Consider the following 55,943-nt stretch of genomic DNA (forward strand, 5'->3'; position numbering starts at 1 on the left):
GGCACGTGGTTGCCACCGTAGCAAGCACTGCTGTGACGAGGCGCACATTGGAGCGGACAAATCCGGCGGGCCGATTTGGTGTCTGTGACAACATCGGAGCTCAGCGCATTGCCGCGGAGTTGTGCGCCCGCGGCGCCGATGGCGCCGCGGGCGACTGCCCGAGTTAGCTCGCCGATCGCGCCGAAATTTGCGCGCGGATCGTGCCGGCGATATCGACGCGAATTCGGTGTGCGGGTGCGGCGCGGCAGATCCGCGCCGCGCCCGGAATTCGCACCGCGGCGGTGATGCTCCGAATTCGCTGCGTTCGAAGCGGTTTCGCTTTCGTTTCGATGTGCCTATTCTGCAGTGCAGGGTAGGCGCGACCGGAAGGAATTCGGAGATGCCAAGGGACCTGACGCAATTGGAGCTGCTCATCGAGCTCGAGCCGATTGCCGCACGCGAGGTCGACCGTCACCTGTCCATGGCCAAGAGCTGGCATCCACACGACTACGTGCCCTGGGACGAGGGGCGCAACTTCGCCGAAATGGGCGGTGCGGATTGGGATCCCGCGCAATCACGGCTCTCCGATGTGGCGCGGGCCGCCATGATCACCAACCTGCTCACCGAGGACAACCTGCCCTCCTACCATCGTGAGATCTCCGAGAACTTCTCCCGCGACGGCGCGTGGGGCACCTGGGTCGGGCGCTGGACCGCCGAGGAGAACCGGCACGGCATCGTGCTGCGCGACTACCTGGTGGTGACTCGCGGCGTCGACCCGGTCGCGCTGGAGCAGGCGCGGATGGCGCATATGACCAAGGGCGCCGACACCCCGAACGCCTGGGACGATACGAATTTCCTGCTCGGCGTCTCGTATGTGACCTTCCAGGAGTTGGCGACCAGGGTCAGCCATCGCAATACCGGCAAGGTCTGCGACGACCCGATCGCCGACCGCATGCTCCAGCGCATCGCCGCCGACGAGAACCTGCACATGATCTTCTATCGCAATATGTGCGCCGCCGCGCTGGATCTCGTGCCCGATCAAGCGCTGGAAGCGATTTCGCTCATCGTGCGCAGGTTCCAGATGCCGGGCATCGGCATGCCGGACTTCCGCCGCAACGCGGCGCTGCTGGCCAAACACGGCATCTATGATCGGCGCCAGCACCTCGACGAGGTGGTGATGCCGGTGCTGCGCAAGTGGAATGTCTTCGGGCGCACCGATTTCAGCGCTCGTGGCGAACAGTGCCGGGAAGAGCTCGCCGTATTCCTGGAGCAGTTGGAGCGCGACGCGGCCAAGTTCGAGGAGCGGCGCGATCGGATCCTGATGCGTGAGGCGGCCAGGCGGGTCGCCGCCGAGAAGTAGGCGACGCGCCGGGCTTGTCGAATCCGGCTGTGCCGCACGACTTTCCGGCAGGAAATGCGGGGCGGTTCCGGCATCCGGTGGTCCGTGGGTGCGGACGCTATGGTTCCCTCATGCGCATCGCGACCCTAGCTGCCCTCGTCCTGTTGACGGCGGGCTGTGCCGCAGGCACGGACCATTCGTCGCACGGCACGTCCGGTTCCACGCCGCCGGTGACCAGTCAACCGGCCGTGTCGACCTCCGCGCAGGCCAAGGCGGCCCCGGCGCCGGGCGCGCCGATCGCCGAGGTCGTGGCCTGGATCAAGGCGGGCAGTCCGGCCGCCGGTGACTTCCACACCGCCCGGCAGGACAGCGGCGCCAGCACCGACCTCGGCGAGGACACCGCGTTCTCCAGCCCCTCCGGAAAGATCACCTGCACCACCTACCTGCAGTACTACACCGGAATGTCGTGCATTGTCGCGCTGAAGAATCCGCCGCCGAAACCGGCGGACACGATCGGGAATTGGGTCGGCGGCTGGGTCTATTACGACCGTGCGGAAATGACCGTCGGCTCGCCGCACGGCGATCCCGGCCCCTTTATTCGTGGCCGCGGACCCGAGCTCTCCTACGGAAACCGGCTCGCGTTCGGTGATTACAGCTGCCGGATGGACAGCACCGGTCTGTACTGCGTCGATCCGACCGCGAAATCGGGTGTGCGGATGAGCGATGCGGGCATCGTCCCGTTCGGTTGCTTCCAGAAACAGGCCAATCCTCGCGATACGGTCGGCGAGGCCTACGCCTGCTAGCGCCTGGCGCTCGCCAGCGCGACAAGCAGCGGCACCACCCTGCCCTCGGGGACCTCGAACCGCCCGAGGCCCGCGGTGTGCAGCCAGCCGACCGCGGCCAGCTGACGCAGATGCTGGTACACCTCGGCCGAGGTGCCGACCCCTTCCAGGCCGACCAATTCGGCCGCGGTGCGGTGGCCGCCGATGATCTCGCGGAGCAGGCGTAGTCGCACCGGACTCGCCAGCGCCGCAAGGCAATCGGCGGCCTCGGACCAGTCGCCGTCATCGATGATGTCGCCGGTGCTGAACTGCGCCTGCCAGCCGTACAGCTCATCGGTCGGCAGGCGCACCGTGCCCGCGAACATCACCCCGCCGTTCGGCTCCTCCGCCGCGGTGAACTCCTCCCGCAACCGGGTCAGCGCCCACCGCGGCGCCGCCGCGTCCGCGATCCCGTTCCCCTCTGATTCGAGCGCGCCGAGCCGTCGTTCGAGTTCGGCGACTCGATGTTCCAGACCCATGGTGCAAAGTTACGGAACTGGCTATTTGCCGACAAGGGGTTGCCCGCAAACAACCTCAGTTGTAGACGGCGCCGAAGGACGGCTGCGAGATCGTGCCCTTCTGGTACTGGAAGCCGTCCGGGTTGGCGTCGCTGACCGGTACCGACCAGCGGTGCCACAGGCTGCCGTAGACCGCCGCGACGATCAGTCCGCCGCCGGTATCCAGCGCGCGGGTACGGATCGTGGTGTCGACGGGAACGTCGTTGTGCTCGTACAGCACCTCGGTGCCGCTGCGTCCGTTCGACAGGTTGATCCAGAGCACCTCGAGCTTCGCGCCCGCCTGATTCGGGGCGATGGTGCCCGGTCCGCCGAAGAAGCCGAAGCGGAATCCGTCGATGCCGAGCGCGATGCCCGACCCGTACACCCCGGGACCGTCGCCGCGGCCGATATCGGAGTTCGCCGGGATCTGGAACGGCTGGGCGGGCAGCGCCACCTGATTCGCGGCGGGCATCCGCCCCGAGGCGGCAAGCTGATCGACGGCCAGTTCGGCCGCCGGATTCCCGGCCGCCGCCGCCCGCAGCTTCTGCGTGGCATCCGCCCAGTCGACGGTGCCCGAGTCGGTGGCGGGGCCCGCGGTCGCGGGCCCGGCGAAGACCACCGCGAGCGCCGCTGTCGCGGCGAGTGCGGTGCTGAAGCGGCGCGTAAGACGCAGTCGTTGCATAACCAGTTCTCCCTCAATCTCCGGTGCAGCATCGGTGGAAAATTCATCCGGTGAATTGTTCGGACCAAATGCCCAGTTCGTTACAGCAACCGCTCAGCGCCCTTTTTGGGGGTGGTAATTCAGTTGTGGTCTGGGCGTGCGTACTGACTGGAGATGTGCGGGTGATTTGCGTCGATCAGACGTCAAGTTGTGAAACGAGCGCATTCGCACGAATTTGCGAATGCGCCCGAAAGTTGTTGGTACTTACCGATATGGTGTCCCCACCTCCTCCCGCGGGGCGGTGGCTCTGGCTTGGTCCAGCGCCGTGCCCAGGGAGGAGGTGGGGTCTATGGGGAAACACCATAAGGAAGAGCCTCCGGTCAACCGGGCAGCCGTCATCATCGGTATTGCCGCGGTTGCCGGAGTGTTCTACTGCTTGGTCCGGTGGTTGAGGACCAGGTGACCCTCAGGGTGGGGCGTCGTAGGAGCGGCGCCCTGCCCGCCACCATCACTTGCGTGACGAGTCGATTCTAGCGTCCGTGTCGCAAATCCGAACCACTTGTCGCAGATCTGCGACGCCCTCGATCGGACTCGGTGCCGTGTAAACCTTTGCGCGCCTAGCGGCGATGTTCGGGTATGGATGGGTTCGGGGAGATGTGCCGGGTGTTCGACAAGTACGGGCTGGGGGAGCCGCCGGTGCCGGAGCGGTTTCGTTCGCGGCTGGTTCGGGTGGACAAGTGTGCGTATGCGACTCGGCTGATCTCGCCGTTCGAGATGTACATGTTCGACTACCCGAACCCGGCGATGCGGTCGTGGGTGCCCGACTATGTGGCGGTCAGCCACGCGGGCCACGGAGTCAACTCCTACGCCATCACCTACCACCTGGTTTCGGGCCCGCTCATCCTCTTCGCGCAAACCCTTTACGGCGGCGTATACGAGGACAATGAGCTTGCCGCCCAACAGGTTCGACGCATGTTTCAAGCCTGCGCACCCCTCGCCGAAGCCGCCGAATCCGCCCCCAACTGCGGCACCCACCGCCTCCTGGTCATGCACAGCGTCTTCCGCGGCGCCACCTTCCGCAAATGGCTGACCTTCCCCGGCCCCCGCACCCCCTGCCCCGCCTACACCGAACTGGTAGCCCTTCGCGACGACCCCTTCCACGCCACCAAAACCGCCACCCGCATCCTCCAGGGCCACCGCTGACCTGAAACCGGCGCTGACCCGAGAGCGGGCCGACGCCGATTTCCGTTGTGCGACAGACTATTTCAGCTCGGCTAGTCGAGCAGTACCCTGAAGTCGACGGCATTCCACCGTTCCGGCCGCATGTGGATCACGACGTTGCCGGACCCGGTCTGCTCTGTCGCGTTCACATAGGCGGTGGCGCGGTCCGGTCCCATGTAGCGTGCGGCCATGTCGTAGCCCGCTTGCTTCGAGGCCGGCGTGATCTCGGTCACCGGACCCTCCACCGACACGTACCGGTAGTCGTCGACAACGGCCACCTGCACGCACAATGCGAACCGGCCCGCCTCCTCGATGAGCCGGGCTTTGCGCAGACCGGCGGGCGTGATCACCTTGACGAGTCCGCCCGGCTGATACTCGTACCAGATCGGGGTGGTCAGCGGGGCGCGTTCCGGTTCGGCCGTCACGCTCAGGATTCCGACGAACGGTTCTGCGAGGAAGGCCTCTCGTTCCTCTCGAGTCATCGGACGCATAACCAACAGGCTAGCCGGATTCGATGTCGAGGTTCCGGTGAAGCCGAACGTCGAGCAAGTTCGACCGGCGCGAATCCATGGCTGGACTCGCGCCGGTTTGCGTTGTCTACCAGGTTATTTCAGCTCGGAGCTGGTCTTGCCGAGTACGCGGCGGGCCACGATGAGCTGCTGGATCTGCTGGGTGCCTTCGAAGATGTCGAGGATCTTCGAGTCGCGGCCCCACTTCTCCAGGAGGGTGCGCTGGGAGTAGCCGATGGAGCCGGCGAGTTCGACGGACTTGAGGGTGACGTCGGTGCCGGTGCGGCCCGCCTTCGCCTTGGACATGGAGGCCTCGAGCGAGTTGGGCTTCTTGTTGTCGGCCATCCACGCCGCGCGCAGCGACAGCAGGTAGGCGGACTCGTAATCGGCTTCCATGCGCAGGAATTCGGCGGCCGCGGCGTGCTGGTTGTTCGGCGGGGTGTCGTAGGAGATCTCGACACCGGCGTCGGTCAGGATGGCACGCAGCTCCTCGAGCGCGGCGCGCGCGACACCGACGGCCATCGCGGCGACCAGCGGACGGGTGTTGTCGAAGGTCTGCATGACCCCGGCAAAACCCTTCTCCACGTTGACTTCCGGGCTGCCGAGGATGTTGTCTTTCGGAATCCGGCAGTCCTGCAACAGCAGTACGGCGGTATCGGAGGCCTTGATGCCGAGCTTGTGCTCGAGCCGCGCCACCGAGAGGCCGGGAGCGTCACGCGGCACGACGAACGACTTGATCGCCGCGCGGCCCAGGCTCTTGTCGACCGACGCCCACACCACGATGTGGGTGGACCGCTGGCCCGCGGTCACGAAGATCTTCTCGCCGTTGAGCACCCACTCGTCGCCGTCGAGCACGGCGGTGGTGGTGACGGCGGCGGAGTCGGAGCCGAACGACGGTTCGGTGATGGCCATCGAGGCCCACACCTTGCCGAAGCGCTTGAGCTGCTCGTCGGTGGCGACGGCCGCGATGGCCGCGTTACCGAGCCCCTGGTAGGGGATCGACAGCATCAGGCCGACGTCGCCCCACGAGGTCTCCAGCGCGTTCAGCAGCGCGGACATGTTGCCGCCGTTGGTGTTTCCGAGCAGCTCGGTGGCGTGCTCGTCGGACTCGCTGTCGTCGGAGCGGCCGCCGGCCGCGCCGCCGATCTTCTGCGTGCCGGAGTCGGCGAGGCCCTCGACCATGGCGGCCATGGTGTCGAGCTCGACCGGGTAGTCGTGCTCGCCGAGGTCGTACTTGCGCGAGATCGGGCGGAAGATCTCCTGGGCGACCTGATGGGCCTGGTTGGCGCTGGCCCGCAGCTTCTTGGGGAGTTCGAGATTGATCATGGTGATGTCTCCTGTATTGGATGGCGGCGCTCCCGGGCCTTCCGTGGTTATGCTGCGCGGCCTCCTCCAGGCCTGACGCTCGCGCCGCGGGAAGTTAAGGAACCGGCCGGTTAGATGAGCACGACACCTTCGGCGACGCCGATGGCCCGCAGATCGCGGTACCAGCGCTCGACCGGGTGTTCCTTGGTGAAGCCGTGGCCGCCGAGCAGCTGCACGCCGTCGAGGCCGATCTGCATGCCCTTGTCGGTGGCGAGCTTGCGCGCCAGCGCCGCCTCGCGTGCGAACGACAGGCCCTGCTCCGCGCGTGACGCACCCCGCAGGGTCACGAGCCGCAGGCCGTCGAGTTCGATGGCGATGTTGGCGACCATGAACGCCACCGCCTGGCGGTGCGAGATGGGCTCGCCGAACGCCTCGCGCTCGTTGACGTAGGGGATCACGTAGTCGAGCACGGCCTGTCCGGTGCCCGCGGCGAGCGAGGCCCAGCCCAGGCGGGCCAGGCGCACGGCGTCCGCGTAGTCCTCGGCGCGCGACTTGGAGTCGCCGTCGCCGAGGATGGCGTCGGCGGGCACCGCGACGTTGTCCAGGATCAGCCTGCCGAGACCGGCGGCACGCAGCCCCATGCTCGGATCGGCCTCGACGACCAGGCCCGGCGCGTCGGACTCGACGATGAACAGCGCGGGGCGCCCGTCGAGTTCGGCGGCGATCACGAATAGCTCGGCGTCCGCGGCGGCGGGCACCAGGCTCTTGACGCCGTTGAGCCGGAAACCGCTCGGCGAGCGAACGGCCTTGGTCTGCAACGCGAACGGATCGAACAGTGCGCGCGGCTCGGTGATCACCACGGAGGCCTGCGGTACGGCGTCGCTGGTGAAGGCGGGCAGGTAGGTCTGCTGCTGCGCGTCGGTGCCCCACTGGGACAGGGCGACCGCGACACCGCTCGGCGCGAGGATGGGCAGGGCGAGACCCATATCGCCGTGCGCGAGTGCCTCGGCGACAAGGGAATTGGTGACCGCGCCGCGCTCGGAGGCCGCGCCTTCGAGCTCCTCGGGCACGTTGATCATGGTGATGCCGAGCTCGGCGGCCCGCTCCAGCAGATCGCGCGGCGCCTTCGCGGCGTTATCGGCCTCGTAGGCGGCCGGGCGCAGGATCTCGGCGGCGAATTCACGCACCGTCTCGACGATCATCTGCTGCTCGTCGCTGGGGGTGAGGTCGAAGTAGTCCTTGGTCTTGGACTCGTTGTCGGCCAGCCGCTTCGGCGCACCGCCGCCGGCGACCTTGCTGAAGGCGCGGGTCGCCGCGCCCAGGGTGCGGAAGCCGGTCTTGGTGCCCTCGTAGGTGACTCGCTCGATCGGCTTGCGCAGGTTGTACTTCTCGGCGAGCTCCGACCCGGTGAGGGTCGTCATCACCCGCATCGCCGCCCCCATCCAGTCCCGTTTGGGATGGTTGAGGCCGACCGCGGACGTGTCTGGACGTCGCGTCGTTGCGCTGTCTCGAGTGCTCATCATCACCTGTTTTCTCGGATGGGTGGGGTGAGGTCTGGTCCCAGCTATCTTACTCCTGAGTAAGGCTATCTTACTCCAGAGTAAGAACTGCGTCCACGTGCGTTATTTGTCCGATTCGTAAGGAAGCATGCCGTACGCCGTGCGACCCTGGTCGAGTGCCAGTTGTCGCGGTGCTTTTTGCCACGCTGCTCACCTCAACGGCCACCCGCTACGGCTATCACCGGGACGAGTTGTACTTCCTGGCGGCGGGCAGGCACCTGGATTGGGCGTACTCGGATCAGCCGCTGATCACCCCGTTGCTTGCTCGCGCCATGTCGGCAATCGATGCCGATTCGTTACTGCTGCTGCGCGTTCCGGCCATCCTGGCCGCCACCCTGGTGGTGGTCTGCGCCGGATTGATGGCGCGCGAACTCGGCGGCGGGCGCGGCGCGCAGACGCTGGCCGCTGCCGCGGTGGCCAGCGCGGCATTGCTGATGGGGGCCGGGCACACACTGAGCACGGTGGTGTTCGACCTGGCCACGTGGGCAGTGATCTGCTTGTTGATGCTGAAACTGTTGCGCGGCAACCCGGTTCCCGCGAGCGAAGGCGCCCCGCCCGCACCGAATTCGGGCGGCGGGACGGAACGCGAGGGTGCGGACCGAGTCGCCAGGGTGCGGCGCGAGGGTGACGAGTCGGGTGGGGAGGGGAGTGCGGGGCGCGTGGTTGCGGGCCGGTGGCGACGCCGAGTGGGCAGGGTGGAGCGCACAGGTGGCGAATCGGGCCGGGGGGACGGTGCAGGGCGCGGGGATGCTGGCCGGTGGGGGCGTCTAGTCGGCAGTCGGTTGTCCGATGGCGGCGATCGGTCGGTGCCGGGTGCGGCTCGGTGGTGGCTTGTGATCGGCGTGGTGGTGGGGATCGGGCTGGAGAACAAGTTCCTGCTGATCTTCCCGGCGGCCGCGCTGCTGGTATCGCTGCTGCTGGTCGGGCCGCGGAAGGTGTTCGCCACCAAGTACTTTCCGGCGAGCATCGGTATCGCGGTGGCGCTGTGGCTGCCCTGGCTGTGGTGGCAGGCACGCAACGGCTGGCCGCAGCTGGAGCTGAGCAGGGCTATCGCGGGTGGCTCGTCGGGGACCTCGAATTCGCCGATCATGTTCGTGCTGTTGCAGTTCGGGCTGATGGGGCCGCTGCTGGTTCCGCTGTGGGTATTCGGCTGGTGGCGGCTGTGGCGGGAAAGCCGTTATCGTGCTGTCGCATTGAGCTATGTCGTGCTGTTCGTGCTGTTCGCGGTCACCAGCGGTAAGGCCTACTACCTCGGCAACATGTATCCGATTCTGCTGGCCGCCGGGTCCGTGCCGGTGGCCGCGTGGGCCGGCCGGCGGCGGATTCGCTCGGCGGCGGTCGGTTCGGTGGTGACGGTGAACGCCGTCCTCGGCGCATTGCTGTTCCTGCCGGTGCTTCCCGTTGCGACACTGAAGGATTCGCCGGTACTCGCGGTGAACTACGACGCCGGTGAGACGGTCGGCTGGCCCGAATTCGCGCGCGAGATCGGCGAGGTTCGCGCGAAGCTCGGCGCGGACGTCGCGATCCTGACCGCGAATTACGGTGAGGCGGGCGCCATCGAGCGGTACGGCGCGCCCTACAACTTGCCGACGCCGCACTCCGGCCATAACTCGTACTGGTGGTGGGGTCCGCCGAGCGACACCGCGAGTGTGGTCATCGCGGTCGGTATCCCGCGAGAACGCCTGGCGCACCTGTTCGCCGATATCGAGGCCGCGGGCCGCATCGACAACGGCCGCGCTCTCGACAACGACGAACAGGGCAGGCCGATCTTTCTCTGTCGCGCGCCGCGCGCTCCCTGGTCCGAACTCTGGGCACAGGTGAAGCACCTGAGCTGACCTCATGATCATCAGGAACTCGGGTAAGTGAATCGCGAGAGGGCTTAGGTCAGTTCCTGTTGATCATGAAGATCCCTCCGCGCTAGGTTCCACCCGTGATAAAAGGGCTGGGGAGCGGTCGAATTCGAGGCGCGGTGCTGGCCGCCACGTTGGCGGCGGGCATCTGCGCGGGTGCGCCGAGCGCATCGGCGTCCGTATCGTGCGCGAGCGGATGGACCGCGGATACCGTGGTCAGCGGTGTCGGGAATTTGGAGAATCTCGACTCCGACGGTGCGGGCGGGTTCTACGTCACGGGCATCCTCGACGGATTCTTCGCGCACGTCGACGCGGTGGGGAACTTCGAGAAGCTGGTGACCGGGCTGAGCAATCCCGCGGGCGTCCGGGTCGCCGGCCGGTATGTCTACTTCCTCACCGGCGACGGTGCGGATGTCCCGCCGGGCACCCTGGAGCGCTACGACATCCAGACCCGCGAGGTCACCACCCTGCTCACCGACCTGAACGGCCCGAACGGGTTGCTGTTGCTGCCGGACGGCGATCTGCTGTTCACCACCCTCGGTTTCCACGGCCCGCCCACCGGCATCGCCCGCTACCGGCCATCGACCGGTGAATACACCCGGACCTGGTCCTCGCTGCCGCTGACCAACGGGCTCGCGCTCGCACCCGACGGTAAATCCGTCTACACCGACAACCTGACCCTGCGCGTTTTCCGCATCCCGCTGGACGACCCGAACAATCCGACCGTCGTCGCGGGCCCGCCGACCCTGCTCGCCGTCCCTGACGATATGGAGGCGACCCGCGCGGGCGAACTGTTCGTCGCCGATCATCTCGAAGGCGCTGTCTACCAGGTGGATACCGCGACCGGCGCGGCATGCGCGATCATCACCGGCCTGATCAAACCCGGCGCGCTGCGTAACCCGCCGGACGGCGCGACCTCCGTCCGCATCGTCCGTGACGGCGATGCCTGGGCGCTGTACGTCACCAGCATGGACGGCACACTGCGCCGCCTGCGCCCGCCCGCGGGATTCGACCTCACCCCGGCGGATCCGCGGCGTTGGTCCGAGAACGCCTGAGCCGCGCTGGTACTCGCGCGGGGCGCACTCAGTCGCACTGATGGCCGAAACGGTACGGCTCGGGCGCAGGCCAGCGGTCGTGTACCGCCGTCGGGATGTGGAGGGTCACTGTCGCCGGGAAAGACGTGTCCACCTGGTGTACCAGGTGGTGCGCGGTCGCGCGGTAGCGTCGACTCAGTCCGAGTTCGAGGAGTGAGAATGCCCGCAGCAGCGCCCATGGTCGTAGCCACCGCCGATGACGCCGCCGATATCGCCCGGCTGCGTGATCGCCTGGCCCAGTGGATGGTCGACAACGGTATCGCGCAATGGGTGCCGGGCGAGTACACGCCCGAGATGGTGACCGTGGAATCGGCGCGCGGCGAATGGTTCGTCTGGCGCGACGAATCCGGCGTGCTCACCGCGGCGGTCCGGCTGGTCTGGAGCGATCCGGACTTCTGGGGCGCCGACGACGCCGAGGCGGGTTATATCCACGGCCTCATGGTCGCCCCCGAAAACCGCGGCAACGACCTCGGCGCGCGCATCATCCAATTCTGCGCGGAACGTACGCTCGCCCAAGGCATCACGGTGCAACGCCTGGACACCGCCGCCGACAGCCGCGCCCTCCGCAAGTACTACGCCACTCACGGCTTCATGGAAATCCGCGAGGCCCCCCTGCCACCGCAGTTCCACGGCACCGACCGGGTAGTCCTCATGGAAAAGTCACTCACATAGCATTGCCACTCAGCAGGCGAGTGAGGACCTTGTCGTGGAGGAGGCCGTTGGTGGCGATGGCGTCGCCACCGTGCGGGCCGGGTGTGCCGTCGAGGGCGGTGAAGGTGCCGCCCGCCTCGCGGATCAGGATGTCCAGTGCGGCCAGATCCCACAGGGAGACCTCGGGTTCGGTGGCGATGTCGACTGCGCCCTCGGCCAGCAGGCAGTAGCTGAGGAAGTCGCCATAGCCGCGTACCCGCCACACCTCGTCGGTGAGTGCGATGAAGTTGTCGCGGAGGCCACGGTCGCGCCAGCCGGAAAGGCTGGAGAAGGCGAGGCTCGCGGCGTCGAGCTTGCCGACCGCGGAAACCGAAATCTGTTTCGGTGCACCGGATTCGAAGCGGGTGAAGGCACCCGCGCCCGCCGCCGCCCACCAGCGCCTGGCCAGTGCGGGCGCGCTCACCACGCCGACCACCGGAACGCCGTCTTCCAGCAGCGCGATCAGTGTCGACCAGATCGGCACGCCGCGCACGAAGTTCTTGGTGCCGTCGATCGGGTCGATCACCCACTGGCGACCGCTGAACTCGACATCGCCGCCGAACTCCTCGCCGAGCACCGAATCGCCGGGTCGCTCGGCCCCGAGCACCTCGCGCAGCGCCTGCTCCACCGCGAGGTCGGCGTCCGACACCGGTGTCAGGTCCGGCTTCGCGTCCACCTTCAGGTCGAGCGCGCCGAAGCGCGCCCTGGTGATCGCGTCGGCCGCATCGGCCAGGCGCAGGGCAAGTTCGAGATCGGAGGAGTGTGCAGCCACGGGCAAACCCTATCGAGCACCGGATATCGGCTCGCGCTCGCCGGTGCGTATCGGAGCCGACTCTTGCCCGGAAAACGCGGGCGCCGCGCCATCGGCCCCGCTCCGCTCGACCTCAGGCCGACGCCACTCGGGCTGCGGTGAGAGTGCTTGTCCACCAGTGCAACTGGTCGAGCATGGTCTCGGCCGCCGCGGCCGGTTCCGCCGGATCGCGCAGGTCGCCCTGCTCGTCGAAGAGGAGGAAGTAGCGCGGGAACGTGACGTATTCGCGCAGCGTGTGGGCATTGAGCTCGTTGAAGACCTGGCGCAGGCCCTCGATGGCGAGCAGGCCGCCGCTGTTGCCGCCGTATCCGACGAAGCCGATGGTCTTGCGGCCCCACTGGGTGTAATGCCAGTCGATGGCGGTCTTCAGCGAGGCGGGGAAGCTGCGGTTGATATCGGGGGTGACGATCACCATCGCGTCGGCGGCGGCCAGGCGCTCGGCCAATTCCTCGGTACCCGCGGGACGCACCGGATTCGGTTCCATCAGCGGCGACACCGCGGGCAGCGCGTGCGGCAACTGGTAGTCGGCCAGGTCGATCACATCGACCTCGAAGGCGTCGTGGCGGCGGGCCTGCTCGGCGAACCAGTGGGCGACCACCGGGCCGAAGCGGCCCTCCCGGACGCTGCCGATGATCACCGCGAGGCGCAGAGGCGTGCTGGTCATGATGACTCCTTCGTAGTTCCCGGCGACCTCGATCGGCCGCCGACAACGACTTTGCGGCCCGGCCGAGGCGCTAGGGAGACCACGATGAGAGTGGTAGTGACAGGGCCACTTTAAGAAGCGCGCCGCGCGGTACGTTCGAAAGGTGAGCGACAACGAGATGGGCCTGTTCCTGCGGGTGCGCAGAGAGGCGGTCACTCCCGCCGAGGTCGGGCTGCCGAGTGGGCCGCGTCGTCGCACGCCGGGATTGCGCCGTTCGGAACTGGCCACGCTGGCTGGTGTGAGTGTCGAGTACCTGACGCGGCTCGAGCAGGGACGGGATCGCAATCCCTCGGCGGCCGTGCTGTCCGCACTGGCCGACGCGCTGCGCCTGACCCGAAGCCAGCGCGTGCACCTGCACCAGCTCGGCAAGGCCGCCGATCCCGGCTTCAGCTGCCTCGGCGGCGCGGGCCCGAACCGGGAGGTGCGCCCTGCCGTCCAGGCCATGCTCGACCAGTTGGAGCCCGCACCGGCCGCATTGATGAACCGGCTGAACGAGGTGCTCGTCTGCACCACCGGCTACCGGCGCCTGATGGCGCCGACCGGTCTGCTCGATGACGGCCTGCCGAGCAACTACATCCGCTACGTCTTCACCGACCCGCGCGCCCGCGAGTTCTATCCGGACTGGGCGCACAAGGCGGACAAGGCCGTTGCCTCGCTGAAACAGGGAGCGGGCCGCGCCGATCCGCAGGTCGGCGCACTCGTCGACGAGCTGACCGTCACCGTCGGCCACGAATTCACCCATCGGATGGAGACCATCCCCGGCCTGCCGGACACCAACGGCGTCGGCCGCCTCGACCACCCCGAGGCGGGCATGCTGCGCCTGGCCTACGAGACGCTGCACCTTTCCGCGGACGACGATCAATACCTGATGATCTACCTCCCCGCCGACGACACCACCGCCGCCGCGCTCGATCAGCTGGTCGGCCGCCGCCCCGGCGGACTGCGTGCGGTAGCGGGCTGATCGGTCGCAGCGGACGGAGTCCGCTTCGCGCACGGCCGGAGCGAATGCGGAGGTACGCCTAATTCCATTGCGCAGGACTATTTTTCGCTCGTCATCGGCGGAGGTCGGGCGTAGCATCGACACCTGTGATCGACCGTAGCCACACCCGGCGGCTGTCCGCCGGTTCCGCAGATGTCCTAGCCGAGGCCGTCCGTCGCAGCGCGTCCCAGGCGCTGGGTCAGCTCCGATCCGACGTTTGAAGGGGACCGGCCCCGGCGGCCGATTCCGCGGCGGCGTCGACGGCCTCGCCCGACTACGAACCACCGCTCCGCCCGCGCGTCGCTCGCCGCGCTGCGCCAACCGCCGCGGCACCCCGCCGCCGTGTTTCGTCCACTCCCTCCGGCCCGGTAGCCTTGAACATCGTGCATCCTGACGTTTCCGCCGATCTCGCCGAACTCGACGCCACGCTCAAGACGGTCGAGTCTGTTCTCGACATCGAGGAGCTGCGCCGCCGCATCGATGAGCTCGAACACCAGGCAGCGGACCCTGAACTGTGGAACAACCAGGAGCACGCCCAGCAGGTGACGAGCGAGCTTTCGCACGCCCAGGGTGAACTACGCCGGGTCGAGGAGCTGCGCCAGCGGCTCGACGACCTGCCGGTGCTGTACGAACTGGCCGAGGACGAGGAGGGCGAGGCCAAGACGGCCGCGCTGGCCGAGGCCGACGCCGAGCGTGCCGCGCTACACGGCGATGTGGAGGCCATGGAGGTCCGCACGCTGCTGTCCGGCGAGTACGACCAGCGCGAGGCGCTGGTCAACATCCGTTCCGGCGCCGGCGGCGTCGACGCCGCGGACTGGGCCGAGATGCTGATGCGCATGTACATCCGCTGGGCCGACCGGCACAAGTACGCGGTGGAGGTCTACGACACCTCCTACGCCGAAGAGGCGGGCATCAAGAGCGCGACCTTCGCGGTGAAGAGCCCGTACGCCTACGGCACCCTCTCGGTCGAGATGGGCACCCACCGCCTGGTCCGGATCAGCCCGTTCGACAACCAGGGCCGCCGCCAGACCTCCTTCGCCGAGGTCGAGGTGCTGCCGGTGGTGGAGACCACCGACCACATCGAGATCCCCGAGGGCGAGATCCGGGTCGACGTGTACCGCTCGTCCGGCCCCGGTGGTCAGAGCGTCAACACCACCGACTCCGCGGTCCGCCTGACCCACATTCCGACCGGCATCGTCGTCACCTGTCAGAACGAGAAGTCGCAGCTGCAGAACAAGATCTCGGCGATGCGCGTGCTACAGGCCAAGCTACTCGAGCGCAAGCGCCAGGAGGAGCGCGCCGAAATGGACGCGCTCAAGACCAACGAGGGCGCGTCCTGGGGTAACCAGATGCGTTCGTACGTGCTGCACCCGTATCAGATGGTCAAGGATCTGCGCACCAACTACGAGGTCAACAACCCCTCGGCGGTGCTCGACGGCGATATCGACGGCTTCATCGAATCCGGGATCCGCTGGCGGATGCGGGAGCAGGCCAGCTAGATGGATACCGCGATCCAGACCATGGGCTCGACCGACTTCACGAACTGGTTGCGCGGGCCCGGCCTGGAAATCGTGCTGCTGATCCTCGGCGCGATGCTGTTCAGCAGGTTCGCCACCTTCATCAGGGACCGGATCACCCGCAAGATCGACGCCCAGTTCCGCAGCAGCGACGCGCTGGTGCGCTCGGAGGCCGCCAAGCATCGGCACGCGCTCGCGCAGGTGGTCACCTGGGTGGTGCTGACCATCGTCTACGTGCTCGTCGGCATGGAAGTGCTGCGTCGCATGGGCTTCGGGGTCAGCGGCCTGGTGGCGCCCGCCGCGGTGCTCGGCGCCGCACTCGGTTTCGGCGCGCAGCGCATCGTGCAGGACATCCTCGCCGGGTTCTTCCTGATCACCGAGCGGCAGTACGGATTCGGTGACGTGGTTCGCATCGCGGTCACCGGAGCCGCGGAGCAGGCCGAGGGTACGGTCGAGGATGTCACGCTGCGGATCACCACCTTGCGCAACGCGGACGGTGAGGTGGTCACCGTACCCAACGGGCAGATCGTGAAAGTCGTCAATCTGTCCAAGGATTGGGCGCGTGCCGCGATCGATGTGCCGGTGGCGGCCAGCGTGGACATCACCCGGGTCAACGAGATCCTGCACCAGGTCGGTACACAGGCGTACCAGGACCCACGACTGAAACCGCTGCTGCTCGACGAACCCACCGTGATGGGCGTCGAGGATCTGACGGTAGATCAGATGAACATCCGAATGGTTGCCCGCACGTTGCCGGGCAAACAGTTCGAAGTCGGACGCGAGCTGCGGGTGCGGGTTGCCGCGGCACTGCGCCGGGAGGGAATCAGTGAGACCACGTAGATCCACGGCGATCCTGATGGCAACCTGGGTCGCCACGTTCGTGCTGTACCTGTTCGTCAAGCCGGATCAACCACTTCCGCAGCGGTCCGAACCGCCGCTGAATACCGTACCGGCAGCGGTGATCCCGGTGATTCCCGGCCGCTGAGCAGTATTCGATCGGCGGCGCTCCCGGGCCCTGCGTGGTTACACTGCGCTGCCGCCTCCGTGCCATCGCTCGCGCCGCGGTCGCGGCGCCTGGGGTGCACGGCTGTTGCTGGCTACACTGGCTACCCGTGATCACGATGCGGCACGTCACCAAGTCGTACAAGACCTCTACCCGGCCCGCGCTGGACAACGTCTCCGTCGATGTGGAAAAGGGCGAATTCGTCTTCATCATCGGCCCGTCCGGTTCCGGCAAGTCGACCTTCATGCGGCTGCTGCTGCGGGAGGAGGTGCCGACGGCGGGGGAGATCCAGGTCGCCGACTTCCGGGTCGACCGGCTGCCCGGCCGCAAGGTGCCGAAGCTGCGCCAGCGCATGGGGTGCGTCTTCCAGGACTTCCGGCTGCTGCAGCAGAAGACCGTGCAGCAGAACGTGGCGTTCGCGCTGGAGGTGATCGGCAAGCGGCGCCAGTTCATCGAGCGCACGGTGCCCGAGGTGCTCGACATGGTCGGGCTCGCAGGGAAAGCGGATCGACTACCAGGTGAGCTGTCCGGCGGTGAGCAGCAGCGGGTGGCGATCGCGCGCGCGTTCGTCAACCGGCCGCTGGTCCTGCTGGCCGACGAACCGACCGGCAACCTCGACCCCGACACCAGCGGCGACATCATGGCGCTGCTCGGGCGGATCAACCGAACCGGGACAACGGTGGTGATGGCGACCCACGACAACCACATCGTCGACGCCATGCGCAAGCGCGTGGTCGAACTCGATCGCGGCAGGCTGGTCCGCGACGAGGCGACCGGCGTCTACGGGGTGGGGCGGTAATGCGCGCGAGCTTTCTGTTCGGCGAGGTCTTCCGTGGGCTGCGCCGAAACGTCACCATCACGCTGGCGATGATCCTGACCATCGCGGTATCGCTGACCATGCTCGGCGGCGGCTTCCTCTCGGTGCGGATGGTCGACAAGATCGAGCACTACTTCAGCGGCCGGGTCGAGCTGCGATTCGTGATGAACGAGGAGGTCTCGAGAACCGATCAGGACTGCTCCGCGGAGGCGTGCAAGTCACTGGTCGCCGATCTGAAGAATGTGCCCGGCGTCGAGAGCGTGCAGTTCGTCAGCCGGGCCGCCGCCGTGCGGCTGGTGCAGGAGTCGTGGAAGGACCAGCCCGCGATGGTCGAATCGCTCACGCAGACGCCGTTTCCGGCGATCGTGCGGGTGAAATCGGCGGACCCCAAGCAGTATCCGGACCTCATCAAGCAGTTCAAGGATCATGCCGGCGTCAAATTCGCCACCAGTGATCAGGAGGTCATCAACCGGCTGATCAGTATGTTCAACGGGTTGCGCAACGCGGCCTTCGGCCTGGCGCTGATGATGGGGCTCGCGGCGCTGCTGCTGATCGCGAACATGGTGCAGATCGCGGCGTTCACCCGGCGCACCGAGGTCGGGATCATGCGGCTGGTCGGCGCGACCAGGTGGTACACGCAGCTGCCGTTCCTGCTCGAGGCGGTGGTCGCGGCGGTGATCGGCGCGTTCCTCGCGGTGGCCGGTTTGTTCGTCGCCCGGCCGCTGGTGATCGATCGGGTGCTCGGGCAGCTGTTCGACGAGAACGTCTTCCCGCGCATCACCGGCGAGGACATCGCCACCGTCGCCTTCTATATCGCGCCGATCGGCATCATTGTCGCCGCGATCGCCGCGTACGCCACGCTGCGCCTGTACGTGCGGGAGTGATTTCGGTTATCCACATGTGGAGTAACACCCGGTCCGCCCGCGATCCGCGCCGTCGTACCGGCACGGCGGCCGGACGGCACTCGTAGGATGGGCCGGGTGACTCCCCCCGACGCTTTCGCGGCCGTAGCGAGCGATGACGTGCACGCCGAAATCGGTGCGGCACAACAGGTTCTACGCAAGGTCTTCGGCTACGACAGTTTCCGCGGTGATCAGGCGCAGATCGTCGAGCATGTGGTGGCAGGCGGGGACGCGCTGGTGCTGATGCCGACCGGCGGCGGCAAGTCGCTGTGCTATCAGGTGCCCGCGCTGGTCCGCCCCGGTGTCGGCGTGGTGATCTCGCCGCTGATCGCGCTGATGCAGGACCAGGTCGACGCGCTCAGCGCGCTCGGTGTGCGCGCCGGATTCCTGAACTCGACGCAGTTCCCGGACGAGCGCCGCACGGTCGAGGCACAGTTCGTGGCAGGCGAACTCGACCTGCTGTATCTGGCGCCGGAGCGCCTGCGCCTGGAATCGACCGCGCAGCTGCTGGAGCGGGGAAAGATCGCGCTGTTCGCCATCGACGAGGCGCACTGTGTGTCGCAGTGGGGCCACGACTTCCGGCCCGACTATCTCGAACTGTCGATGCTGCACCAGCGCTGGCCGGATGTCCCGCGCGTCGCGCTGACCGCCACCGCGACCGCGAAGACGCGCGACGAGATCGTCCATCGGCTCGATCTCGGGAACGCCAGGCAGTTCGTCGCCAGCTTCGACCGGCCCAATATCCAGTACCGGATCGAGCCGAAGAACCGGCCCGACCATCAACTGCTCGACTTCCTGCGCACCGAGCACGCGGGCGACGCGGGCATCGTCTACTGCCTCTCGCGCAATTCGGTGGAGAAGACCGCGGCCTTCCTCACCGAGAACGGCATCAGCGCGGTGCCCTATCACGCGGGGCTGGACAACCGGACCCGCGCCACCAACCAGGCGCGCTTCCTGCGCGAGGACGGCCTGGTCGTGGTCGCCACCATCGCCTTCGGCATGGGTATCGATAAGCCGGACGTGCGTTTCGTCGCCCATCTCGACCTGCCGAAATCCGTGGAGGGCTACTACCAGGAGACCGGCCGCGCTGGCCGCGACGGGCAGCCGTCGACCGCGTGGATGGTGTACGGGCTCAGCGATGTCGTGCAGCAGCGCAAGATGATCGACAGCTCCGAGGGTGACGCCGCGCACCGCAGGCAGCTCCAATTGCACCTGGACGCGATGCTCGCGCTGTGCGAGACGGTGACCTGCCGCCGGGTCCAGCTGCTCAACTACTTCGGGCAGACCGACGGCGCGCCGTGCGGCAACTGCGACACCTGCCTGACCCCGCCCGAATCCTGGGACGGCACCGTGCCCGCGCAGAAGCTGCTCTCGACGGTGTTGCGGCTCAAGCGCGAACGCGGCCAGAGCTTCGGCGCGGGCCACATCATCGAGATCCTGCTCGGCAAGAAGAACCAGAAGGTGCTCCAGCACGATCATCACGAGCTGAAGGTCTTCGGTATCGGCACCGATCTGCGCGATATCGAATGGCGCGGCGTGGTCAGGCAATTGCTCGCCAAGGGGCTGCTCGCGGTGCACGGCGACTACGGCGTGCTCACCCTCACCGAGGCGAGCAACGAGGTGCTGTTCGAGGGGAGACAGGTACTGCTGCGCCGCGAGCCGGAGCGCGCGGCGAAACCGGCGCGCGCGTCGAAAAGCAAAGCGCCCGTTGCGGATATGGCTCCGACGGATGTGCCGCTGTTCGAGCGGTTGCGCGAGTGGCGGGCGGCGACTGCCAAGGAACAGGGCGTGCCTGCCTATGTCGTCTTCCACGATGCGACGCTGCGCGAGATCGCGGCGCGCAAGCCGTCGAGCCTGGCCGATCTCGGCACCGTCGGCGGGGTCGGCGAGAACAAGTTGGCCAAGTACGGCGAGCAGGTGCTCGACGTGCTCGCGGCCGACTGATCCTACGATTCACCGTCCGGTAACCGATGCGTTGCTGTTGGTTCAGTCGTGCACTGCACGCTCTGCCCGACAGACATTTCACGAGACGATGAGGTTCACAGCATGCGGTTCGCACCGTCCAAGTCCCGGCTTGCCCGGGCCGGCGCCCTCGCCGGCGCCGCTGCCCTTCTGGTCGGAGTCGTCGCATCCTGCGGCTCGGACTCCGCCAAGCAGTCGAGCGGCGATCTGTTCGCCCAGGCCGCGCCGGGCAAGGCGAGTGAGAACGGCGGTGCCCGCAGGCTCACCGGCGATCGCAGTGAGGCACTGCGCGCGTCGATCAACGGCAACCAGGCCAAGAACGTCATCCTGCTGATCGGCGACGGCATGGGCGATTCCGAGATCACCGTGGCGCGCAACGTCGCCGAGGGCGCCGGCGGCTTCTTCAAGGGCATCGACGCGCTGCCGCTCACCGGCCAGTACACCCACTACTCGCTGGACAAGGCGACCGGAAAGCCGGACTACGTCACCGATTCCGCGGCGAGCGGCACCGCGTGGGCCACCGGGACCAAGACCTACAACGGCGCCATCGGCGTCGACATCAAGGGCAATCCGCAGGCCAACCTGATCGAGATCGCCAAGGCGAACGGCAAGGCCACCGGTAACGTGACCACCGCCGAGATCCAGGACGCCACCCCCGCCGTGCAGGGTGCGCACGTCACCGAGCGCAAGTGCTACGGGCCCGAGGAAACCGCGCTGAAGTGTCCGACCAACGCGCTGGAGAAGGGCGGCCTCGGCTCGATCAGCGAGCAGCTGCTCACCACCCGCGCCGACGTCACCCTCGGCGGCGGCGCGAAGAGCTTCGAACAGAAGGCCACCGCGGGCCAGTACCAGGGCAAGACGCTGAAGGAGCAGGCGGAGGCGCGCGGCTACAATCTGGTCTCCGACAAGACGGGCCTGGACGGCGTCAGCAAGGCCGATCAGGACCAGCCGCTGCTCGGCCTGTTCGCGCCCGGCAACATGCCGGTCCGGCTGACCGGTGACAAGGCCGTGCACAACGGCCTCGCCCTGCCCGCGCAGACCTGCCGCCCGAACCCGGAGCGCAAGGACACCGCACCCGAGCTGGCCGCGATGACCCGCAAGGCGATCGACCTGCTCAAGGGCCGCAAGGACGGCTTCTTCCTCCAGGTCGAGGGCGCGTCCATCGACAAGCAGGACCACGAGGCCAACCCGTGCGGCCAGGTCGGTGAGACCGTCGACCTCGACGCCGCCGTGCAGGCCGCGCTCGAATTCGCCAAGCAGGACGGCAACACCCTGGTCATCGTGACCGCCGACCACGCGCACTCGAGCCAGATCGTCCCGCTCGACACCAAGTCGCCCGCGCTCACCAGCAAGGTGGTCACCAAGGACGGCGCCGAGATGGCCGTGTCCTACGGCAACGCCGAAGAGGGTGGCTCGCAGGAGCACACCGGCACCCAGCTGCGCGTCGCCGCCTACGGTCCGCGCGCCGCGAACGTGGTCGGCCTGACCGATCAGACGGATATGTTCTTCACCATCTCCGACGCACTCGGACTGGACCGGACCAAGAAGGCAGCGGCCGCGGGCAAGTAGGGTGCGATCCCCACGCAGGCGGGGGATGGTCCGTAATGTCCTCGGTCGTGAGTAACGACAACGGATTCGGCCGCCGCGGCTTCCTAGCCGGGGCGGCCTCCGTCGCGGCCGGCGCAACGCTGGCGGGTCTGACGCCCGCCCAAGCGGTCCCGGTCGCGGCGGGCGTCACCAAGTTCGCCTTCCCGACCGAGCGATCGCTGCGGGTGCTCGTCACCGGTGACGCGGGCACCGGGACGCGCACCCAGTGGGCGGTCGCCGACGCCGCGCGGGAATACCATGCGCGCAAGCCGTTTTCGGTCGCGCTCGGGCTCGGCGACAACATCTACGAGAGTGGGCCCAACGGCGCCGCCGACGTGCAGTTCGCCACCAAATTCGAAAACCCCAACGCGGGATTGGATTTCCCGTGGCTGATGGTGCTGGGCAACCACGACAACAGTTCGATCATCGGCGGTGACGGCGCCTGGCTGCTGCGCGGCAACGACGAGGTGGAGTATCACGCGAACTCCGCGCGCTGGTGGATGCCGAGCCGGTACTACTCGGTGCGACTGCCGGATCCGGATCCGGTGGTCGAATTCTTCGTGCTCGACGTGAACCCGCTCGCCTCCTACATTCCGCCGGTCTTCGCGCCGTACTGGGCCGTCGACGGTCAGTTCATGAACGAGCAGCGCGCCTGGCTGGATCGGGCGCTGGCCGAATCGCCCGCGCGCTGGAAGATCGTCTGCACCCATCAGCCGTACCTCAGCAACGGTCCGCACGGCGACGCGGGCCGCTACGAGGGACTGTCCATCGAGCCGATCAACGGCGTGCACGTCAAACGGTTCTTCGAAGATCACGTGCTCGGCAAATGCCAGGTGCTGCTCTCCGGGCACGATCACACGCTGCAGGTGCTCGAGCCGACACCCGCCTCGAAGGGCACCCGCCAGATCGTCTCCGGCGCCGCGGCCAAGACGGCGGGCAAGGGTGCGGGCGGCAATGCCTCGCTGTACGAGACCTGCACCGAACTCGGCTTCATGGTCATGGATATCGCCGCCGATCGCCTCGAACTCGGCGTGCACACCGTCGACCCGGCTTCCGGCGCGGCCACCGAGGTTTTCACCCGTCGTCTCGCCTGAATTCCGATCCCGTTGCGGTGCCGCATAATTGCGGCACGGCACCGGTTCGGCCGCTACGGTGCTGGCTATGGCATCCGATGGCCCGGGGGACGGTGGGTCCGATTACTCCGGCGGTCCGTCGTCCGAGGTACCGGACGCGCCGCGCGGCCCGTCACGGCACGGCGACCCCTCGGTGGAGAACGTCTGGCTCGGCAGGCGCCCGCCACCGCCGCCGCGCCGCCATCGCGGACCCCGCCCGTCCACCGCGCTGCTGCTCATCGCCTTCATCACGGCGCTCGTGTGCTACCTGATGCTGCGCCCCGGCGGCTGACGGCCGCGGTCCCAGCTCCGGCCTGGGAATAATCGCGTTGCGCCTTCACTTAAGGTTGATCGTTATGAAGGAAAAGGGCCGGAAGGTCATCGCGACCAACCGCCGGGCGCGGCACAACTACACGATCCTCGACGTCTACGAGGCGGGGATCGCGCTGGTCGGCACCGAGGTGAAGAGCCTGCGCGAGGGCAAGGCCTCGCTGGTCGACGCCTTCGCGACCGTGGACAACGGCGAGGTGTGGCTGCGCGGGTTGCACATTCCCGAGTTCAGCCACGGCACCTGGACCAACCACTCGCCGCGCCGGGTGCGCAAGTTGCTGCTGCACAAGCGCGAGATCCAGCATCTGGTCGGCAAGTCGCGCGAGGGCAACCAGACGCTGGTGCCGCTGTCCATGTACTTCTCCGACGGCAAGGTGAAGGTCGAGATCGCGCTGGCCAAGGGCAAGCAGGACTACGACAAGCGCCAGGACATCGCGCGCCGCACCGCCGAGCGTGAGGTCACCCGCGAAATAGGGCGGCGGATCAAAGGCATGCGTTGACGGTATTGCTGGCGCTGATAGCCGCTGTCGGCTACGGCGTGAGCGACTACTTCGGCGGAGTGGCATCGCGCCGGGTCACCGCATTGCGGATCGTCATCTACTCCTATCCGCTCTCGGTGCTGCTCGTCGTGCTCGCCATGCTGACGATGCCGCTGCTCTCGCTGTCCGCGGGCAGTCCGGACGCGGCATCGATCGGCTGGGGTGTGGCCGCCGGGCTGTCCAGCGGTTTCGCCGTGTGGTGGTTCTACGCCGCGCTCGCCGACGGTCCGATGGCGGTGGTTTCGCCGGTGACCGCGGTACTGGTCGCGGGCGTTCCGGTGCTCGTCGGCCTCGCGATCGGTGAGCGGCCGGGCCCGCTCGCCTTCGCCGGGATCGCGTTCGCGTTGGTCGCGGTGCTGCTGGCCAGCCGGGAATCGCCGGACGCCGTCACCGAGGAGATCATCGGCGGGCGCGAGCTGCGCTTCGACCGCAGGGTCGCGCTGCTCACCGTCGGATCGGGGGTGGCCTACGGTTTCGCCTTCGTCTTCCTCCATGAGACCAGCGGGTCCGCCGGGCTGTGGCCGCTGCTGGCTCAGCGGCTCGCGGCCACCGGGGTGGTGTGGTTCACCGCGTTCACGCAGCGAGATTTCGGGCGCCTGCGCGGCGAACCGCTGCGGCTCGCGGTGTGGATCAGCGTGCTCGACGTGATCAGCAACGCGGCGCTGCTGTACGCGTTCCACGGATCGCTGCTCTCGCTGGTCAGCGTGATCGGCTCGCTGTATCCGGCCGCGACGGTCCTGCTGGCCATGGTGCTGCTCGGTGAACGCGTCGGCCGGCTCCAAAAGATCGGCCTCGCACTGGCTCTCGTGGCCGTCGGCCTGATCGCCGTCGCCTGACATCACACGGTGTGCGTGCAGGGGCTGTGCATCTGGAGGCGCTGCATAGTGGGACCGCGGAAGTCGGGAGACAGCGTGCGTGAGCCCATCGGCGCGGTGGGATCGGGCACGCTGATCACCGCTCGCTGCGCGGTCAGGTCGGGTTCGGCGCGGCCGTAGGTCTGGGTGGCGACCATGCCCTCGGCGTCGACCGCGAGCCCGTCCAGGGTTTTGCGCAGTCCAGCCCTGGTCAATGCGCCCGAGCTGGCTGCCTTGGTGAGCAGCGCCTTGAGTGGATAGCTGGTTGCCCAGCCGAGGTTGTAGCCGAAGTTCGCCGGTTCGTGCGGTGCGGCGGCCCTGGCGTGCTGGACGCCCGGGGAGTCGCCGTCCCAGCCGTCCACCGGTGAGGTGTAGTTGTACAGCGCGGTGAGCGCGGTGGCTGCGGGTGTATTGAGCAGCGCGCCGTTCCACGTCGGAGTCGAGCCGAGGAAGCGTCCGGCGAATCCGGACTTGGCCAGCTTGCCGACGATCTCCGCGGTCTCCGCCGCGCCGGTCGCCAGCAGCACCAGATCCGGTGGGTTGGACAGGATCTCGCCGATCGGCCCGTCCTGGCTGCCGACCTCGACATTCGGGCCGGTGTCGATGCGCGCGGTGATCGTCGCGCCGTTATCGATCGCCCACTTCAACGCGCCGCTGGCGTAGTCGCCGCCGTAGTTGCCGCGATAGGCGATCACCGAGATGGTGCGCGGCGGAAACTTGTTCTGCGCGAACCAATCCAAGCCCATGATGGCCTCGGTGCAGTACGAATAGCCGCCGTCGAGAACGAGATTCAGGTCGACATCGCGGTACTGCCAGCCCGACCACAGCGTGCCCGCCGCGGTGATCAGGTTCGCGGTATCCATATCGTGCAGCACCGCCAGCGTCTGCGCGGTGCCGAGGCTCATGGCCAGCGCGAGCACATGCGGCGCGATCGACGCGTACTCGGTCGCGTGCCTGCGCGGGTCATAACCGGTATCCCTGGAGTAGGTGGTGATGTCGATCTCATATCCGCCGATACCGCCGGACCGGTTGACCTCGTCCCAGAACGCCAGCTGACCGTCCTGCAGCGATTTCCCCAGCACCGAGAACGGCCCGGACTCCAGATCCGACAGCACCCCCAGATAGATGCAGCCCTTGTCCTCGTGGACCGGATGCGGGCACGGCTCGCGGCTCACGCCGGGCGCCGGTTGGCCGCCGGAGCTGGGCGAACACGCTGCGGTAAGGACAAGACCGGCGGCGATCGGGGCCGCAGCGAGCCGGCACAGCGCGCGCCGGGCAGGGGTGAATCGCATGGTGACGCCTCCCTCATCTCGACCGCTCGGGGGACCCAATCCTGGTGCGGCCGAAGTGAAACGGTACCTGTCACGCAATCCGGGGAGGCCGGATTGGTTGCATCCGCCGCAACGGCGGATAATGGAATGAACCGGTGTTCGCCGGGTGTTAACATGACTAGCCCGGCAAGGTGCCGGGACGTACGGGGCTGAACGGTTTCGACTGCGTACGTTGATTCAGGGGAAGCGTGTCGGTGCAGGCAAGAGACCACCGTAAGCGTCGCTGCAACCAATTAAGCGCCGATTCTCATCAGCGCGACTACGCCCTCGCTGCCTAAGTAGCAGGACGTGTCTGTCAGTCCGGGTTCGTCCCTCGACCCGGGTACTGGCATCAGCTAGAGGGAATTACCGTCCGCATCGGTCGCGGGTGCGGACGGGACATCAAACAGCGACTGGGATCGTCATCCGAGCTTGTTCGCGAGACCCGGAGATCCAAGTAGAGACCTAGCGAACTGCACACGGAGAAGCCCTGAAGACACGGCGGAGGACCCGGGTTCGATTCCCGGCAGCTCCACAGCGAGAATCCCCCTGATCGGCGACGAAAGTCGCAGGTCAGGGGGATTTTTCTGCTGTCTAGGTCGAACGATAGAGGCCAAATTGTGTTGACGGCGTCAACAATCGGAGATGCCGAAGGACGCTCGGAGGGTGTGTTTCCGCAGGTTGTCTAGGGTTTGTCTGGCAAGTCCCATGCCGATTCGATTCCGGGGCCTCACCGCCGAGCCGGGCGGGGAGGCCTGCACAACGAGGTTCAGGCAGCGTCGGTGTGGTGGCTGGTGAAGTTGACTCGGGTGTCGTCGGCGTCTAGGGCGATGTTGAGGGTGGCATCGAGGGCGTCAGCGAGTTTGGCGAGTAGGGGGAGGGTTGGCACGGTGTCGGAGCCCTCGATGCGCGAGATTTTGGCTTGAGTCAGGCCTGCGCGTTCGGCGAGGTCGGCTTGGGTGAGGCCAAGTTCGGTGCGGCGGTCGTAGACGGCTCGGGCCAGTGCCATGGAGAGCCGGATTTCGCGGCGGGCCTCGGTGACATCGTCGGGTTCGGTGTAGCTCTCCGCGAGTTTGCGTTCCCGGAGGGTTTTCCAACGTGCGTGGCTCATTGGTCCAGTTCTCCCTTCTCGATTGTGCGGATGAATTCCTGATGGGCGGGTTCGTGTTCGGCTTGGCAGGTCTGTTGGGCAAGTTTCGCGCGTTTGACCTCGGCGTCTTCTCGCATACGAGTCTTGCGGAACACCGTCAGTAGGATGACTCGTCGTCCAGGCGCGAGCCAGTAGGTGATGCGGATGGCTGCGCCATCCAGCGTTGGGCGTAGTTCGCGGACCCCGTCGCCAAGATATCGAGCATAGGGTTCGCCCAGCGACTCTGCTTGTTCGGCGAGCAGGCCGACGTATTCGTCGATCTTGAGGAAGTGCTTGGCTGGCAGCGCTTCCAGCCAGTCCCGCACCTCGGGCTCGATTTCGATGGCGAACAGTTCGCTCACGACACCTACAGTATATGTCGTCAACGACATGTCGCAAGGTGTCGGCCAGGTGTTAGGTCATGCCCCCTATCAGCGTGATCGCTCGTTCAGGTCGGGCGGACTGAGTGGGCAAGCCCGTCGTATAGCCAGCGGTCGGCCTGCCCCAAGTTGGTGCGTGTGCCGAGAAGTACTGCTGTCAGGTCCCAGAAACGATGGATGCGGTGGTCGGTGTCGGTGTTGTCACGCCTGCGCGATCGGAATCAGCCGGGAAGCTTTTCAAGGGGGGCGATCGCGAGCGGTCTGCCCATCGCGCTGATACGACCTGTACGGCCGGACGCTCGAAACGTCGGCGCACACAAAGGCGGAGTTGGAAGCGCGGGTGTGCGAGCTCGAAGCGGAGGCCGAACTCGGGGCAGTCCCGTAGGTCGACCTATCCGGCACGAACGGCTAGGACGCCGTCACGTCCTCGAGAGCGAGTTGGGCTGGCATACAGACCTGCGTCCAGACCACGGCCAGTCCAGGCCAAACGCCCTCACATGCCGCTGCGCGCGTGTTCGGGCCTCTCTCGATTCGCCGCGTCTGGCCGCCTGCCTCAACGCACGCATCCGTGCCGATCACGGAGTGCGCACCATGGCCAGGTGTCGCGTTCAGCTGATACCCGTCGAAGTCTGCCATGTACGGGCGTTGACCACGTCAACACCTGGCCCTAATGTATTGGTCGCAAGCAAGCCGAAATCGCCTGAGATGCAGCGAAATTCGCTGGATAGTCGACCAACCTGGGAGCCGACAACGGGTTCGATTCCCGACAGCTCCACTCGAGGCCCTCATCTGCTACTGCGGGTGAGGGGCTTTTCCGCGCCTATTCGTGGTGTGTGCCCGTGGATGGGTCGAACACCTTCACGCCCTTACCTGCGAAGTCCTTGACGTTCAGGGTTGCCACCGTCGCATCGTGAGCCAGGGCGATCGCCGCTATCTGTGCGTCGAGAACTTCACCGGCCGTCGGTTTGGGTCGCTTCATCATCAATGTCGCGTAGTAGAAGGCGGCTGCGTAGTCGAATGTCAGCACTCGCCCAGCCGCTTCTAGGGGCGCGAACACGGCATTGGCGGCAACATCGAGCGCGGCGCGCTTCTTACCCTTATCGAGTGCGTAGACACCGTTCAGTGTCTCCATGATCGTGACGGAGGTCGTGTAGATCGTCGGCTGGGTAACCAACCAAGAAGCCACGATCGGGTACTTCTCCGGTGTCATCGCCGCTGCGATTACATTGGTGTCGAGGATGAGCATTATTTCGAATCTTCGTGCCGCACACCGATTTCCGGCACTTCACCAGCAAGAGCTTGCCGAAGCTCGGCCAGTCGAGCAAGCAGGGCGGCCCCAGACAGGGGGCTGGGGCCAGGGCCATCGTCCTCGGTAGCAGCGCGAGTGAGAATGTCCCGCACCTCGGCTTCCATGGACCGGCCGTGACGATTGGCCCGACGCTGAATGGTCGCCTTGATGGCCGGGTCGAGGTTGCGAACATTCAGGTTGGTCGGCGTCGCCTTCACGGCCGCGCCTTTGGCGGTCGCCTTTCGCGCCTTGGGCGTCTTCGGTGTCTTGATGGTCGCCATGAAGTCAATGTTACCGTAATGCCCTCAAAATGCACTCACTAGTTGTCCCTGCCGAACTGGACAGCTTCGATATGCACCACACGCAGCGACTCAGACTGACCCACCACCTGGAAGGGCGGTCCGCGCCATACCTCGCCTGAAGATTCGGCGCAGGCGGATGACGCGAGGTGGGCACATTTGGGCACAATCGGCCCGAAAGAGGGGGATTGACCGTGACTCGCAATGATGGGTTTTCCCAGGTAGAACCCGGATCAGTACCCCTGCCAGGGGCATAGTCCGGGTTCGATTCCCTGCAGCTCCACTCTTGGATCTCTCTGATCGGCGATGAAAGTCGCAGGTCGGGAGGATTTTTTGTGGGTCGGGTGGACCGCTGATTGCCCGGCGCTCGGGCCTGCATCTACGACCGCGCGGGGAGTTGCACTGTGACGCGGAGACCGCCGGTGGGGCGGGGGTGAGGGTGAGGGTTCCGGCGTGTGCTTGGGCGATGCTTTTGACGATTGCCGGGCCGAGGCCGACGCCTGTGTGGTGGGTGTGTATGCGTTCGGTGCCGCGCTGAAACGGCTCGACAAGTGTGGAAACCACATGGGGGGTGAGCTTGTCGCCTGTGTTCTCGACAGTGAGCACAACGGTTTCGGGGTGCAGGACTACCCATACTTCCGCTAGCCGAGTGCGACCGACGGCAGTCGGCTGCTGTGTTTCCATGTCAGTTGATGTGTCAGTTCGCTGTCAGGTCGCTATCAGTCGGCGCGGCGACAGTGTGTTCATCGAAGAAAACGGCCGGGACCGACACGGTTGCGGTTGAGATCAACAGATTCGAAGGAGAACACCATGTCTGTCACGCTGACCGATCAGGACAACAGCACCATCCGCACCGCCGCTTACGGTGCGCTCGCTCTGCTGTCCGCGGCTGGTGCGCCGCACAAGGGCAGTAGCAAGGGTTCGATCGCTTTGACCTCGGCGACCGGTGTGGTCGGGCATGTGCTTTCGGCTCGTGCTCGTGATATCCACTTGGACGGTAAGAATGTGGCTGCGCTGGCCGATGAGGTGCTGCCCGCGTTGACCGCGGCGGTCGTTCTGCTCGGTGAGCAGGACCGGGCCGAGGCGGTCAATTTCCGTGACACTGTGCTGGTGGCGGTCGAGGCGACTGTTGGGGTCAAGGGTGCGCCGAGTCCGGCGGTGGCTGCGATGGCTCGTAAGATCACCGCGGCTCTCGATGCCGCGTGAGCCGAGGACCGTTTCCGGTCGTGCGTGGTCGGAAATGGTTGCCGGACAGTGGATTTCCCCGGCCCTGCGGGCCGGGGCGTGAGGGACCATTGCGTTTCGGGGCCGCGTGATGTGGTCAGGAAGAGACGCCGAGTCGGGCGAGTAGGACGTGGATGTCGGAGTTGACCCAGTACTCGGCGAATTTGCCGTGTTCGATGCGGAGGAGGTCGGCGCCGGTGAAGTGGATCGGGGTGCCTGTTGGTGCTGTGGCGCCGGGGAATCCGCCGCCGTAGGTGCCGGTGGCGGTCCAGCGGAGGGCGCAGTGGTCGGCGTCTACGATCGGGCCGACCTGGATCTGGAATGCCAACTCGGAGAAGGCTGCTCGGGTTTGGGCGATCCAGGCGACCAATGCCTCCGGACCGCGTATCGCGCTGCCGTCGCCGCCGTCCAGCAGCGCGGCGTGCAGGGTGAAGTCGGGGGCGATGATGTGGGTGGCGGGGCGGTAGTCGCCATTCCAGAGGGCGAGCCAGCCGGAGATCAGTTGTGCGACAGGGGTGGTCGGTGCAGACATGGCGGAAGTCCTTGGTCGAGTGGTTATTTCAGATCTGGTCGGGGATCCAGTGCCCGTGGATGCCCGCGGGGACTCGCTGGGGGAGTTCGACGGTGGCGATGGGCTCGGACAGGTCCGAGGCGTCGAGGATGACGAGCTGGGATGCGTCGGCCTCGAGATCGCTGACGATGGTGAGCAGGTAGCCGTCGTCCTCGCGGGTTGCCCCGGCGGCGGGGGCGAAGACGGCCTCGCCGGGCATGCGTCCCTCGCCGTGCGCGAACAGTTGGCGCTCGCCGGTCCTGGTGTCGTATTTGACGGTGTGATAGCCGGTCAGCCCGGATCCCGGGAAGGCGATCGCGTAGCTGTAGCGGTTCGGCGCGCCGGTCAGATCGTCGTTGATGGCAGGGAATTCGACCACCAGATCGTCCAGCGCCTCCTCGGTCGCCGTGCCGGTGGCGGGGTCGAGAATCCAGCGGTGGAATGTGGTGCCGACGTTGAGGGTGTCGGGGTAGCCGGGGGCCGCGACCCACCATTTCCAGGAGGTTTCCCAGGCCGAGCGGTCGAAGCGCGGGCATTCGAGGACGACGCGCCCTCGGTCGTCGACGTAGGAGTTGGCGACGTGCAGGATGGCGGCCCGGCTGTCGATATCGAACCAGCTGATCTCGCCCGTGCCGTGCCTGGGCAGCACGCCGATCCGGAACGGCTCGTCGTCGTGCCACCGGTAGGGAATGCCGGAGTGCTCGGCGTCATCGAAAACGACTGGGGAGTGCAGGAATACGGCGTGCTCGCGGGTGATCGCGAAGTCGTGCATGAGCGAGGGGCCTGCGCCGTCGATCGGGGTCGCCCGGATGATCTCGCCGGACGCGTCCGCGACGTAGTAGATCAGGTAGGGCGGAAACGGGCTGTAGGAGAAGAAGTGCAGCTCACCGGTGACCGGGTCCACCTTCGGATGCGCGGTCATCGCGCTGGTCAGCTTCCCGCCGAAGTCGTAGACGCCGACCGCGTCCAGTTCGCCGGTCACCTCCCATGGCAGGTTGGCCTCCTGCAGGGCGAGATAGCGTCCGCCGTGGAAGATGATGTTGGTGGCGGCCGCGCTGACCTCGAGTTCGGTGCCGGTGAACGGAACCCCGTCCAGGTAGGGCGTTTTCACCCAGCGGTTGCGGTACCACTGCGCGCGGCCGCCGGACAGCCGGATGCCGTGCAACATTCCGGCACCTCGGAACCAATGGGTCGGTGTCACACCGGGTTTGGGATTGTGGCCGTTACGGAAGTAGCGGCCGTCGAGATCGTCGGGCAGCGTGCCATTCACCGTCAGCTCGAATGCGGTGAGCTCGTCGGGGGTCGGTGCGAAGTGTCCGGTGATGTAGGGCTTGGGTGGTTGCGCCATGGCGATAGTGCCTTTCCGGTGACGGTGATGAGAGTGAGCACGGTGATGGCGGCACAGGTCAGGAAGACCGTGCCGACGGTGGGCAGGACAGTCAGGAAAGACAGGCCCGCGGCGCCGCCGAGCTGGCGGCTCGCATTCACCAGGCCGCCCGCCAGCCCGCTGTCCGCGGCCGCGACGCCGGCCGAGGCCGATGCGGTGATCCGGACGAAGGCCACGCCCAATCCGGCCCCGATGAGCAGAGTCGGACCGAGCAGATCCAGGAGAAAGCTTGCGGTGGACGGTGTTCGGGCCAGCCAGGCCAGACCCGTCGCGAGCAGGAGCAGGCCGACCGGCAGCGTGGCGCGGCCCGGCAGCCGCCCCGCCACCCAGGAGGCGATGGTGATCATCAGCGCGAGCGGAAGCTGGGTCAGCCCGGCGCGTAGCGGCGAATAACCAAGGGTGTGTTGCTGATACAGCGGTAGGTAGTAGAACAAGCCGAGCCAGACGGCGCCGAGTAGCGCCATCGCGACATTGGGCCAGGCGACCGGAGCCATGCGCGGTGGCAGCAGCGGATCGGCCGTGCGCCGCTGCCGGAAGGCGAAGGCCGTCAACAGGATCAGCCCGAGGGCCAGCAGCGTCCAGTGGCCCGACAGCCCGTAGGTGAGGGCGATGAGCCCGCCGGTGGCGGTGACCGCGCTCGAAACGTCCAGTCGCCCACCGGCCGCGGGCATCGGCGCGACCGACCGCCACGTCGCCGGCAGCACGGCCAGCGCGACGGGCACGACCACCAGGAACACCGACCGCCAGCCGAAGCGATCGGTGAGCAGTCCGCCGAGCACGACACCCGCGGCGCCGCCCGCACCGGAGACCGCGCCCCAAACCCCGAGGGCCACACCACTGTCGCGGGCATCGCGGTAGAGCATGAGCACCAGGGCCAGCGCCGTCGGCGCCATGAGTGCCGCACCGAGCCCCTGCGCCGATCGGGCCGCGATCAGGGTGGTGATGCCGGGCGCGATCGCCGCGGCCAGAGTGGCCGTCGCGAAAGTACCGACACCGAGCAGGAATACGCGGCGCAGACCGTAGCTGTCGCCTAATCGCCCGCCCGGCAGCAACAGTGCGCCGAACGTCAATACATAGGCGTTGACCACCCACGACAAGCCGGTCGCCGAGGTGCCGAGACCGCTCTGGATCTGCGGTAGGGAGACATTCACGATGGAGGTACTGAGCACCACGAGGAACTGCGCGGTCGCCAGCACCGCCAGCGGCAGCCATCGTGTTCTCATGCCCGTCAGCTTGCTGGGCGCCGCGGCCGGTTCGCGTCGGTGATTCCTACCTACTCCGGCGCGCCACATGCCGATTTGTCCGGCATGATGCACCCGGTATGGATGTATTGATCGGGCGCCGGGACGAGACGGCGCGACTGCGTGCGTTTCTCGAACAGGCGAGGCGGTCGCGAGGTGGCGCCCTGCTGGTGCACGGTGAGCCGGGCATCGGCAAGAGCGCACTGCTGGCCGACCTCGCGGATGCGGCCGGTGATTTCGTGATCATGCGGGCCTGCGGCGCCGAATTCGAGACGGAACTGCCGTATTCGGCGCTGCATCAGCTGGCTGCCGCGGCACTGGCGCATCTGGACAAGCTGCCACCCGCGCAGGGCAGGGCGTTGCGCATCGCGTTCGGTATGGAGGTCGGAACTCCCGACCCGTTCCTGGTCTGCGCGGCGACGCTCGGGCTGCTGCTCGAATACGACCGGCCGGTGCTGTGTCTCGTCGACGACGCGCAGTGGCTCGACCGCGCCTCGGCCCATGCGCTGGCCTTCGTTGCCCGGCGCGTCGACGCCGAACGGGTGGTGATGGTGTTCGCCGCGCGCGACGACGCGGGGGAGCTGAATCTGTTGCCGCGGTTGGCGATACCGCGGCTCGGTGATGCCGCCGCCCGTGCCCTGCTGGCTCGGGCGCTGCGCGGTCCGCTGGACGATCGGGTGCGCGACCGTATCCTGGCCGAGGCGCGTGGCAACCCGCTTGCCCTGTTGGAATTGCCGGGGACCACCGAATTAGTGGGCCTCGCGGTAGATTTCGATCTGCCCGCGCCGGCGGCCGCGGAACGGAGTTATCGTGCCCGCCTGGAGGCGCTGCCCGATCGGGTCCGGCTGCTGCTGACCGTCGCCGCCGCCGAACCCATCGGCGATCCTGGCCTGCTGTGGCGGGCCGCGGCGCTGCTCGGCCTCGAGACGACCATCGATGACGAAGTGCCGCTGGTCGAATTCGGTGCCCGCATTCGCTTCGTCCATCCCCTGGCCCGCTCCGCGGTCTATCGGGCCGCGACCGATCGCGAGCGCAGGCGCGCACACGGTGCGCTCGCGCAGGTGAGCGATCCGATCGCCGATCCGGACCGGGTGGCCTGGCATCGGGCCCAAGCCAGTGTCGGCCCCGACGCGGAGGTGGCTGCCGCACTGGCCTGTTCGGCGGCCCGTGCGCAGGCCCGCGGCGGTGTGGCGGCCGCGGGGGCCTTCCTGGAACGTTCCGCCGCACTGACATTCGATCCCGCGCTGCGGGCCGAACGGGTACTGGCCGCGGTCGAGGCCAAACTGTCCGCGGGCGATTTCGATGCCGCCATCGAGCTGCTGTCGACCCTCGCCGCCGATGATCCCCGCGTCGATCTGCTGCGCGGCCGGATCTCGTTCGCCCGCTACCGTGGCGATGACCGTCCCACGGTCCACCTGCTCCGCGCCGCCGCGAAATTGGCTGTGCGCGAACCGGATCGCGCCCGCGCCTGCTACGTGGACGCGATCGAGACGGCCGTGATCACCGGCGATCTCGATACCGTGATCGCGGCCGCCGCGGCGATCGCACCGCCGCCCCCGGCGCGTCCAGGCAGCGTCGACATCATCCTCGACGGCATGATCGCCCTGATCACCGAGGGGCACGCGGCCGCGGCGAAGCTCCTGCGTCCACTCGTCTCGAATCACCGCGACGAGGCCTGGATTCGCTGGCCGACACTCGGTTACCTGATCGCTCTCGAACTGTGGGATCCCGATACGATCCGCGCCATCGCCACGCGCACCACCGCGCACGGCCGCGGTTCGGGCTCGCTGCACGAGCTGCGGATCGGGCTGGCCATGCTCGCCACCGTCACCGTGCACGCCGGTGATTTCGGTGCGGCGCAGGCGATGATCGCCGAAGTGGAGGCGATCACGGAGGCCACCGCCGCCGTTCCGCTGGTCTACCCGCGCATCCACCTGGCCGCGCTGCGCGGCCGTCGCGCCGAAGCCGAAGAGCTGTTCGCCGCGGTGGGGCCGCATCTGACCCTCAGCGTTCAGCACGCCACCGCCGTACTGAACAACGGCCTCGCCGATTACCCCGCCGCACTGCGGGCCGCCGAAAAGGCCGTCGCTACCGGCGATCTCGGGCTGGCCAGCCAGGCGCTGCCCGAACTGGTCGAGGCGGCGGTGCGCTGTGGCGAGGCCGGGGTGGCCAGGTCCGCGCTGGCGATACTGACCGAACGCACCGGTGATCAGTCGTGGGGTCAAGGCATCGAAGCCTGGGCGCGCGCCATGGTGTACGAGGACGAGGACGCCTATCGAACGGCTGTCGCACTGCTGGATTCGTGCCCGATGCGGATCTGGCCGGGCCGCGCCCACCTGGTGTACGGAGAGTGGTTGCGCCGCAAGGGCCGTCGCCGCGAGGCCAGGATCGAATTGCGCAGGGCGCACGAGCTGCTGTCCGACTTCGGCGCGGAGGCGTTCGCCGCCAGGGCCGCGGGGGAACTCCGCGCCACCGGCGAACACGCCCGCCGCCGCACCGCTCAGGCAGCCGACGCGCTCACCATGCAGGAGGTGCACATCGCGCGTTTGGCCGCCGACGGCGCCACCTCCAAGGAGATCGCGGCCACCCTCTTTCTCAGCCCGCGTACCGTGGATGCCCACCTCCGCAACATCTTCCGCAAACTCGGCATCACCTCCCGCCGCCAACTACCCGCCATCCGCTGATCGCCGGCGATCGGCATGGCTCGAAGGACCGGTCGCCGTGGCCCGGAGTTTCCTGGTGGCAGAGGCCGATTCACGCGCTGGGGTCGCCGTAGGCGGCGGCGATGTCCTTGGAACCGCTCCAGCGGCTGTAGGTGGGGGACTGAGGCCAGCCTTCTGGGGAGTCCTGCCATTCTTCTTGGCGGCCGTAGGGGAGTAGGTCGATGAGGGCGAAGGAGTGGCTGAGTTGTTCGGTGCCGCGGCCGTCGGTGTGCCAGGTGCGGTAGACGGTGTCGCCGTCGCGGAGGAAGACGTTGACGGCGAAGCCTGCGCCGGGCGGGGCGCCGACGTCGGCGCCGAAGGGGCTGTCGGCCGTGGAGTACCAGGTCATCTTGTTGCCGACGCGTCGTTTGTAGGCGAGGGCCTCATCGATCGGGCCCTGGGTGACGATGACGAAGCGGGCGTCGTAGTTGTTCAAGAACTCCAATCGAGTGAACTGCGAGGTGAATCCGGTGCAGCCGCCGCACTGCCACACCTCACCCGGGAACCACATGTGGTTGTAGACGATCAGTTGCGGTTTGCCGTCGAAGATGTCCACCAGCCGGACCGGTCCCGCTTCGCCTTCGAGGGTGTAGTCGGGCATCTCGACCATCGGCAGGCGGCGGCGCTGCGCGGCGATCGCGTCGAGCTCCCTGGTGGCGGCCTTCTCCCGGATGCGCAGCGCGTCGAGTTCACGCTGCCAGGTTTCGGCGTCGACGACGGGCGGCAATGCTTCGGTGCTCATAGGGGTCCTCCCAAACCGTGCTCACAGAGTGCGTGCTGTATGTGTAGACGCCGTCCGGCCACCGAACTCATCGGTGCGCGGGCGTGGCAAACCGCCGATTCTGGGTACTGCCCGACCATGTTCGCCATCGCCGCTGCAGTCCTTTTCGCCATCGCGCTACTGCTCCAGCTCGCCGACCGGACCACGAGTGTGGGTGTCGACGCGTTTGTCATCGCCGGGTTACTGGGTCTGGCCTTGCATCTGGCCGGCTTGAGCGACCGAATCCCGGGGCGCGCCCGGTGGGGTTCCCGTGCCAGGTGGGGGCGTCGGACCTGACCACCCCGGTGCACATCGGGATCCACGTCCACGGCGAGTTCGGCAGTCGGCGGACTGCCTCGCCCGCCGAACTTCGCACGCGATGAAAGCCTTGCGGGACAAAGTAACTGGTGACGTCCATACTTTATGCATAAGCGATCCTTGGGGATCGGCAAGATTGTCTAAGTGGACCGCAGTGGTCGGCCGCTGCATGCTGGTCGGCATGTCCAACAGCATGGGGTCGGTGATTCCGCGGTCGGCGACGTTAGCGCTCAATGAAGCGATCAACGCGCGGCGGGCGGCGGGGCAAGACATTCTGCACCTCGGGTTCGGGGAGGCCGGGCTGCCGGTGCTGCCCGAGGTGGCCGCCGCGCTGGCCCAGGGGGCCATGGAGAACTCGTACACCCCGGTGGCCGGGACAGTGGCGGCGCGCGAGGCGGCGGCACGGTATCTGTCGCGGCGTGGGCTGCGGACGAGCGCTGAACAGATCATTCTCGCGCCGGGCAGCAAGGCTTTGCTGTATGCCGCCGTCGCGGCGCTGCCCGGCGATGTGGTGTTGCCCGTTCCCTCCTGGGTTACCTATCCGGCGCAGATCGGAATGATCGGCAAGCGGGCTATCGGGGTGCCGATCCCGCGTATCGCGGGTGGGGTCCCGGATCCTGATCTGTTCGAAGCGGCGCTCGGCGCGGCTCGTAAAGAGGGCGCAGACCCGCGGATTCTCATCCTGACCGTGCCGGACAATCCCACGGGTACCATCGCGGGCGCCGACCTCATCGGTCGGGTCTGTGAGATCGCCGACCGGCATGGCATGAGCATCATCTGCGACGAGATCTACCGCGACCTCGCCTACGACCCCGAAGCGATGCGCAGCCCGGCGACCATGCTGCCGGAGCGGACCATCGTCACCGGTGGACTCAGCAAGTCCATGGCCCTCGGCGGATGGCGCATCGGGTTCCTGCGAACACCGCCGGGCCCCGCGGGACAGCAACTGGCGGAACGCATTACCGGTCTCGGTAGCGAGGTCTGGTCCTGTCTGGCGGCTCCGATGCAGGCGGCGGCAACCTTCGCCTTCGACGCACCCGCCGCGGTGACCGCGCACATCGCCGCGAGTCGACGACTACACGCGACGGTCGCCCGCGCCGCGCACGCAATCTTCATGAAGGCCGGAATCGCCTGCCGCCCACCGCAAGCCGGCTTCTATCTCTACCCCGATCTCGAACCGCACCGCAGCACGCTCTCGGCCCGCGGCATCGAAACCAGTATCGCCCTCGCCGATCACCTCCTCGACGAATACGGCATCGGCGTACTCGCCGGTGCGCATTTCGGTGACGTGCAGGAAAGTCTCCGCTTCCGAGCGGCAACCAGCCTTCTCTACGGTCGAACAACCGACCAGCGCTGGGAAGCCTTGCACAGCGCCGACCCGACGTCGCTCCCCTGGATCTCCGCGGCCCTGGACCGCCTACACACCGCAGTGCAATCGCTGGCGTCTCCGGTGCCATCAGCCGTTGCACGATCGCACGGCTGATTCCACGTCCACCGCCGGTGATGACATAGGACGGTGTCATGAACCCCATGCTAGGCAACAGAATTCACCACCTATAGCGATGACTTCGAACGGCCGTTGCCCCTCGGGCAGGTGCCGAACTCGTAGGTGCCGAGGTTCGCGATCGAAACCAGCTGGTAGACGATGAAGCTCCAGTTTCGGTGGTGGAAAGGTGGATTGGTGATCGGAGGCGAGTGGGAGGGCAGGACCCTGGAGCAGGTGGAGGGGGTGGTGTGGCCGGAGCCCGATGTTGCTGCGACGCGGCTTGTACGGACGGTGCATTCGTTGCGGCGGAAGGCGATTGGTGCGCTCGATGTCGAAGAGCTTCGTCTGCTGCTCGGTCAACGGGAAGGTGTCGGTGTTCTGGTGCCGCGAGCTCTTGCTGTGCTGGAACAGAATCCGTTGGCTGAGGGGGACTTCTATCCGGGGGATCTTCTTGTTGCGACGGTTCGGATTCCGAATGGGTACTGGGCTTGTCACGGTGACTCGGTGGTGCGTCTTCGGTCTGTCATCGAACAGGTCGAGCAGCTCAGTGGCCCGTCCATGTTTCTCTCGCGAATTGATGAATTCTGGGATCGGGTAGGGGAATTGCGCTCCGCAGGGCTGCTCGAGGCGTAGGAAACCGGACTAGGGGGTGGCCGGTATGGGGGGATGACCGAAGGTTCTTCGGTAGGTGCGGGGTGCGACGCCTACCTGGCGGGTGAAGTGGAGGCGCAGGGTGGCGACGGAGCCGAAGCCGGATTCTTCGGCGACGCGGTCGATCGGCAGGTCGGTGGTTTCCAGTAGTTGTTGGGCGCGATGGATGCGGGCGGTGAGCAACCAGTGCAGCGCGGTTGTACCGAGTTGAGTCTGGAAGCGACGCTGCAGCGTGCGGATGCTGAGGCCGGCGTGGGTCGCGATATCGGCCAAGGTGAGGGGACGGGTGAGGTTGTTTTCGATCCAGTCCAGCACCGGCTGCAGCGCGGCGGCATCCTCAGGCGGCTTGTGCTGGGTGAGGAATTGGGCTTGGCCGCCATCGCGTTGGGGCGGCAGCACCATGAGGCGGGCGGTCTCGGCGGCGACCGCCGAGCCGTAGTCGCGCCGAATCATGTGCAGGCACATATCTAGGCCTGCCGCCGCTCCGGCGGAGGTGAGGATCGAGTCGTTGTCGACGAAGAGCACCCCGGGATCGACGTCGACGAGTGGATAGCGCCGGGCCAGATCGTCACAGAACTTCCAGTGGGTGGTGGCGCGTAATCCGTCGAGTAGATGGGCGGCCGCGAGGACAAAGGCGCCGGTGCAGACGGCTGCGACCCGAGCGCCGCGATCCGCGGCCGCGCGAATCGCGGTGACCAGCCGCGGATCGGGATCGAAGACGGAGCCAGCGCCCGGAATGATTACGGTGTCTGCCTGCTCGATCGCCTGCAATGGCCACGCGGCGCGCAAGGGAAAGCATTGCTGACCGGATGCCATTGCGATCGTCGGGTCGCCGCATATCCGAACGTCGTAGGCCCGACTGCCGTCGGCGAGCCGTGCCATCGCGAAGAGCTGAACGCCTTCGATCAGATCAAAGGCGCTGACCTCGTGCGGAACCACGACCGCAACGACCCGCATGTCGCGATCCTAGCGAAATGTGGCGTTCACGTCACTGGTAGCTGTTCGATTGCCAGCTCACGATTGAGTCAATTGTCCAGTTCGCCGATTGGGAAGGTGCGATATGAAGCGACTCGTCCGCAACTCGACGCGCGGCCTAACGGTCATCACGGCGACCGCGGCGGTTGTGCTCGGAGTGGGCGCCACGATGGCGGCAGCAGACTCCGGGCTGGTGCCGCCGGGATACGCCGGATCGCATTCCTCCGACACCATCGGATACGGCCCGGAGTTGCCCGATGAAACGGCCGCCTTCGTTTACGGATTCTTCAATCCCGACGTCGCCCCGCAGGGAGCCAACAACTGGGGCTGTAAGCCCGACGACGCTCACCCGCGCCCGGTTGTGCTGGTGCACGGCACCTGGGCGAACGCCTATGGGGCGTATGCCTACATGTCCCCGCAGCTGGCGAAGGCCGGGTACTGCGTGTTCACGTTCAACTTCGGCCGCCCCAATGTCGCGGGCCCTGGACTCGATGCCCTGCTCCCCGGCGCCACCGGTGACATCGACGAATCGAGCGGCCAACTGGCGACATTCGTCGACCGCGTGCTTGCCGCCACCGGCGCCGACCAGGTGGATATGATCGCGCACTCGCAGGGAGGTCTGGAGGCGCGCCAGTACATCAAGTTCCACGGTGGCGCGAATCCGGACGATCCGGCCCGGAACAAGGTGAAGCACCTCATCACCTATGGCGCCACCAATCACGGCACCTCGCTCGACGCTTTCGCCACGCTCATACTGGCCATCCAGGCGAAGCTGCCTCCCGGAACCATCGATCTGCATGTGCCGTTCGAGCAGGCCCTCGGCGCGGGCGGCATCCAGCAGGTGTACGACTCGCCGGTGATCGCGAAGCTGAACGAGGGCGGCGACACACTCCCGGGAGTGGACTACACGGTGGTCGGCACCCGCTACGACGAGGTGTCCACCCCGTTCGATCACACCTACCTCACGGCCGGCCCCGGCGCCACCGTCGACAACATCGTGCTGCAGGACGGGTGTGAGCAGGACACCTCCGACCACAACTCGATGCTGTTCTCGCCCAAGTCGGTGTCCATCGCATTGCATGCGCTCGACCCGGTGGCCCACCCCGAGGTGGTCTGTACCGGCAATCCCTGGCTGCTGTGAAGTCTGCGATCCGCACTCGAAGGCCCGGTCCTCGGATCGGGCCTTCGCGGTTCTCGGGCCGATTCGTATCGAGCGGAATGCGTACGGGTTTCGCTTATGTCTGCTGGCGGCGGCGTTCGTAGTTGCGGGCTACCCGGACGCGGTTGCCGCAAGTGGTAGAGCACCATTCGCGGCGGGCGTGGTCTTTGACGAAGTAGAGGATGCAGTTCGGGGATGCGCAGGAGCGGATCGCGGCGGCGTGCGGGCCGGAGAACAGTTCGACTGTGCTGGTGGCGATTTCGCAGAGCGCTGCGGTGATCGGGTCGCCCTTGAAGCGTAGTTGAGTGGTGGGATTCTCTGCGTCCCAATGTAGTTCGGTCCACAGCGGATTCGCGCGGACGTGGCGGTTGAGCCGGTTGACGGCGGCGGTGCTCGGTTGGCTGTGGCCTGCGTCGGCCAGGTGGTGGATGCAGTCGCGCAGGTCGCGGGCGTTGGTTAGGTGGGGCTCGTCGATCGCGAGCAGGTGTTCGTCGGTGAGCGGTATGCGCAGTCGTGGTCGGAGCTGGCCGAGCCAGGCCGTCAAGAGATCGACGGATTCGAGGCCGTCGTGGGGGCGGTTGTGCGCGAGGTAGCGGGTGTTGGCGAGTTCCAGCGGCAGCGGGCCGCCGAGCGTCGGGCCGGGGTAGTCGGATACGGAGCGAGTGCCCATGAAACTAATGCTATATCAAGCCTTGTGGCGTTAGTTTGTGCCTGTCAGGCTAATGGAAGAGTCGCAATCCTCCCATTAGAAGAGTAGGTCAGCATGAGTCAGACGATGAACCGGTGCTACCGGCTGCGGCGTCGCCCGTCGGTTGCGATCACGCCCGCGGAACTGGAGTTCGCCGAGGAGTCGATTCCCGATATCGGTAGTGGTCAGGCGCTGATTCGGACGTTGTGGCTCTCGATCGATCCGTCCAATCGGATCGGGATGAGCGAGATCCACTACGGCATGCCGCCGGTCGCCCTCGGTGCGGTGATGCGCGGGTTCGGGATCGGGGAGGTGGTCGAGTCTCGGCGCGGCGATATGCAGCCCGGTGATCTGGTCTCCGGGCTCACCGGGTGGGCGGACTACGCGGTCGCCGATGCGACGAATCTTGTGCCGTTCACGGTGTTACCGACGCCGCTGCCCGGTCCGATGGCGAGCATGCTCGGTGCGCTGGGGCATACCGGCGTCACGGCTTACCTTGGCGTGCACGACATCTGCCGACCTCGGCCGGGGGACACCATGGTCGTGACCGCGGCGGCGGGTGCGGTCGGATCGGTCGCGGGGCAGATCGGCAAGGCGCGTGGTGCGCGTGTCATCGGCACCGCGGGTACGCCCGAGAAGTGCGATCACGTGGTGCGCGCCTTCGGTTTCGACGCCTGCATCAATTACCGTGACCCGAAGTGGCGCGATCAGCTCGATGCCGCGACACCCGACGGGATCGACATCATCTTCGAAAACGTCGGCGGCCGGCTCTTCGAGCATCTGCTGACCCGGATCAATGTCGGCGCACGAATTGCGCTGTGCGGCTTGATGGCCGACTACCACGGCTATGGTTCACCGGGGCCCGCCGAGCAGACCGGAATCGACGCCAACCGGCTACTCCTGAGCCGTGCGATGCTCGAAAGCTTCCTCGTGCTGGACCATTCCGACAGGTTTCCGGAGGCCAGAACCTATCTCGCCGAGCTGATCGCAGCGGGCGAACTCCACCACGAACAGACCGTCATCGACGGTCTCGAACACGCTCGCGATGCACTGAACCAGATGTTCGCAGGCGCCAACATCGGCAAGCTCCTGATCAAAGTTGCCGAGCGCAGTCGAATGACCCCTATCTACGGCATGTCGCAGGGCCATTCGACTGCGCTCGGCGGTGGGGTGTGAAGGGGACTCGACGTGCTGGCTGCCTGGCGGGCGGTGGTGATTCCGCTGGGTGGGTGCGGAGTGATTCGGTGTGCGCGACTGGGGGATTCGGGGTTGCGGTAGCTTAGTAGGGTGATGGTGGGAGGTATGCGGGTGGATCGGCACGCGCGGCTGGGTGTTCGTGGTTGGTTGCGTAAGGCTGTGACTGTGGTCGCGGCGGCCGTGCTCGTGTCCTCGGTTGGCGGGGCGGTGGCCGGGGCTGCGCCGATGGGCGGTGCGACCGATCTGCTTGTTCCGTCCAGCATGGGGCCGATCAAGGTTCAGGTGCAGTGGGCGGCCCGGGGCGGGAGTTCGGCGCTGTATGTGCTCGACGGCCTGCGTGCACCGAGCGATCACAGTCAGTGGACGAGCGATACCGACGCGCTGCGCCAATTCGCCGGTGACAATGTCACTTTGGTGTTCCCCGTTGGTGGCCGGTCGAGCTTCTACACCGATTGGTACCGCGCGAGCAGCACCAATCGTCAACCGGTGACGTACAAGTGGGAAACCTTCCTCACCAAGGAGTTGCCCGCGTTCCTGGCCGGGTATGGCGTCTCGCGCACCAACAACGCGATCGTCGGTGCCTCCATGGGCGGTAACGCCGCGCTGACTTTGGCTGCCCACCACCGTGATCAGTTCAAGTTCGCCGGGTCCTTCTCGGGCTTCGTGCATCCGACGTTCCCGCTGTGGAACGAGGCGATGCGCGCCGCCATGTGGGACGAGGGCAACTTCAACGTGGATGACATGTGGGGCCCGGTCAGCGATTCCGCGTGGAAGCGCAACGACGCCACCGAACAGGCCGAGCTGCTGCGCGGCCTGCCGCTGTACCTGTGGACCGGCAACGGCGCACCCGGTCCGCTCGACATCCCGAACGGCGTCGGCAACACCATCAACGCAATGGGCTTGGAGGCAATGGCTTTGGCCGCCGCCCAAATGTTCCGCGATCGCGCGGCCGCCTTGGGCATCAACGCCCGCATCGACTTCGTCAGCGGCACCCACACCTGGCCCTACTGGCAGCAGGCCCTCGCCAACGCCCGCCCCATGATCCTGGACGCCCTCGGCGCGCGGTGAGCCTGTATGTCTCGCCGCTGACCGCCCGCTCGTCAGATGCCGACGTGCACCCAAGCGGCCCACAGATGCGGGGACCGGCGTAGGTCGGATTCGGCGCGCAGCTCGCGGAGCGCTCGATGCAGGGCGAAGGCGGCGCGGGCCGGGTCCGGGTCGGCGGACGGCGCGCTGAGGTTGCGGTAGAAGTGTTCGGCCACCTGCAGGGCGAGGTGGTCGGGGACGGACCACTGGGTGGCTACGACGCGGGGGTAGCCGGCGACCATGCAGGCGGCGGCCAGGTTGAGGGATTCGTCGAGGAAATCCGCGACCAGGGAGTGTGCGGTTCGGCAGGCCGAGAGGTAGGCCAGCTGGGCGTGTGGCAGTTCGAGTGCGGCCAGGCGGAGGAGCGTCAGTGGGGTGGTGTTGTGGTCGTGCAGCAGGATCCGGCTTTGTGACGGGTCGATGGGGTGGCTGTCGGCGTGGCAGGCGAAATGGGCGATGCTGCACCGATTCAGGGCCGTGGTCACCGGATTCAGTGTCGCCGCCGCGCCGGTGAGGTAGTCCTGTGCGCTGCTGGCATTCGGGTAGTGGCGCCGGAGGAAGGTGGTCTCCGGCTCGGCATTGCGGAGCCTGCCGACGGGGATGATGCCGTCCGCGGTTCTCGCGGGCGTGCTCGGCATCGCGATGGCGGCGATGGTGTGGGTGCCGGGCGTGGTGAGGTGTTCCCGGGCGTAGCGCAGGTGCCTGATGCTCGGCGCGTAGGAGGAGACAACGTAATCCGTCGTTGTCGGTCCGTCCGGTGTGGTGTAGTCACCGGCCGCGTGCAATGGCAGCGCGCTGAACGCTCCCGTGGGGATCCACCAGAGCCGCTGTGGCTGTGCGGGATTCGGATTGCCCAGGTAGCCGAGCTCGGCGAGCACCGGTCGCACCGCGGCGCGCCACAGGAAGGTCAGTGACTCTCGGATCGTGCGGGTGGCGCGCACCCGGTCGGTGCGCGGGGTGTCCGCGCGCAAGGCGGTGTCGAGCGCGGTGTGGAAGTGCGGCACCACCTGTTCGATCGGTTGCAGTTCCGCCCGGCGCAGTCGTATTCCGACGATGCGATCCGGTCGCACGATCAGTGCATGGCAGCCGTACGTGCTGGCATTGAGGAGCACGATCGGACCGGCCGCGCTCTGCGCCCGCAGGACGTGAATCTCGCTGGGCCGGAGGAAATCCGCGAACCCGGGCATCGCGCGGATCTCGGACAGTGTGCGGTGGAACTGTTCCGCCGTCCGATGGCGCCGGTCGGCATCGTGCCGTGCGAGATCGGGCAATGGCAGCATCGGGGCGCTGTCGGCGTCGATATCCACCTGCTCCCGCAGGTTCTCGAATCGGTCTGCCAATTCTGGTGCGACGGTTCGTAATTCGGCAGTGGCGGCGCGAGTCTCCATGGCCTGTCCCCACAGCACCGTGCGTCCGGTTTCGAGCACCGATACCGCGTGTCCTGCCGCGGCGAGACCGGTATCGCGCAGCAGCAGTGCGGCGGTGTCGGTCGCGAGTTGGGAGTAGTTGCGCAGCAGGGCCAGTCGCTCTCGCCGGCCGAGATGCCGGGAGGCCACGTTCGGCATCAGGTCGACGGCCTTCGCCAGAAGTTCGGTCGCGTCGGACAAACGGACATCCACGAGCCATCGACCGAGTTCGATCGCCGCGTCGATCCGCCGTCGCGGCGACGACTGTTCGCTGTCCAGTACGGCTTCGGTCGCGTCGATCGCCGCGTCGAGATCGGCGGGGTCGCCGCTGTCCTCGAACCGCAGTCGCAGACTGGTGCTCAGGTTCGCTAGGTAGAGCGTGCGATTGTCGTGGCCGGGCGGGCAGGTGTCCACCGCTCGGGTACCGGAATCCACTGCCAGGTCCAGCATCTCCGCTGTTCCCGTTGTGGCGTATGCCGACAACTGTGCCATGGCCAGATTCGACAGCCGCAGTGGTCGATCCGGGTGACCGGGCGGGGTCGCCGCCAGCGAGTCGGCAAGGGCTCGCAGGGCCGCGTCCAGGTCGTCGCTGTCCGCCCGTAGATCGAATCGTGTGGTCAGGATCGTACCCAGGTTGGAAAGGCAGGCGGCGCGCTGAGGAGCATCGGCCGCCACGGCCGCGACGGCGGTGCGGCACCAGTCGATGGCCTCGTCCAGCAGTGCCGGATCGCCGTGCTGTTCGTGCAGTGCCGCCAGAGCGATTCCCAGCGTCGTCATGGCCACGGCGCGTTGTGCGTGATCGGCTGGGGTCGCGGCCACCGCCTCGCGGAGAAAGCCCGCTGCCTCGCTCAGGTCACCGGCATCGCCTCGCCGGTGGAAGCGGGCGATAAGGCCGGTGGCCAGATTCAGCCGAGTTGTCGCGGCCGAGACGGAATCCGGTTCCTCCGCTGCCACCGCCGACCGGGCGGTGTCGACAGCGCGATCGAGATCCGCTGTGTCACCGGCGGATTCGTATCGTGTCAGCAAGACCATCGCGAGGTTCGTCAACCGGGTGCCGACGACGACGGCCGCGGCGCCCGGGTTCGTGAGAGATACTGCAGCCGAATGGAGTTCGACCGCTTCGGTCAGTGCCGACTGATCTCCGGAGCGTTCGAAGTGCCGCCACAGCGCGGTGCCGAGCGTCATCGTCGATTCCGCGCGGTGGTGGTCGCCCCCGCCGTCGAGCCGCAATGCGGACCGAGCGTGCGTGATCGACTCGTCGAGATCGGCGGTATCACCCGATATCTCATACTGCAGCCGCAACGCATTGCTCAGGTCGGCCAGTGCGGTGGATCGAGCCGCCTCTCCCCGCGAACAGGCCGCCGCCGCACGATAAACGGCAACCGACTCGACCAGATCCGCCTGCGCGCCCTGCGCGGTGAAGCGCGCGATCAGCAGGTCGCCGAAGCTCTGCATCAGCCGTGGCCGCAGATAATGTCGCTGTGCCACAACCGATGCCAGGTACCGGTAGTTATCGATGGCGCAGTCCCGGTGATCACTGAGGCCGGACTGTTCGAGAGCCATGGTCAGTCCGAGCAGGCGGAGCGGGCGCATCGGGTGATCGGCGGGTGTTGCCGCGATGGCGGTGCGCGCGAACTCCACCGATCGGGACAGGTCCTCGGACTGTCCGGTGTGGGCGAAGCGCATGGCCAATGTCGCGCCGAGGTTCGACATGGCATCCGGCCACAACACGTGGTCGTCTGGTGTTCGCGCGACGGCTGTCCGGAGAATTCGCACCGCCTCGTCGAGGTCGTCCAGCATGCCGGATGTCGAATAGCGGGCCGTGTAGGAGCCGCCGATACCGAGGAGGATCTCCGTGGCCAGCGGGCTATCGGGTATCGCGATCTGCCCTGCCGCCAAGCCCCAGCGCACACACTCGTCCACCGCGGATTCGTCGTCCAGCGTCGACCACCGCGCGTACCAGACCTCACCGAGCCGCACCATGTGCAGCGCCCGATCGTCGCCGTGGTCGGCCATCGCCGCCTCGGCCGCCGTTGCCGCGGCGTCCAGGTCGGCCTTGTCGCTCAACCACCAATAGCGTGACAGCAGAGCATAACTGAGCTCGGAGAGCCGCCGTGATCGCTCGTGCGGTGGCGCGTCCAGCGCGGATACCCTGGACCACGACGCGATGGCGGCGTCCAGGCACGCGACATCGCCGGACCGCAGCGCGCGATCGAGCAGATTCGCCGCCTGTTCGGCACACGTCGCCGCGATATCCGGCACCGCGGCCGCCGGGATGACTGCGAACCCGACGGCCGGAACACACTGTGCGAAAAGGGTTTCGGCCTTCGCGCGCCGCACCGGTGCTTTGGTGATGCGGAAGATCAGCCAGTGGTACCTGCCGAGCAGCAGCAGACGGACTCCTCGCCCGAACCCAGGCCGATGCGGCCGCATAGGAGTCATTTTCGCTGATCGGGTGCCGAATCGGCCGACATCGCTGGAAAAGTATTCGTAGACTGCCGTGGTTGGCACGGTGAATCGAACAGCCTGTTCGGAGGGTGAAGCATGGCCGACTCCGACGACCTGGCGCACGGGCTGCAGTACCTGTGCCGCAACGACGCCGTGGCGGAGCTGCGGCGGGCCGGTCACATCGAATTGCTCGGCTGTCTGCACACCGCGGTCGCCGGGACCGACAGCGGGCCGCTGCTGCCGCTGGTCTCGGCCGTCATCGACACATTGCAGTGGCGAGCCGACTATCGGGACTGGCGGATCGTCGGCGGCGGAACGCGCGAGCTGCTCGACGACTATCCGGGTACCGAGGCAGTTCTGTGCCCCGTGTACACCTGCCCGCTGACCGCCGGTATCCGCTGCGGCCGAAGGCAATTGACACGAGGCGAACCACCCGAGTGCACGCTCGGCGGCCGGGCGATGGACTGGACCGACGATGAATTTGCTGACTGATCTCGCGGCGAGAGTGCCGAGCCGATGGTTGATCTGGCAGGGCCTCCCAGGGCTGATCTTCCTTGGCGTGGCCGTCGTCGGTGGTCATCTCGGCTATCGGGCCGCGATCGATCGGTACGCCGCGGTGCACTACCTCTCGACGCTGGCCGAGCGCGCCGATCGGTTCTCGACCGCCGAGATGGCCATCGCGGCGGCACTGGTCGTCGTGCTGGCGGCAGCGGTGGGACAGGCCGCTGCCGCCGTGGCGATCGGGGTCGAACTCGTGGTGCTCCGGCGGCGAACCCGGTTGACGAGCGCGCTGCGGCGGATGGAAGAACAATTCCGCACGCACTATCTGCTGGATGTGGCGACCGTCTGGCCGCACCTGTGGCTACAGCTGCCCCAGGAACATCGCGACAGCGCCGTTGCCGCCCGCACCCGTATCCGGTTGGCCGCCACCACAATCGGCTGGGGCCTACTGACGGCCTGCATAGCGGCCGTCTGGCCGCCCGCGTGGTTGCCGACCCTGCTCGTGCTCGCCGTCGGATGCATGCAACTGCGGCTCGCGATTGCGGGGTACGCGCGAACCATCAGCGCGATGGTCCGCCGCTACACCCCGCCGCTGGCCACCGCCCTCGGCGTCGACCACGACGGCCTGCTGAACAGAGCGCTCGGCCGCGCGCTGCAATATCACCTCCAGTTCGACGAGATGCCGCGGCGGACCGGTCGATGATCCTCGGCGCGCGCCGATGTCAGTCGATGCTGTACTTGGCGACGGCCTCCTCGTCGAGTTCGATGCCGATTCCGGGGCGCGCGGGAATCCGAACCTGGTTGGCGCCGTATACGAGTCGAGTTTCGGGGGTGAGCAGCTGTTCGAAGTTGTATATCCCCTTTTCGAGGGCGAAGTATTCGACGACAAGGGCGTTGCCGATGGCGCCGCACAGGTGGACGTGGAGATTGTGATGCCAGTGCGGGGCCATCTGGAGGCCGAAGGTGTCCGCCGTGTGGGCCACCCGCATCCATTCGGTGACGCCGCCGACAACGCCCGCGTCGGTTTGCAGGATGGCGGCCGCGCGGGATTCGATGAGTTCGCGGAATTCCCACCGGGTTTGGTGTATCTCGCCGGTCGCGACGGGAGTGCGGATGTGGCGGGCCAGCTCGCCGTGGCCCGCGATCGCGTCGGGGGACAGCGGCTCTTCGAACCACCACAGGGCAGTGTCGCCCGCGGCGCGTTCGAAAGCTTCGATGGCGACGCGTGCGTCGCGGACCGAGCGGTAGGCGTTGTTGGCGTCCAGTGCGAGCCGGCCGTCGCCGATCGCCTCGACCGCGGCGGCGACGCGGCGGGCGTCCTCGGCCACCGAAAGCCCGCCGACCTTGATCTTGTGGTCGGTGAAGCCCTGTCCGGCGTTGAAGGCGATCTCCTTGCGAACGGCGTCGGACCACTCGCCGTCGTCGGGGCGGTAGTAGCCGCCGGACGCGTAAGCAGGTAGCGCACTTGTCGATCCGCCGAGCAGGCTGACCAGCGGCAGACCGGCCCGCTTCGCGCGCAGGTCCCACAGGGCGATATCGATCGCGGACAGTGCGCGGATGACGGCGCCGCGCCGGCCCGACAGCAGCGTCTCCTGATACGCGAGACTCCACAGCCCGTGCACGTCGTGGTGGTCGGCGCCCAGGTAGACCGGCGCGAGCAGATCGTCGACGGCGGCTTTGGTCAGCGGCCCGCCGCTGGTTCCCGCATAGGTGTAGCCGAGTCCGGTTGCGCCCGTGTCGTCTTCGACCTGGACCAGCACGTAGTGGCGATCGCGCAACTCGCGATTGGACATCCTGGTCGGCTTGTCCACCGGGATGGCGGCGACACGGGTGCGAATTCGGGTGATCGTCATCGACTGCTCCTCGAGTGCACGGCGGTACGCACCGCCTGAATATTGGCGAATTCCATTGCGCCGTAAGTGCTCAGCTCACGTCCGTGCCCGCTGGCCCTGACCCCGCCGACGGGCAGTCGCGGGTCGGATTCGGAGATCCGGTTGACGAATACCGAACCCGCCGCGACGCGGGCGGTGAGGTATTCGATGCCCGCCGGGTCCTGTCCCCAGATCGAGCAGCTCAGCCCGTAGACCGAGGAATTGGCGACGGCGAGCGCCTCGGCCGCGGAGGCGACGGGCAGTACCGCGCCGAGTGGCCCGAATGTCTCCTCGCGGAAAGCGAGACAGGCGATGTCGGGAACGCGGACCAGCGTCGGCGGAAACCATGCGCCGGGCCGCGCGTCGACCTCACCGCCGAACAGCACCTCGGCGCCGCCTGCGACCGTCGCGTCCAGTTGCCGCCGCAGTTCGTCGCGCAGATCGACCCTGGCCATCGGCCCGAGCTCGGTACCGGGCAGCGCAGGATCGCCGATGGCCAGCATGCCGAGTTCTCCGATCATCGCCGCCGCGAACTCGTCGAACACACTCTGCTCCACGATGATTCGCTTGGCGGCGATACAGCTCTGGCCGGTGTTGAGGAACCGGGATCGCACCGCGGCGGCCGCGGCGGCCGGTACGTCGGCATCGGCGAGCACGAGGAAGGGATCCGAACCGCCGAGTTCGAGCACCGTCTTCTTGACCGCTCGCCCAGCCCTTGCACCGACCACCGACCCGATCCTGTTGCTCCCGGTGAAGGCCACGGCCGCGACGGCGGGGTCATCGATCAGCGGACCGATCCGATCCGGCGGCAGCACAACGCTTGTCAGCACGCCGGGCCCGAAAACGTCGTCGAACAGCCGCTGTACGGCAAGGGCGCAGCCGGTCACGTTGTCGGCGTGCTTGAGCAGCACCGTGTTGCCGATCGCGATGGCGGGCAGCATCGAACGGAATACCTGCCAGAAGGGGTAATTCCACGGCATGATCGCCAAGACCACACCGAGCGGCCGGATCCGGATCTGGCCGATGTCGGGCAGCACGTCGACCGCGCGTGGCGCCAGCAGGTCGGTGAGTCGGTCGGCGTAGTAGTCGCAGGTGGCCGCGCACTTCGCGATTTCGGCGGCCGCCTGGGCGATCGGTTTGCCCATCTCGCGGGTGATCAGCTCGGACAGTTCGCCCGCGTTCGCGCGCAGCATGTCGGCCACCTGCCGGATCGCGCGCTCGCGCTCGGCGACGCCGACCGGGTGCTCCGCCACCGCCACCGCGCGCGCCAGCTGCTCGGCGAGCGCCCGCTCGGAGGTGAAAGGGTAAGTCGCCAAGGTCTTTCCGTTCGCCGGATCGACGGTGGTGATCATCGGACGGCCTCGGCGGCCGAGGTACGGACGGCGAGCCAATCCTGAAAGCGCCTGCCGATGATCAACGGATGTTCCAGCAGCTTGGGCACATCCGGCGCATTGCCGACCTCGATCCGCGTGTGCAGCAGCGTCGGCCCGTCCGCGGTCAGTGCCGCGGCGAGGCGCTGCGCCAGCTCCCGCTCGTCGCCCGCGCGCCGCACGGTCCAGCCCGCCGCCATCGCCAGATCGCCCAGGTCGATGCGTGCGCCGTAGGTCGGCAGATTGCCGGTCGCGCCGTAGACGCCGTTGTCCAGCAACACCATCAGCAACTTCGCCGGACGCAGATAGCCCGCCGTGGCCAGCACATTCGGGTTCATCAGCAATGATCCGTCGCCCTCGACGGCGACCACCTTCGGCACCGCGGTGTCGGCGATACCGAGCGCGACACCGGTCGCGACGGAACCGGCCAGCCCCATCGCGTCGAGCAGATACAGATGATTGGGCCGGTCGGCGACGGCGGCGAGTTCGCGGCTGGAGGCCGCGCAGGTCACCACCACCGGGAGTTCGGCGGTGTGGTCGGCGATGATCCGCAGTGCATCGATGCGCTTCACGATCAGGCCGCCTTACCGTCGGTGGCCCAGAAGTGCGCGAGCACCACCACGGGCCGGAAAGTCATGCGCGCGTGCGTCCCCGCCTCGGTGACGACGGCTTCCCAATCGGAAGGCGAACTGCGCCGGTCTATTTCGAATACACGCAACCCCAGCTGATCGAGGATCCCCGGCACATGCTGGCTGAACGCGTGGATCATCGAGTTGTATTCGCCGAGCCCGCCCCTGGTGTTCGCGACGATGAGCGTCGGCAGGTGGTAGGCGACGTTGAAGGTGGTCAGTGCCGTCAGTGCGTTGCCGAAACCGTTGTCCTGCATGACGATCGCGCCGAACTTGCCCGTCAACGGAAGCGCGCCGAGCAGCCCGGCGGCCTCCTCCTCGCGCGACAGCGGGAAGACGGTGTCCGACCGGCCGTCCTGTCCGCCACTGGTTTCCACCAGTGCGGAGATGACGGGAGCGACGCTGACGGACGGGACATACCCGACCAGATCCACCTGCGCGGCCCAGATACCTCTCGCCACCGATGCGGCATATGTCGTGGATTTCACTCAATGTCCCTTCGCCGGAACCGGGCCGTCGAGCGACGACCACCAAGTGATAGAAACATACTACTCTCAACGAGTAGCATGCAACTGATAGGTAGCGGTGAATTCTCCGGGGTCAGGCAGCTATCGGGTCAGTACTCGATCGAGTCGCCGTCGGGCACGGAGACCGACACCCAGCGGCGCCATTCCGCGACCAGCCCGCGATTGTCGTCGCTGCTGTGCGCCACGAGCAGATCGCCCGAGCGCACGAGATGGATGCGCATGGCACGCTCGGCGGCCACGCCGTCGCGCTTGCGCAGTGCGTCGATGATCGCCTTGTGATCGTGCAGCGCGGTTTCCACGGTCTGATATTTCGGCACGCTGTGCCTGCCGTCGAGGGCGAGCGTCTGGCGTAGCTCCCCGACGAATTTGGCCAGGCGCCGATTGCCGCTGGCGTGCAGGATCAGATCGTGCAGCCGCTCGTCGGCGGCGAAGTAGTCGACACCGCCGTCGGCGGTTTTCTCCATGATCGCGTACTCGGCCAGCATCGCCTCGTCGTCGCGGCTGGTCATCACGGCGGCCGCACTGCGACAGGCGGGCGGCTCGAGCAGTACGCGCAGGCTGCACAGGTCGACGATGCCGCGTCCGTCCTGGCCGACGATCCTGGCCCCGCGATTGCGCTCGATCTTGACCAGGCCCAGATCGGCCAGCTTGAGCAGCGCTTCGCGGACGGGCGTCCGCGACGCGCCGAATCGCTCGCCGAGTTCGCGCGAGGAATACAGCACGCCCCGTTCGAGTCGACCCTGCCGGATCGCATCCCTGATCTCGGCGGCAATCTGCTCGGATTTGCTGTCTACCGACTCATCCTGCGACAAGACACCTCTTCATGGACCCGTGAGCGACTCGGAAATCGCCCGTGGCACAAGCGCCCCGGGCGATGTCCGAGCATAGTCGCTCGACGGGCCGCGCTAGGCACCCGCGCCCGACGTGGCGGGCGCACCGCGCTCGGCCCTGGATCGCAAGGTCAGGATGCCGATCACGGCGAAGGCGGCGACATTCGCAAGGATCATGACGGTCATCGCGACGCTGGTATTGCCGCCGGACGCGTCCTGGATCCAGCCGAAGGCGTACGGGCTGACGAAGCCCGCCGCGTTGCCGAGCGAGTTGATCAGTGCGATACCGCTTGCCGCGCCGACACCGGCGAGATAGGCGGTCGGCACGGACCAGAACAGCGGCTTGGCCGTCTGCGCTGCCATGGTGGCGACGGTGATGGCGGCGAAGGCGGCGGCCGGTGCGCCGAGGCTGGCCGCGGTGATCACGAAGGCAACCACGGAGATCGCCAGTGCGATCAATACCGGTCGCGCCGAACGCGTGTCGCGGATGACACGCCCGGTGACGAACATGCAGACGGCCGCCATCAGGAACGGCGCCGCCGACAGCCAGCCGATCTGCGTGCCGCTCAACCCGTGCCCGACGTGTTTGATCACCGACGGCATCCAGTAGGTCAGCGGGTACGCGCCGCACAGCAGCAGGAAGTAGGCCAGGCACAGCGCGATGACCCGCTTGTTCGCCAGTGCCGCGCGATGTCCGGCCGGCGCCTGCTGTGCTCGCTCGGCATGTTCGACCGCGAGCGTGTCGACGAGCCAGGCGCGTTGCGCGTCGCTCAACCACCTGGCGTGCGTGGGTGATTCGGTCAGCCAGAGGAAGAAGACGCCGCCGAGCACCACGGCGGGAATGCCGCCGACGATGAAGACCCATCGCCAGCCGTCGAGGCCGAACGCGCCGTCGAAGGAATCCAGGATCCAGCCGTTGAGCGGTCCGCCGATCACGCTGGCCACCGGAATCGCCACCATGACGGTCGAAATCACCTTGGTGCGCTGGGCATTGGGATACCAGCGGGTGAGGTAGACGATGATGCCGGGGAAGAAGCCCGCCTCCGCGACGCCGAGCAGGAAGCGCAGCACGTACACCGTCTCCAGGTTCGGTGCGAAGGCGGTGATGGTGGCAATGATGCCCCAGGTCACCAGGATTCGGCTGAGCCAGACCCTGGCGCCGACCTTCGTCATCACGATATTGCTCGGCACCTCCGCGAGCACGTATCCGACGAAGAAGATGCCTGCCAGGAAGCCGTACTGGGTGGCGCTCATCCCGAACGTCTTCTCCATGCCGAATTTGGCGAAGCCGACATTGATCCGATCGATATAGCTCACGATGTAGCCGACCATCAGGAGCGGGACGATCCGCACCGTGATCTTCCGGATCGTGTCGGCCTGCAATGAGCCCGCTTCGGCGCGGGGCAACGCCTGATTCATCTTTCCTCCACAGCACAGAGCCAGCCATGTCGTCACACCACCCAGCAAGGTGGCATGCTTCAAATGGTGAGTAGCATGCTACTCACGCTGTGACCTGGCGCACAAGAGTTTTCGATGAAGTTCGATCCCCAGATCCAAGACGGACCGTCTCGTTTCGTTGTAGGGTGTGGCATGGCTGCATCGAATACACCCGAGCCGTCGCGGCGCAGTGAGCGGTCGCGGGTCGCGATCCTGACCGCGACCCATGAGCTCATCACCGAGGTCGGGTACGCCAAGTTGTCGATCGAGGCGATCGCCGCGCGTGCGGGGGTGGGGAAGCAGACGATCTACCGGTGGTGGCCGTCCAAGGGTGCGGTGGTTTTCGATTCGCTGCTCAGTCTCAGTGAGGGTGCCGACGGGGATCTCGCGCTGCCCGACACCGGGGATCTCGCGGCGGATCTGCGAATCGTGTTGCGCGCCACGGTCGCCGAG

54 protein-coding genes and 1 other RNA gene (1 of these 55 only partly in view) are annotated in these 55,943 nt (G+C 67.1%); 29 read left to right on the top strand and 26 right to left on the bottom strand.

Translation table 11 applies throughout. From position 1 onward, the window contains the following. The first annotated feature begins 379 nt into the window (after positions 1-379). On the top strand, positions 380-1,339 hold the full coding sequence (locus ACIG5A_RS34225; RefSeq protein ID WP_397247755.1) for an acyl-ACP desaturase: 960 nt from the start codon (positions 380-382) through the stop codon (positions 1,337-1,339). Between the two features lie 110 nt (positions 1,340-1,449). Next, a complete protein-coding gene (locus ACIG5A_RS34230; protein WP_397247757.1) occupies positions 1,450-2,121 on the top strand; it encodes a hypothetical protein in 672 nt (223 codons plus the stop codon). On the opposite strand, the gene ACIG5A_RS34235 is transcribed toward ACIG5A_RS34230, so the two are convergent. Together ACIG5A_RS34235 and ACIG5A_RS34240 are read right to left on the bottom strand one after the other, a co-directional pair. After that, positions 2,118-2,618 (bottom strand): ArsR/SmtB family transcription factor, encoded by a 501-nt coding sequence (locus ACIG5A_RS34235; RefSeq protein WP_397247759.1) that lies wholly within the window; start codon positions 2,616-2,618, stop codon positions 2,118-2,120. The two genes, ACIG5A_RS34230 and ACIG5A_RS34235, sit on opposite strands and share 4 nt — an antisense overlap. 55 nt (positions 2,619-2,673) lie before the next feature. After that, positions 2,674-3,318: a hypothetical protein gene (locus tag ACIG5A_RS34240; RefSeq protein WP_397247761.1), complete on the bottom strand. Its 645-nt coding sequence runs from the start codon at positions 3,316-3,318 to the stop codon at positions 2,674-2,676. Between the two features lie 615 nt (positions 3,319-3,933). Between ACIG5A_RS34240 and ACIG5A_RS34245 the strand changes: the two genes are divergently transcribed. Beyond that, the gene (locus ACIG5A_RS34245; RefSeq protein ID WP_397247763.1) at positions 3,934-4,500 is read left to right on the top strand and encodes a hypothetical protein; all 567 of its coding nucleotides are present in this window, start codon (positions 3,934-3,936) and stop codon (positions 4,498-4,500) included. 71 nt (positions 4,501-4,571) lie between these two features. Here the strand turns inward: ACIG5A_RS34245 and ACIG5A_RS34250 are convergent, their stop codons facing one another. The 3 genes from ACIG5A_RS34250 to ACIG5A_RS34260 all read right to left on the bottom strand — a co-directional run bounded on the left by ACIG5A_RS34250 (position 4,572) and on the right by ACIG5A_RS34260 (position 7,858). Beyond that, the gene (locus ACIG5A_RS34250) at positions 4,572-5,009 is read right to left on the bottom strand and encodes a pyridoxamine 5'-phosphate oxidase family protein (RefSeq protein ID WP_397247765.1); all 438 of its coding nucleotides are present in this window, start codon (positions 5,007-5,009) and stop codon (positions 4,572-4,574) included. 114 nt (positions 5,010-5,123) lie between these two features. Continuing rightward, a complete protein-coding gene (locus ACIG5A_RS34255; protein ID WP_397247767.1) occupies positions 5,124-6,353 on the bottom strand; it encodes an acyl-CoA dehydrogenase family protein in 1,230 nt (409 codons plus the stop codon). Between the two features lie 110 nt (positions 6,354-6,463). Continuing rightward, positions 6,464-7,858, bottom strand: a complete 1,395-nt coding sequence (locus tag ACIG5A_RS34260; RefSeq protein WP_397247769.1) for an acyl-CoA dehydrogenase family protein — start codon at positions 7,856-7,858, stop codon at positions 6,464-6,466. Between the two features lie 149 nt (positions 7,859-8,007). Between ACIG5A_RS34260 and ACIG5A_RS34265 the strand changes: the two genes are divergently transcribed. From ACIG5A_RS34265 to ACIG5A_RS34275, 3 genes are all read left to right on the top strand, one after another. Continuing rightward, positions 8,008-9,726: a hypothetical protein gene (locus tag ACIG5A_RS34265; RefSeq protein ID WP_397247771.1), complete on the top strand. Its 1,719-nt coding sequence runs from the start codon at positions 8,008-8,010 to the stop codon at positions 9,724-9,726. 95 nt (positions 9,727-9,821) lie between these two features. Beyond that, positions 9,822-10,796, top strand: coding sequence for an SMP-30/gluconolactonase/LRE family protein (locus ACIG5A_RS34270; RefSeq protein ID WP_397247773.1), 975 nt, complete (start codon positions 9,822-9,824; stop codon positions 10,794-10,796). 198 nt (positions 10,797-10,994) lie between these two features. Beyond that, positions 10,995-11,507: a GNAT family N-acetyltransferase gene (locus tag ACIG5A_RS34275; protein WP_397247775.1), complete on the top strand. Its 513-nt coding sequence runs from the start codon at positions 10,995-10,997 to the stop codon at positions 11,505-11,507. Here ACIG5A_RS34275 and hisN read toward each other — a convergent pair. Together hisN and ACIG5A_RS34285 are read right to left on the bottom strand one after the other, a co-directional pair. After that, positions 11,500-12,297, bottom strand: coding sequence for a histidinol-phosphatase (hisN, locus tag ACIG5A_RS34280; RefSeq protein ID WP_397247778.1), 798 nt, complete (start codon positions 12,295-12,297; stop codon positions 11,500-11,502). The genes ACIG5A_RS34275 and hisN overlap by 8 nt on opposite strands. A 112-nt stretch (positions 12,298-12,409) precedes the next feature. After that, positions 12,410-13,000 carry an NADPH-dependent FMN reductase gene (locus tag ACIG5A_RS34285; RefSeq protein WP_397247780.1) on the bottom strand — a complete coding sequence of 197 codons (591 nt, stop codon included), beginning with the start codon at positions 12,998-13,000 and terminating at the stop codon, positions 12,410-12,412. Positions 13,001-13,142: 142 nt separating this feature from the next. On the opposite strand from ACIG5A_RS34285, the gene ACIG5A_RS34290 reads away from it, so the two are divergent. The 12 genes from ACIG5A_RS34290 (at position 13,143) to ACIG5A_RS34345 (ending at position 24,623) form a co-directional block, all read left to right on the top strand. Next, a complete protein-coding gene (locus ACIG5A_RS34290; protein ID WP_397247782.1) occupies positions 13,143-14,000 on the top strand; it encodes a helix-turn-helix domain-containing protein in 858 nt (285 codons plus the stop codon). Between the two features lie 401 nt (positions 14,001-14,401). After that, positions 14,402-15,517, top strand: a complete 1,116-nt coding sequence (gene prfB, locus ACIG5A_RS34295; protein ID WP_397247784.1) for a peptide chain release factor 2 — start codon at positions 14,402-14,404, stop codon at positions 15,515-15,517. Next, complete coding sequence (locus ACIG5A_RS34300; protein WP_397247786.1) at positions 15,518-16,375, top strand: mechanosensitive ion channel family protein; 858 nt, start codon at positions 15,518-15,520, stop codon at positions 16,373-16,375. Between the two features lie 16 nt (positions 16,376-16,391). Continuing rightward, positions 16,392-16,520: a hypothetical protein gene (locus ACIG5A_RS34305; RefSeq protein WP_397247788.1), complete on the top strand. Its 129-nt coding sequence runs from the start codon at positions 16,392-16,394 to the stop codon at positions 16,518-16,520. A 136-nt stretch (positions 16,521-16,656) separates the two neighbouring features. Next, the gene (ftsE, locus tag ACIG5A_RS34310; protein ID WP_397248019.1) at positions 16,657-17,337 is read left to right on the top strand and encodes a cell division ATP-binding protein FtsE; all 681 of its coding nucleotides are present in this window, start codon (positions 16,657-16,659) and stop codon (positions 17,335-17,337) included. Continuing rightward, entirely contained in the window at positions 17,337-18,239 is a 903-nt protein-coding gene (ftsX, locus tag ACIG5A_RS34315) for a permease-like cell division protein FtsX (protein WP_397247790.1), read from the top strand. The genes ftsE and ftsX overlap by 1 nt, the downstream gene beginning before the upstream one ends. Positions 18,240-18,335: 96 nt before the next feature. Continuing rightward, positions 18,336-20,201: a DNA helicase RecQ gene (gene recQ, locus ACIG5A_RS34320; protein ID WP_397247792.1), complete on the top strand. Its 1,866-nt coding sequence runs from the start codon at positions 18,336-18,338 to the stop codon at positions 20,199-20,201. 102 nt (positions 20,202-20,303) lie between these two features. After that, the gene (gene phoA / locus ACIG5A_RS34325; RefSeq protein WP_397247794.1) at positions 20,304-21,788 is read left to right on the top strand and encodes an alkaline phosphatase; all 1,485 of its coding nucleotides are present in this window, start codon (positions 20,304-20,306) and stop codon (positions 21,786-21,788) included. A gap of 47 nt (positions 21,789-21,835) precedes the next feature. Further along, the gene (locus ACIG5A_RS34330; RefSeq protein WP_397247796.1) at positions 21,836-22,900 is read left to right on the top strand and encodes a metallophosphoesterase; all 1,065 of its coding nucleotides are present in this window, start codon (positions 21,836-21,838) and stop codon (positions 22,898-22,900) included. A 67-nt stretch (positions 22,901-22,967) separates the two neighbouring features. Next, positions 22,968-23,210, top strand: coding sequence for a hypothetical protein (locus ACIG5A_RS34335; RefSeq protein WP_397247798.1), 243 nt, complete (start codon positions 22,968-22,970; stop codon positions 23,208-23,210). 64 nt (positions 23,211-23,274) lie between these two features. Continuing rightward, a complete protein-coding gene (smpB, locus tag ACIG5A_RS34340; RefSeq protein ID WP_397247800.1) occupies positions 23,275-23,748 on the top strand; it encodes an SsrA-binding protein SmpB in 474 nt (157 codons plus the stop codon). Positions 23,749-23,753: 5 nt separating this feature from the next. Next, entirely contained in the window at positions 23,754-24,623 is an 870-nt protein-coding gene (locus ACIG5A_RS34345) for an EamA family transporter (RefSeq protein ID WP_397248021.1), read from the top strand. A 2-nt stretch (positions 24,624-24,625) separates the two neighbouring features. On the opposite strand, the gene ACIG5A_RS34350 is transcribed toward ACIG5A_RS34345, so the two are convergent. Next, a complete protein-coding gene (locus ACIG5A_RS34350; RefSeq protein WP_397247802.1) occupies positions 24,626-25,933 on the bottom strand; it encodes an ABC transporter substrate-binding protein in 1,308 nt (435 codons plus the stop codon). Between the two features lie 184 nt (positions 25,934-26,117). On the opposite strand from ACIG5A_RS34350, the gene ssrA reads away from it, so the two are divergent. Continuing rightward, positions 26,118-26,489, top strand: a transfer-messenger RNA (tmRNA) gene (gene ssrA, locus ACIG5A_RS34355). 231 nt (positions 26,490-26,720) lie between these two features. On the opposite strand, the gene ACIG5A_RS34360 is transcribed toward ssrA, so the two are convergent. From ACIG5A_RS34360 to ACIG5A_RS34380, 5 genes are all read right to left on the bottom strand, one after another. Next, a complete protein-coding gene (locus tag ACIG5A_RS34360) occupies positions 26,721-27,062 on the bottom strand; it encodes a helix-turn-helix domain-containing protein (protein ID WP_397247804.1) in 342 nt (113 codons plus the stop codon). Then, positions 27,059-27,442, bottom strand: coding sequence for a type II toxin-antitoxin system RelE/ParE family toxin (locus ACIG5A_RS34365; RefSeq protein ID WP_397247806.1), 384 nt, complete (start codon positions 27,440-27,442; stop codon positions 27,059-27,061). Before ACIG5A_RS34365 ends, ACIG5A_RS34360 begins: the two co-directional genes overlap by 4 nt. A gap of 838 nt (positions 27,443-28,280) precedes the next feature. Next, entirely contained in the window at positions 28,281-28,706 is a 426-nt protein-coding gene (locus tag ACIG5A_RS34370) for a PIN domain-containing protein (RefSeq protein ID WP_397247808.1), read from the bottom strand. Continuing rightward, positions 28,706-29,029 carry a FitA-like ribbon-helix-helix domain-containing protein gene (locus ACIG5A_RS34375; protein WP_397247810.1) on the bottom strand — a complete coding sequence of 108 codons (324 nt, stop codon included), beginning with the start codon at positions 29,027-29,029 and terminating at the stop codon, positions 28,706-28,708. Before ACIG5A_RS34375 ends, ACIG5A_RS34370 begins: the two co-directional genes overlap by 1 nt. A gap of 90 nt (positions 29,030-29,119) precedes the next feature. Next, entirely contained in the window at positions 29,120-29,731 is a 612-nt protein-coding gene (locus ACIG5A_RS34380) for a sensor histidine kinase (RefSeq protein ID WP_397247812.1), read from the bottom strand. A 126-nt stretch (positions 29,732-29,857) separates the two neighbouring features. On the opposite strand from ACIG5A_RS34380, the gene ACIG5A_RS34385 reads away from it, so the two are divergent. Continuing rightward, positions 29,858-30,253 (top strand): hypothetical protein, encoded by a 396-nt coding sequence (locus tag ACIG5A_RS34385; RefSeq protein ID WP_397247814.1) that lies wholly within the window; start codon positions 29,858-29,860, stop codon positions 30,251-30,253. 115 nt (positions 30,254-30,368) lie between these two features. On the opposite strand, the gene ACIG5A_RS34390 is transcribed toward ACIG5A_RS34385, so the two are convergent. The 3 genes from ACIG5A_RS34390 to ACIG5A_RS34400 are packed head-to-tail and all read right to left on the bottom strand — an operon-like array spanning position 30,369 to position 33,431. Next, positions 30,369-30,803 carry an ester cyclase gene (locus ACIG5A_RS34390; protein ID WP_397247816.1) on the bottom strand — a complete coding sequence of 145 codons (435 nt, stop codon included), beginning with the start codon at positions 30,801-30,803 and terminating at the stop codon, positions 30,369-30,371. 28 nt (positions 30,804-30,831) lie between these two features. After that, positions 30,832-32,169, bottom strand: a complete 1,338-nt coding sequence (locus ACIG5A_RS34395; RefSeq protein ID WP_397247818.1) for a carotenoid oxygenase family protein — start codon at positions 32,167-32,169, stop codon at positions 30,832-30,834. Beyond that, the gene (locus ACIG5A_RS34400) at positions 32,094-33,431 is read right to left on the bottom strand and encodes an MFS transporter (RefSeq protein ID WP_397247820.1); all 1,338 of its coding nucleotides are present in this window, start codon (positions 33,429-33,431) and stop codon (positions 32,094-32,096) included. Before ACIG5A_RS34400 ends, ACIG5A_RS34395 begins: the two co-directional genes overlap by 76 nt. A gap of 98 nt (positions 33,432-33,529) precedes the next feature. Here ACIG5A_RS34400 and ACIG5A_RS34405 point away from each other — a divergent pair, with 98 nt between their 5' ends. Continuing rightward, positions 33,530-36,133, top strand: coding sequence for an AAA family ATPase (locus ACIG5A_RS34405; protein WP_397247822.1), 2,604 nt, complete (start codon positions 33,530-33,532; stop codon positions 36,131-36,133). 70 nt (positions 36,134-36,203) lie between these two features. Here ACIG5A_RS34405 and ACIG5A_RS34410 read toward each other — a convergent pair whose 3' ends face one another. After that, entirely contained in the window at positions 36,204-36,893 is a 690-nt protein-coding gene (locus ACIG5A_RS34410) for a DUF899 domain-containing protein (protein ID WP_397247824.1), read from the bottom strand. 397 nt (positions 36,894-37,290) lie between these two features. Between ACIG5A_RS34410 and ACIG5A_RS34415 the strand changes: the two genes are divergently transcribed. Together ACIG5A_RS34415 and ACIG5A_RS34420 are read left to right on the top strand one after the other, a co-directional pair. Next, the gene (locus ACIG5A_RS34415; protein ID WP_397247826.1) at positions 37,291-38,712 is read left to right on the top strand and encodes a pyridoxal phosphate-dependent aminotransferase; all 1,422 of its coding nucleotides are present in this window, start codon (positions 37,291-37,293) and stop codon (positions 38,710-38,712) included. Positions 38,713-38,910: 198 nt separating this feature from the next. After that, complete coding sequence (locus ACIG5A_RS34420) at positions 38,911-39,348, top strand: contact-dependent growth inhibition system immunity protein (protein ID WP_397247828.1); 438 nt, start codon at positions 38,911-38,913, stop codon at positions 39,346-39,348. A gap of 9 nt (positions 39,349-39,357) precedes the next feature. Here ACIG5A_RS34420 and ACIG5A_RS34425 read toward each other — a convergent pair whose 3' ends face one another. After that, positions 39,358-40,323 (bottom strand): GlxA family transcriptional regulator, encoded by a 966-nt coding sequence (locus ACIG5A_RS34425; protein WP_397247830.1) that lies wholly within the window; start codon positions 40,321-40,323, stop codon positions 39,358-39,360. Between the two features lie 103 nt (positions 40,324-40,426). On the opposite strand from ACIG5A_RS34425, the gene ACIG5A_RS34430 reads away from it, so the two are divergent. Further along, entirely contained in the window at positions 40,427-41,482 is a 1,056-nt protein-coding gene (locus ACIG5A_RS34430; protein ID WP_397247832.1) for an esterase/lipase family protein, read from the top strand. A gap of 94 nt (positions 41,483-41,576) precedes the next feature. Here the strand turns inward: ACIG5A_RS34430 and ACIG5A_RS34435 are convergent, their stop codons facing one another. Beyond that, positions 41,577-42,170, bottom strand: a complete 594-nt coding sequence (locus tag ACIG5A_RS34435; protein WP_397247834.1) for a CGNR zinc finger domain-containing protein — start codon at positions 42,168-42,170, stop codon at positions 41,577-41,579. Positions 42,171-42,263: 93 nt separating this feature from the next. Between ACIG5A_RS34435 and ACIG5A_RS34440 the strand changes: the two genes are divergently transcribed. Both ACIG5A_RS34440 and ACIG5A_RS34445 read left to right on the top strand, forming a co-directional pair. Then, a complete protein-coding gene (locus ACIG5A_RS34440) occupies positions 42,264-43,364 on the top strand; it encodes an NADP-dependent oxidoreductase (RefSeq protein ID WP_397247836.1) in 1,101 nt (366 codons plus the stop codon). 126 nt (positions 43,365-43,490) lie between these two features. Further along, positions 43,491-44,453, top strand: a complete 963-nt coding sequence (locus ACIG5A_RS34445) for an alpha/beta hydrolase (protein WP_397248023.1) — start codon at positions 43,491-43,493, stop codon at positions 44,451-44,453. 32 nt (positions 44,454-44,485) lie between these two features. Here the strand turns inward: ACIG5A_RS34445 and ACIG5A_RS34450 are convergent, their stop codons facing one another. Continuing rightward, positions 44,486-48,310 carry a CHAT domain-containing protein gene (locus tag ACIG5A_RS34450; protein ID WP_397247838.1) on the bottom strand — a complete coding sequence of 1,275 codons (3,825 nt, stop codon included), beginning with the start codon at positions 48,308-48,310 and terminating at the stop codon, positions 44,486-44,488. 111 nt (positions 48,311-48,421) lie between these two features. Here ACIG5A_RS34450 and ACIG5A_RS34455 point away from each other — a divergent pair, with 111 nt between their 5' ends. Both ACIG5A_RS34455 and ACIG5A_RS34460 read left to right on the top strand, forming a co-directional pair. After that, positions 48,422-48,817 carry a hypothetical protein gene (locus ACIG5A_RS34455; RefSeq protein WP_397247840.1) on the top strand — a complete coding sequence of 132 codons (396 nt, stop codon included), beginning with the start codon at positions 48,422-48,424 and terminating at the stop codon, positions 48,815-48,817. Next, positions 48,801-49,529: a hypothetical protein gene (locus ACIG5A_RS34460; protein ID WP_397247842.1), complete on the top strand. Its 729-nt coding sequence runs from the start codon at positions 48,801-48,803 to the stop codon at positions 49,527-49,529. Before ACIG5A_RS34455 ends, ACIG5A_RS34460 begins: the two co-directional genes overlap by 17 nt. A gap of 19 nt (positions 49,530-49,548) precedes the next feature. Here ACIG5A_RS34460 and ACIG5A_RS34465 read toward each other — a convergent pair whose 3' ends face one another. From ACIG5A_RS34465 to ACIG5A_RS34490, 6 genes are all read right to left on the bottom strand, one after another. Continuing rightward, positions 49,549-50,679 carry a mandelate racemase/muconate lactonizing enzyme family protein gene (locus tag ACIG5A_RS34465; RefSeq protein ID WP_397247844.1) on the bottom strand — a complete coding sequence of 377 codons (1,131 nt, stop codon included), beginning with the start codon at positions 50,677-50,679 and terminating at the stop codon, positions 49,549-49,551. Beyond that, entirely contained in the window at positions 50,676-52,049 is a 1,374-nt protein-coding gene (locus ACIG5A_RS34470) for an aldehyde dehydrogenase family protein (protein ID WP_397247846.1), read from the bottom strand. The genes ACIG5A_RS34465 and ACIG5A_RS34470 overlap by 4 nt, the downstream gene beginning before the upstream one ends. Next, positions 52,046-52,639 carry a thiamine pyrophosphate-dependent enzyme gene (locus tag ACIG5A_RS34475; RefSeq protein ID WP_397247849.1) on the bottom strand — a complete coding sequence of 198 codons (594 nt, stop codon included), beginning with the start codon at positions 52,637-52,639 and terminating at the stop codon, positions 52,046-52,048. The genes ACIG5A_RS34470 and ACIG5A_RS34475 overlap by 4 nt, the downstream gene beginning before the upstream one ends. A gap of 2 nt (positions 52,640-52,641) precedes the next feature. After that, positions 52,642-53,184, bottom strand: coding sequence for a thiamine pyrophosphate-binding protein (locus ACIG5A_RS34480; RefSeq protein ID WP_397247851.1), 543 nt, complete (start codon positions 53,182-53,184; stop codon positions 52,642-52,644). Positions 53,185-53,312: 128 nt separating this feature from the next. Beyond that, positions 53,313-54,035: a GntR family transcriptional regulator gene (locus tag ACIG5A_RS34485; RefSeq protein ID WP_397247853.1), complete on the bottom strand. Its 723-nt coding sequence runs from the start codon at positions 54,033-54,035 to the stop codon at positions 53,313-53,315. A 93-nt stretch (positions 54,036-54,128) separates the two neighbouring features. Continuing rightward, entirely contained in the window at positions 54,129-55,472 is a 1,344-nt protein-coding gene (locus ACIG5A_RS34490) for an MFS transporter (protein WP_397247855.1), read from the bottom strand. A gap of 171 nt (positions 55,473-55,643) precedes the next feature. Between ACIG5A_RS34490 and ACIG5A_RS34495 the strand changes: the two genes are divergently transcribed. Continuing rightward, positions 55,644-55,943 carry the 5' end (the start) of a TetR/AcrR family transcriptional regulator gene (locus ACIG5A_RS34495; protein WP_397247857.1) on the top strand. 312 nt of this gene lie beyond the right edge of the window, so 300 of the gene's 612 nt are visible here — the first part of the coding sequence; the start codon lies at positions 55,644-55,646; the stop codon falls past the right edge of the window.

Source organism: Nocardia sp. NPDC052566, assembly GCF_044547285.1.
In the GTDB taxonomy this organism is placed as follows: domain Bacteria; phylum Actinomycetota; class Actinomycetes; order Mycobacteriales; family Mycobacteriaceae; genus Nocardia.

Bases quoted from the DNA above. Each gene is read 5' to 3' on its own strand.
- ACIG5A_RS34490 (WP_397247855.1), bottom strand. From the start codon at position 55,472: ATGAATCAGGCGTTGCCCCGCGCCGAAGCGGGCTCATTGCAGGCCGAC.
- smpB (WP_397247800.1), top strand. From the start codon at position 23,275: ATGAAGGAAAAGGGCCGGAAGGTCATCGCGACCAACCGCCGGGCGCGG.
- ACIG5A_RS34305 (WP_397247788.1), top strand. From the start codon at position 16,392: ATGGCAACCTGGGTCGCCACGTTCGTGCTGTACCTGTTCGTCAAGCCG.
- ACIG5A_RS34285 (WP_397247780.1), bottom strand. From the start codon at position 13,000: ATGACCAGCACGCCTCTGCGCCTCGCGGTGATCATCGGCAGCGTCCGG.
- ACIG5A_RS34415 (WP_397247826.1), top strand. From the start codon at position 37,291: ATGAAAGCCTTGCGGGACAAAGTAACTGGTGACGTCCATACTTTATGC.
- ACIG5A_RS34440 (WP_397247836.1), top strand. From the start codon at position 42,264: ATGAGTCAGACGATGAACCGGTGCTACCGGCTGCGGCGTCGCCCGTCG.
- ACIG5A_RS34250 (WP_397247765.1), bottom strand. From the start codon at position 5,009: ATGCGTCCGATGACTCGAGAGGAACGAGAGGCCTTCCTCGCAGAACCG.
- ACIG5A_RS34435 (WP_397247834.1), bottom strand. From the start codon at position 42,170: ATGGGCACTCGCTCCGTATCCGACTACCCCGGCCCGACGCTCGGCGGC.
- ACIG5A_RS34385 (WP_397247814.1), top strand. From the start codon at position 29,858: ATGTCTGTCACGCTGACCGATCAGGACAACAGCACCATCCGCACCGCC.
- ACIG5A_RS34380 (WP_397247812.1), bottom strand. From the start codon at position 29,731: ATGGAAACACAGCAGCCGACTGCCGTCGGTCGCACTCGGCTAGCGGAA.
- ACIG5A_RS34470 (WP_397247846.1), bottom strand. From the start codon at position 52,049: ATGATCACCACCGTCGATCCGGCGAACGGAAAGACCTTGGCGACTTAC.
- ACIG5A_RS34300 (WP_397247786.1), top strand. From the start codon at position 15,518: ATGGATACCGCGATCCAGACCATGGGCTCGACCGACTTCACGAACTGG.
- ACIG5A_RS34390 (WP_397247816.1), bottom strand. From the start codon at position 30,803: ATGTCTGCACCGACCACCCCTGTCGCACAACTGATCTCCGGCTGGCTC.
- ACIG5A_RS34400 (WP_397247820.1), bottom strand. From the start codon at position 33,431: ATGAGAACACGATGGCTGCCGCTGGCGGTGCTGGCGACCGCGCAGTTC.
- ACIG5A_RS34410 (WP_397247824.1), bottom strand. From the start codon at position 36,893: ATGAGCACCGAAGCATTGCCGCCCGTCGTCGACGCCGAAACCTGGCAG.
- ACIG5A_RS34455 (WP_397247840.1), top strand. From the start codon at position 48,422: ATGGCCGACTCCGACGACCTGGCGCACGGGCTGCAGTACCTGTGCCGC.
- ACIG5A_RS34370 (WP_397247808.1), bottom strand. From the start codon at position 28,706: ATGCTCATCCTCGACACCAATGTAATCGCAGCGGCGATGACACCGGAG.
- ACIG5A_RS34460 (WP_397247842.1), top strand. From the start codon at position 48,801: ATGAATTTGCTGACTGATCTCGCGGCGAGAGTGCCGAGCCGATGGTTG.
- ACIG5A_RS34405 (WP_397247822.1), top strand. From the start codon at position 33,530: ATGGATGTATTGATCGGGCGCCGGGACGAGACGGCGCGACTGCGTGCG.
- ACIG5A_RS34360 (WP_397247804.1), bottom strand. From the start codon at position 27,062: ATGAGCCACGCACGTTGGAAAACCCTCCGGGAACGCAAACTCGCGGAG.
- phoA (WP_397247794.1), top strand. From the start codon at position 20,304: ATGCGGTTCGCACCGTCCAAGTCCCGGCTTGCCCGGGCCGGCGCCCTC.
- ACIG5A_RS34465 (WP_397247844.1), bottom strand. From the start codon at position 50,679: ATGACGATCACCCGAATTCGCACCCGTGTCGCCGCCATCCCGGTGGAC.
- ACIG5A_RS34430 (WP_397247832.1), top strand. From the start codon at position 40,427: ATGAAGCGACTCGTCCGCAACTCGACGCGCGGCCTAACGGTCATCACG.
- ACIG5A_RS34225 (WP_397247755.1), top strand. From the start codon at position 380: ATGCCAAGGGACCTGACGCAATTGGAGCTGCTCATCGAGCTCGAGCCG.
- ACIG5A_RS34230 (WP_397247757.1), top strand. From the start codon at position 1,450: ATGCGCATCGCGACCCTAGCTGCCCTCGTCCTGTTGACGGCGGGCTGT.
- ACIG5A_RS34240 (WP_397247761.1), bottom strand. From the start codon at position 3,318: ATGCAACGACTGCGTCTTACGCGCCGCTTCAGCACCGCACTCGCCGCG.
- ACIG5A_RS34235 (WP_397247759.1), bottom strand. From the start codon at position 2,618: ATGGGTCTGGAACATCGAGTCGCCGAACTCGAACGACGGCTCGGCGCG.
- ACIG5A_RS34350 (WP_397247802.1), bottom strand. From the start codon at position 25,933: ATGCGATTCACCCCTGCCCGGCGCGCGCTGTGCCGGCTCGCTGCGGCC.
- ACIG5A_RS34450 (WP_397247838.1), bottom strand. From the start codon at position 48,310: ATGCGGCCGCATCGGCCTGGGTTCGGGCGAGGAGTCCGTCTGCTGCTG.
- ACIG5A_RS34335 (WP_397247798.1), top strand. From the start codon at position 22,968: ATGGCATCCGATGGCCCGGGGGACGGTGGGTCCGATTACTCCGGCGGT.
- ACIG5A_RS34425 (WP_397247830.1), bottom strand. From the start codon at position 40,323: ATGCGGGTCGTTGCGGTCGTGGTTCCGCACGAGGTCAGCGCCTTTGAT.
- ACIG5A_RS34245 (WP_397247763.1), top strand. From the start codon at position 3,934: ATGGATGGGTTCGGGGAGATGTGCCGGGTGTTCGACAAGTACGGGCTG.
- ACIG5A_RS34445 (WP_397248023.1), top strand. From the start codon at position 43,491: ATGCGGGTGGATCGGCACGCGCGGCTGGGTGTTCGTGGTTGGTTGCGT.
- ftsE (WP_397248019.1), top strand. From the start codon at position 16,657: ATGCGGCACGTCACCAAGTCGTACAAGACCTCTACCCGGCCCGCGCTG.
- ACIG5A_RS34255 (WP_397247767.1), bottom strand. From the start codon at position 6,353: ATGATCAATCTCGAACTCCCCAAGAAGCTGCGGGCCAGCGCCAACCAG.
- ftsX (WP_397247790.1), top strand. From the start codon at position 17,337: ATGCGCGCGAGCTTTCTGTTCGGCGAGGTCTTCCGTGGGCTGCGCCGA.
- ACIG5A_RS34375 (WP_397247810.1), bottom strand. From the start codon at position 29,029: ATGGCGACCATCAAGACACCGAAGACGCCCAAGGCGCGAAAGGCGACC.
- ACIG5A_RS34275 (WP_397247775.1), top strand. From the start codon at position 10,995: ATGCCCGCAGCAGCGCCCATGGTCGTAGCCACCGCCGATGACGCCGCC.
- ACIG5A_RS34395 (WP_397247818.1), bottom strand. From the start codon at position 32,169: ATGGCGCAACCACCCAAGCCCTACATCACCGGACACTTCGCACCGACC.